The following is a 55,950-nucleotide window of genomic DNA, read 5'->3' on the forward strand; positions in this document are numbered from 1 at the left end:
GTGACGCCGCGCCGTGGGCTGGGCGCGCCGACGGCGAGTGCCGCCTCGGTCTCGGCCTGCGGGAGCGTGGCGACGTAGGGATGCCGCGTGCGCAGCCGGTCGAAGCGCACGACTCCCAGCAGTCGGCCGTCGCTGCGCGCCTCGCCGCGGTGCACGCGCACGGCGCGCTGCAGGATGCGGTCGGTGGCGCCGCCGGCCTCGAGGGCGGCGAGGGTGGGAGCGTGCAGGCCGATCGCCCGGGTGCCGTCGCCCACGACGGCGCGGCGATCCCACACCTCGGCGTCGACGCCACGGCGGGCGAGTTCGGCGGCGAGGAAGGTGCCGACAGGCCCCGCCCCCACGATGAGGACGTCAGGCATGGCCGGTCGCATGGGCGAGCAGGCGGAACGGGGGATGGCTCTCGACACGCCACCCGTTGCCGTTGTGGCCGGCCGCGGCGAGGGCGTGCTGCAGTTCGTCGGCGCGGTAGCTGCGGCGGATCGACCGCAGTCCGTCGGTGCGCAGGAACGTGCCGGGCGCGATCGGGGTGATGCCGATGGCGTACAGGCCGAACGCGACCCGGTCGCGGGCGATGTCGCCGTGCAGCACCGGCCCGGTCGACAGGGCGAGCGACTCGGCGGTGAAGCGGTGCAGCTCGTCGGGCGTGAGGTGATGGAGCACGTGGTTGGACACGACGGCGTCGAAGGTCGCGCCTTCGGCCAGCAGGCCGGTCGAGTCGGCGCAGCGGAAGTGCACGTTCGTCGCTACGCGGCGCTCGGCCATCGCGAGCGCGCGCGGGTCGGGGTCGACGCCGAGCCAGTCCACCCGCAGTCCGTCGCGGCGGGCGAGACCCGCCAGCCGCGTCACGACGTCGCCGCCGCCGGAGCCGAGGTCGAGCACGCGGGCGGGACGGCCGAGCGCGGCGAGGTGCGGGCGCAGCCGGCGTCGGTAGACGTGCCCCCAGCCCGAGACGAGCCGGTTGACCGTGCCGAATCGCCGGAGCGTGGCATCCAGTCGTGCGGGATCGCAGTGCGGGTCGTCCATGAGCTCACGCAGCGCGGTGTCGCGCACGGCGAGAGTCACGCGCGCTCCGCGGCGCGGCGGGTGAGGAGGGCGGATTCCACGGTGAGGCCCGGCCCGAAGGCGAGCGCCGCGATGCGCTGGCCGCGCTGACCGCCGGGCGCGGTGTCGCCCGCGGTGCCGGCTGCCGCGTCGCCCGCCGTGCCGTCGAGGAAGGCACGCAGGATGAACAGGATCGTCGCGCTGGACATGTTGCCGTAGTCGCGCAGCACGCCGCGAGAGGCCGCCAGCGCGGATGCCGGCAGGTCGAGTCCGGTCTCGACGCGGTCCAGCACGCTGCGTCCGCCGGGGTGCACCGCCCAGGCATCCACTTCGTCCTCGCCCAGGAACCGCGCGACGGCACCGCGGATCTCACGCCCGATGATGCGGGGGACTTCGGCGGAGAGGACCATGTCGAATCCCTCGTCGCCGACGGTCCAGGCCATGTCCTGTTCGCCGTCGTCGGTCACTGCGGTCCCGAAGCGCTCGAGCTCCAGCCAGTGCGCGCCGCGCAGGGTGGGATCTGCGCTGACGACCGCGGCGGCGGCGCCGTCGGCGAACACCGATGACGAGACGATCTGCTGCGGGTCGTCCGAAACACGGAAGTGGAGGGTGCACAGCTCGGCGCACACGACGAGCACGACCGCGTCGGGATCGCCGGCGCAGATGCGCGCCGCGGTGCGCAGGCCGGGAAGGGCGGCCGCGCAGCCGACGAAGCCCAGGTGGTAACGCTCGACCGTCACCGGCAGGCCGAGGTCGCGCACCAGGCGGTAGTCCGGCCCGGGCGCGAACATGCCCGTGCACGAGACGGTCACGACGTGGGTCACCTGGCCGGGCGCGACGCCGGCTCCGCGCAGCGCGGCATCCGCCGCTGCGGCGAACAGGGGAGGCGCCTGCCGGATGTACTCGTCGTTGCGCGCCCCGGTGGAGGGGGACAGGATGCGGCCGGTGTCGTCGAGGACCGGGATGCCGGAGGGCGTCTGCGGCGCTTGTCCGGAGAACTCCGCCAGCACCGTGTGGCGATGATCGATGCCGGAGGCATCGAACGCGGCTCCGATGAGGCGCTGGGTGAGTCGGCTGGTGCCGGGTTGGGCGGCGAACAGGTCGCGCACGTGCTGCTGCGCCAGCCGTGTCGGCGGGACCGCGGTGCCGATCGACAGGACGCTGGTGACCATGGTTCACGATAACCAGGACGGGGGCCCGGATGCGCGCACTGGTGCGTGCGGCGTCGGCCGTCTACAGTGTGCCGCCCCGCCGCCGAGTGAGTATTCGCGCCGCCGAGTGAGTATTCGCAGTGCCGAGTGAGTATTCACCGCGTCCGCGGCATCCGTCCGCGGCATCCGCGCGTCCGTCACGAGCGCAGGAGATGGGGCCAGCGTAGGACGGATGCCGCGGAAAACGGCCTACCCTCACCACATCTCCGACGCTCGCCACGACACCAGTCCCGGCGACGCCCCGCCCGCGGCTCAGCCCGCTGCGACCCCCGCGAGCCGCTCGGCCCGCCGTGCGCGCTGCAGCACCGGGTCGGGAACGGGAGCTGCGGCGATGAGCCGCCGGGTGTACGGATCCTCCGGATGCCGCAGCACGCGTTCACGGTCGCCCGACTCGACCACTTTGCCGCGGTGCAGCACCGTCACGCGGTCGCAGAGCTCGTCGACGACGGCCAGATCGTGGCTGACGAAGACGCACGCGAAGCGCAGCCGCTGCTGCAGCTCGCGGAACACCTCGAGCACCTGCGCCTGCACCGAGACGTCGAGCGCACTGGTCGGCTCGTCGGCGATGAGCAGCGCCGGGTCGAGCGCGACGGCGCGCGCGATCGCCACGCGCTGGCGCTGGCCACCCGACAGCTCGTGCGGGTAGCGTTCGCCGCGCTCATGCAGCCCGACCGACTCCAGCAGCTCGTCCACGCGCTCGGCCAGTTCGGGCCCGCGCAGCCCCATGATCGTCGCCACCGGCTCCGCGACGCTCTGCCGCACGGTGTAGCGCGGGTTGAGCGACAGGGCCGGGTTCTGGAACACCACGCCGATGCGCCGAAGCATCCGGCGACGCTCCGCCCGCCCCGCGGTGCGCAGGTCGAGACCATCGATGACGATCGTGCCCTCGGTCACGGGGGCGGCACCGATGACGGCGCGCCCGATCGTGGACTTCCCGCTGCCGGACTCGCCGACGAGACCGAGGATCTCGCCGCGTCCGACCTGCAGGTCCACGCCGTCGACGGCGCGCACCGTGCCACGCAGGCGACTGCCGTACGAGACGACGAGCCCGCGCACGTCGAGCATGAGGCCGTTGTCGGCAACGGGCGATCCCGCCCCGCGCGCGCCGATGCGGGGGACGGCATCCAAGAGCTGGCGCGTGTAGGCGGCGGCCGGCGCGGTGAGCACGGTCTCGGTCGCGCCCTCCTCCACACGCAGTCCGTCGCGCATCACCACGACCCGGTCGGCGAGCTCGGCCACCACCCCCATGTCGTGGGTGATGAGCAGGATGCCGCGGCCATCGCGCCGGCCGAGCCGGGCGAGCACGTCGAGCACCTCGGCCTGCACCGTGACATCGAGCGCCGTCGTGGGTTCGTCGGCGATGAGCAGCTGCGGGTCGGATGCCAGCGCCATGGCGATGCCCACCCGCTGGCACTGACCGCCCGACAGCTCGTGCGGGTACTGTCCCATGCGCCGCTCGGGGTCGGGGATGTCGACGAGCGCGAGCAGCTCGATCGCGCGGCGGCGGGCGGCGGCGCCGCGCAGGGCACGGTTGTGCGCGCGTACGGCCTCGATCACCTGGAAGCCGATCGTGAACACCGGGTTGAGCGAGGCGACCGGGTCCTGGGAGATGAGCGCGATCTGCGCACCGCGCACGCCGCGTAGCTCGCGGGAGCTGAGGCCGAGGATCTCCCGCCCCTGCAGCCGCACCGATCCGGATGCCGTCGCGCCATCAGGCAGCAGCCCGATGATCGACAGCGCGGTGACGGACTTGCCCGAGCCGGATTCGCCCACGACTGCGACCACTTCGCCGGGCGCGATGTCGAGGTCGAGGCCGTGCACGACCTCGACCGGATGCTCCCGACCGAAGCGCACGCGCAGATCCTGCACGCTCAGGACCGGCGGCGGCACCGGCGGCACCGGCGACGGTGCGCCCGTCCCGCCCGGACCCGCGGCCCCGGTCGGCGCGCTCATGCGCCGCCCTCCGGCAGTCCGGCCTCACGGGCGCGCTTGTGCTCGCGCCAGTCGGCGAGCATCTTGTGGTGGTAGTCCTGCACCCACTCCAGGTAGTCGCGGCCGTTGGTCAGCCGCACCCGGGCCTCGGTCTCCTCGGGACTCACCCAGCGCAGCGCCGCGTCGAGGGAGCTGATCTGCTTGTCGAAGTAGCGGCGCTCGTTGGCCAGGAAGCTGCCCCAGGGGTCCTCCTCGGCCTTGAAGTAGTGGTTGCGATCGCCCGGCAGCGAGTGACGGCGGATGAAGTTGGTGTCGATCAGGCGGCGCGTGGCCATCGACACCGCCCCCGTGCTCGCACCGAGCGCTGCGGCGAGGTCGGCGGAGGAGATGTAGGGGCGGTCCATGATCATGAGGTAGCCCAGCACCCGCCCGTCCATCCGCGAGGTGCCGGCCATCTCCCAGATCAGGCTGATGTCCTCGGCGAACTGGCGACGGTACTGCTCGCGCTCGTCGACGGCATCCGTCTCACCGGCATCCGTGTGCCCGGTCTCTTCGCTCATGACCTCGGTCCTTCCCTGCGGGATCTTCAGCATCGCACCCTCATCTCCGCTCGCGCGGATCGAAGACGCTGCGCAGCTCTTCGCCGATCGCGACGATCGTGAGCACCGTGAGGGCCAGCATCACGCTCGGCAGCACCAGCACGTGCGGCGACGTCTGGAAGACACGGGAACCGGCGGCGATCTGCAGCCCCCACGAGATGGCCGGCGACGACAGCCCGATGCCGAGATAGGTCAGCGTGCTCTCGGCGACGATGACCGCGCCGACGGTGAGGGTCGCCAGCAGCAGCACCGGCTGCACGGCGTTGGGCAGCACGTAGCGCGCCACGATGCGCCCGGTGCCGAGCCCCATCGTGCGGGCGGCGAGCACGTAGTCGGCCTTCGCGACCGAACGCACCGACCCGCGCATGAGACGCGCCATCATGGGCCATCCGAAGACGCCGAGCACGACGCTCACCGTGAGCACATTGCGCACGCCGAGGGTGTTGAGCACGACGATCGCGGCGAGGAGGAACGGGAACCCCAGGAACACTTCGGTCACCCGGGACACCGTCCAGTCGACGACCCGACCGCCCATGCCCGCGAGAGCGCCGAGCACGATCGCCAGCGTCAGGGAGATCGCGGTGGCGAGCAACCCCACCGCGAGGGAACTCTGCGCGCCGTACACGGCGCCCGCCCAGATGTCGCAGCCCTGCAGATCGAAGCCGAACGGATGCCCGGGCGCCGAGGTCTTGGAGCTGTCGGCCAGATCGCACGCACGCGGATCGCCGTTGCCGAAGATGCCGGCGAAGGGGGCGGGGGCGAGGGCGAATGCCACGATCACCCCCAGCACCGCCGCGGCCACCCAGAACAGCGGGCGGCGCGCCAGCAGTCGCCAGGCGCCGGCGCGGCGCGCACGGACGGCGGGGATGGTCGTGGTCTTCGGGACGGTGGCGTTAGGCACGGCGGATCCTCGGGTCGAGCAGCGCGTGGAGGGCGTCGACCACCAGCGACGTGAGCAGGAAGATGACGATGAGGGCCGTGGAGATGCCCACGACGAGCGTGGCCTCGTGGTTGCGGATCGCCGAGAACAGCAGGTTCCCGACACCGGGGAGGTTGAAGATCCCCTCGATCACCACGGCGCCGCCGAGGAGGAAGCCGAGGTCGGTGGCCAGGAACGTCGCCGTCGGGATGAGCGAGTTGCGCATGACGTGCAGTCCCACCACGCGGGACTCCCCGATGCCCTTGGCCCGGGCGGTGCGCACGTAATCGGCCTCGAGGTTGTCGATCATCGATCCGCGCACCAGGCGTGAGACGGATGCCAGGCCGAACAGGGCGATCACCAGGGCGGGCAGCAGGTACGACACCGGCCAGCCGTCGCGGATGCCGGCGACCGGAAGCCAGTCCAGCCGCACGCCGAAGACGATCTGCGCCGTGATGCCGAGCACGAACACCGGGATGCAGCTGAGGGCGATCGTGACCACGAGCAGCCCCCGGTCGATGACCGTGCCGCGCTTCAGCGCCGAGACGATGCCGATCGCGAGCCCCAGCACGAGCTGGATCGTCCACGCGGTGAGGGCGAGGGTGATCGTCACCGGCCACCGGGTGGCGAGCTGATCGGCCACGGAGCGCCCGGTGAGATCGACCCCGAGATCGCCGCGCAGCAGGTTGCCGAGGTAGTTGGTGTACTGCACCCACAGCGGCTGATCCAGCAGGTAGCGCGCGTTGATCGCGTCGATCACCGACTGCGGCAGCTGGCGGTCGCCGGCCAGGGCCCGCACCGCGTCGCCGGGCAGGCTGAACACGGTGAGATAGATGATGAAGGTCACCCCGACGAACACCAGCGCGAAGCCGGCGAACCGCTGCAGGATCGTCAGGAAGAGGCGCACGACCGCTCCCTCGACAGCTCGGAATGGGCGGCGAGGATCGCTCCGTACTGCGCGCCGATCACGGCCGACAGCGGCAGCGGCGCCGCACCCCGCGCGGTGAGCGCCTCCTGCAGCCAGCCGTCGAAGAGGTCTTCGGCGGTCGCGGCGACGCGGCGCACCTCGGGGGCGGCGGTGCCGGCATCCACCTCGGCGCGGAGGGCGCGCGTGAGCATGCCGCCCCAGCGCAGCCGGTGCAGTCGCACCACGTCCTCCAGCGCACCGACCTCGGCGACGGTGGCGGCGCGGTCGGACTCGGGGGTCGCGGCGCGGGCGATGCTCGCCTCGCCGGACGAGACCGCCAGGGGGGCGAAGACGCGGGCGGCGCGCAGCAGGGGGGTGTCCAGCCGCAGGTGCGGGGCGGCGGCGGCGATGAGCGCGACCAGTCTCTCGCCGCAGTCGACGAGCTGCTCGCCCGAGCGGCGCAGCTCGCCGGCGTAGCTGAGGTCGGTGATCGACGTGTCGTCGGCGGCCGGGTCGCTGAACTGGGGGAGCTCGGCGATGAGGGAGAGGGTGCCGTGCTTGCGGGCGTACGACGTCGACGCGTCGCCGCCGGAGCCGGGCGGGTAGGGGTCCACGCCCAGCGCCTCGCTCCAGTCGTAGACGTCCTCGAGGGTGCCCATCTCGTAGATCGCCGGGGCGAGCACCCGGAAGTGCGCGCCCTCGGGCTCGCCGGCGTGCAGCGGGATGCCGAGCGCGGCCGGCAGCGCGTGCAGCATGTCGTAGAGGCCGGGCGCCGGGCGGGAGAGATAGAAGTAGGCGCCGCCGCCCTCGCTGTTGTGCAGCGGCACGTACAGCTCCGGGGCGGTGAGGTCGATGGCCCGCGCGAGCGCCTGGGTCTCCGGCATCATGGCGTCGAAGTATGCGGACTTGTAGGAGAAGGGGAAGGTCCACTCCACCTGCTCGGTGGGGGCGGGCCGGAAGAACTCCCGTGCGTACGTCTCGCGGTCGGCCGGGTCGGCGAACCAGCCCTCGTTCAAGCGCATGCCGTCGGGGTCGGCGCACGGCATCACATGCCAGGTGGTGTCGAGACCCTCGCGCAGGGCGTCGTCGGTGATCAGCTGCTCGACCAGGTGCAGCGCGGTCAGTGAGCCGATGGGCTCGTTCGGATGCACGCCGCCGACCACGAGCGCCGATCGTGAGCCCGCCCCCACGTGGTACAGCGGCATCGGCTCGCCCAGACGGCTGGTGCCGACGCGCTCGACGGTCACCAGATCGGGACGCCGGGTGCGCAACCGCTCCATGGCGGCCAGCAGCTCGTCGACGGTGGGGAAGGCGGTGTGGGCGGGCACCGCACCGGCACGGCGGAGGATGTCCTCCGCCGTGCCGAGCGCCGGCACCGCCGCAGCGGGTTCGTACAAGGAGTGTGTCTCTTCCGGTGGGATCAGGATGCCGCGTCCGCCAGGACGACCTTCGTCAGGTCGACGCTGCCGGAGACCGTGGGCAGCTCGGAGATGCGGTCCGACGTCACGTACAGGTAGCGGTTGCCGAACAGCGGCACGGTGGGGAAGTCCTCGAGGATGCGCTCCTGTACGAGTGCATACCCCTCGTACGACTCCTCGAGCGACTCGGCGGCATCCGCTGCGCGCAGCAGTTCGTCGACCTCGGGGTTGGAGTAGCCGCCGGCGCCGAAGTTGCCCTCGCCGGTCGCGGTGTACACAGCCGTCAGGGTGTTCTGCTGGCTCGGGTACAGCGCGCCCCAGCGGGCGCGGAACGGGCCGTTGACCTCTCCGTTCCCGACGCGCTCGGTGAACGCGGCGAAGTCGGATGCCGGTGCGGCGACGACGCTCTCGATGCCGAGGTTCTGGCGGATCTGGTTGGCGATCGCCTCGAAGAGGTCCTCCTGGCCCCAGTTGGCGATGAAGTAGATCTCCATGCCGCCCTCGAAACCGCCGGCCTCTTCGAGCAGCGCCCGCGCGGCCTCGGGGTCGAACTCGCAGTACTGGCCGCAGATGCCGGCGGGGTCGCCGGGCATGCTGGGAGACGTCAGCGAGGTCGCGGGGATCTGCGAGCCGCCGAACACGGCGTCGTTGATCGCCTCGCGGTCGATCGCCATCGAGATCGCCTGTCGCACGCGCACGTCGGCGAACCGCGGGTCGTCGAGGGCGAACCCGAGGAAGTCCACGCCGGGGGCGTCGAGCTCGTAGACGTGCTCGCCGAAGTCGTTGCGGGCCTGGGTGACCTGCGAGCCGCCGATCCCGACGATGTCGACCTCGCCGGCCAGGGCGTCGGTGTACGCCGTCGCGGTGTCCAGGTACGGCACGAACGTCACCGCCTCGACGCTCGGCGCGGGTCCGGCGTAGTCCTCGTAGGCGACGGCCTCGATCGGGCTCGTGGGCGCCCAGCCGTCGACGAGGCGGAACGGGCCGTTGCCGACCGGGTTCTCCTCCCAGGCGGCGACGTCGGCCAGCGCTTCCGACGGCAGCGGGTAGAGCCCTGTCTGACCGGAGGTCAGCTGCAGCGGGAACTGACGGTCGGGGGCGACGAGCTCGACGGTGAAGGTCAGGTCATCGACGACGGTCAGCCCCGACAGCTCGGTCGTGGCCGGCTCGCCCTCGGCGGGATTGAGGTCGGCGTACCCGGCCACGCGCGCCAGCTGCGGGCCGTTGACCCAGCCGTGGGGGCCGTAGGCGGCGTAGTTCCAGGTGTCGACGTAGTCCTGCGCCGTCACCGGCTCGCCGTCGTGGAAGGTCCAGCCCTCGCGCAGCGTGATCGTCCACACCTGTGCGTCGTCGGACTCGACCGATTCGGCGGCGAGGTAGCTGAGCTCGCCTTCGCTGTCGATCGTCGTGAGCGATGAGAACAGCGGCTGCACGAGGTCGTAGGTCGAGAAGTGGTTGCCGGGAACGAGGCTGTCGGGTTCTTCGATGGCGAAGCGGAGCGGCTCGGCCGTCGCCTCCTCATCGGGTGTCGACGCTGAACAGCCGACGAGGGTCAGGGCCAGCGCCGCTGATGCGGCGGTGACGATTCTTGCCGTGGTGTGCATAACTCCTCCTTGAGCCGCACCTGACAGGTGCCGCGCCGAGTGCGGGGGCCACTCCCTGCCGGGTTCGGGGGAGCTTTCCTGCACGCTAGAGCGCCGGTGGTTCAGTAATCAATGAAATTTCACAAATTACTGAAATTTGTAATAGCAGTGAAACAGTCGGTGTGGTTTCGCGCAATACCCGGTTCGCCGTGTTACGCCGCCGTGACGGCCCGCCCACCGACCGCTAACGTGTCGGCATGGCGATCGCGACGGCGGACCTGTACGACCAACGAGGCGACGAGCTCGACTCCCTCGCCCTCCAGCTCCACGACTTCGGCGGGCTCACCGCCTTCGACGGGCCGGTGCGCACCATCCGCTGCCACCGCGACAACGCACTGGTGAAGCAGACCCTCGCCACCCCCGGCGACGGGGCGGTGCTCGTGGTCGACGGCGCCGGGTCGCTCGAGTCGGCGCTCGTGGGAGACCGCATCGCGGCATCCGCCGTCGACAACGGCTGGGCCGGGATCATCGTGCACGGCGCGGTGCGTGATCGCGACGCGCTCGGCGGCCTCGCCATCGGCATCAAGGCGCTCGGCACGAACCCGCGCACGAGCGCGAAGGCCGGAGTCGGCGAGATCGACGTGCACGTGACGATCGCCGGCATCGTGTTCATCCCCGGCAAGCACGTGTGGGCAGACGGCGACGGGGTGCTCGTCGAGCGCTGAACGGGCCCCCTCTCGACATCGGACGGCCGCGGGCGCATGCTGGCGGCAACACCCGACGACAGGAGGAGATCGTGCTCACAGACGCCCCCGCCTTCAGCGGCTTCTCGGTGGACGACATCGACGCCGCCCTCGCCTTCTACCGCGACACCCTCGGCCTCGAGGCGTCGCTCGGCGACATGGGGATCATCGAGATCCGCTTCGCGCGCGGCGGCCGGGCGATCGCCTACCCCAAACGCGACCACCAGCCCGCGACGTTCACGATCCTCAACTTCGTCGTCGACGACGTGGATGCCGCGGTCGATGACCTCCGCAGTCGAGGCGTCGAGACCAAGATCTACACCGACCCCGACTTCGGCACCGACGAACGCGGCATCGCGCGCGGCAACGGCGGCCCGGCGATCGCGTGGTTCCGCGATCCCGCCGGCAACGTGCTGTCCGTGCTCGAAGAAGGCTAGAACCCCGGAAGGAGACGACGGATGCCGCGACCCGGCCGATCGGCCGAGAGCGCGGCATCCGCGTCATGCTGAGCGTCAGGCGCTGAGCGCCTCCTTGAGACGCACGCGCGCGCCCATCCGCAGGATGGAGTTCTCGTAGATCTTCGCGCCGACCCAGATCGCCGCCACACACGTGATCAGCAGGATGACGAGCGAGACGATCGGCTCCCACCACTGCGCGTCGCCGAAGAAGACCCGCACCGGCATTCCGACCGGCGCCGAGAACGGCACGTACGACATGATCGTCATGACGGTGGGGTTGTCGTTGAAGAAGATGACGAGGAAGTACGGCGCCATCACGAGGAACGTCAGCGGCGTCGTGGTCGACCCGATGTCCTCCTGGCGCGAGACCATCGCAGCGGCCGCGGCGAACAGCGACGCCAGCAGCACGAACCCGAAAAGGAAGAACACCGCGAACCACACCAGCGGCGCGCCGAGTCCGGCGAGCAGCTCGGTCTGCCCGGTGACGGTCAGACCCACCACCGCGACCGCGGCGAGACCGATGATCTGCCCCATCGCGAGCACGGTGTTGCCCACGACCTTGCCGGCGAGCAGGGCCCGGGTCGGGACGGCGGAGATGAGCAGCTCCACCACGCGGGTGGCCTTCTCCTCCACGACGCTCTGCGCGATGGTCGAGCCGAAGGTGGCGGCGGCCATGAGGAACACGACCCCGAACGCGAGCGAGACGAAGTAGCGCATCAGGCCGTCGTCGCCGTCGCCGTCCGGCTGCAGCAGCTCGACGGGCGGCGAGACGCTGAGCGCCGACAGCAGGCTGGACGGCACGGCGTCGTCGCCGACGACGGTGAAGTCGAATCCGCCCTCGCCGCCGGGGATGATGGCCGCGTCCACTTCGCCCTCGCGCACCAGGTCGCGGGCCGCCTCGGCGGAGCCGACCTCCGTGGCATCGACGGCGCTGTCCAGCGGAGCGATGATCTGGGCGGTCTCGCCGGTCACCGCCACGGGGATGCGGGTGTCGGACTGGGCGGCGAACCCGGCCCACAGCACCCCGGCGAGGGTGATGAGGAACAGGATGCCGGTGGAGATCAGGAACGTCTTGCTGCGGAGCTTGGAGCCGATCTCGCGCTCGGCGACGAGCCAGGTGCTCGAGGCGAAGGAGGGGGCGGTGTTCACTGGATGACCTCCTTGAAGATCTGGGCGAGGGACGGATGCCGGGGGGCGAAGCTGGCGACGTCGCCGGCGGCGACGGCGCGGCGCAGCACGGTCTGCACCGTGTCGTCGGAGTCGGCGTCGAACAGGGCGTAGCCGCCGTCGAACTCCAGCACGGTGATGCCGGGCTCCTCGCGCAGCCATCCCGCGTCGCCGGCCGAGACGAGCTCGAACCGGCGGGTGGAGTGCGCCGCGCGCAGGTCGTCGCGGGAGCCGGCGGCGCGGATCGTGCCGCCGGCGATGATCACGAGGTCATCGCACAGTCGCTCGACCACGTCGAGCTGGTGGGAGGAGAAGAGCACCGCGGTGCCCTGGGCGGCGCGGCCCTGCAGCACGCCGGCGACGACGTCGACGGCCAGCGGGTCCAGGCCCGAGAACGGCTCGTCGAGGATCAGCACCTGCGGGTCGTGCACGAGGGCGGCCGCGATCTGCGCGCGCTGCTGGTTTCCGAGCGACAGGGTCTCGACGTCGTCGCCGAGGCGCTCGCCGAGTCCCAGCTCCTCGAGCAGGGCGGTCGCGCGGGTCGTGGCATCCGACTTCGAGAACCCGTGCAGGCGGGCGAGGTAGACGATGTGCTCGAGCACCTTCATCTTCGGGTAGAGGCCGCGCTCTTCGGGCATGTAGCCGAAGCGACGGCGGTCGGCCGCGGTGACGGGGGCGCCGTCGAGGGTGACGGTGCCGGCATCCTTGGCCAGCACACCCAGGATGATGCGCATCGTCGTGGTCTTGCCGGCGCCGTTGCCGCCGACGAAGCCGGTGAGCCGCCCGGGGGCGACGGTGAACCCGACGTCGTCGAGCACACGGCGCCCGCCGTAGCTCTTGGTGATCCCGTTCAGTTCGAGCATCAAGCTCCTCCTCAGTCGATACCTCCACGCTACGGACGGGCCGGTGGCGTCACCTCCCCCCTGAGGTGGGTTCGCGGCCTCCTCCCTGCGGGGGAGGGCGCTCCCAGACAGCGCCTAAGTCCATGCGGTGGAATGGACGTGCCGAGTGGCGCGTTACCCGAACCGGTGCCGCCATCCGCGACCCGTCAGCCCCCTTGGAGGAATCACCCCATGACCGACCTCACCATCGGCTACATCGTCGGCAGCCTGTCGTCGACCTCGATCAACCGTCGCCTGGCGAAGGCGCTCGAGCGCCTCGCACCCGAGGGTGTGACCCTCGTGGAGATCCCGATCGCCGATCTGCCGTTCTACTCGGTCGACCTCGAAGCCGACTTCCCGCAGGCGGCGCGCGACTTCAAGGACGCGATCGACCGCGTCGACGGCGTCATCATCGTGACCCCCGAGTACAGCCGCTCGATCCCCGGCGTGCTCAAGAACGCGCTGGACTGGTCGGCCCGCCCCTACGGCGAGGCGTCGTTCAACGGAAAGCCCACCGCGGTCATCGGCACCTCGGGCGGCGGTATCGCCACGGCGGCCGCGCAGCAGCACCTGAAGGCGATCCTCAGCCACTTCAACGCGCCGACGCTCGGACAGCCCGAGGGCTACGTGCAGTCGACCCCCGGCCTGTTCACCGACGACGGCGAGGTCACCAACCTCGAGACGGCCGGCTTCCTCACGGCGTACCTCACGGCGTTCGTCGCGCTCATCGAGCGCTACGCCCCGGCATCCGTCGCCGCCTGACCCGCGGTTCGGTTCGAGGCCCCGGTTCGCGCGCTGCGCGGCCGGGGCTTCGGCGTTCGCGGCCCCGCGAACCGGAGTCCCGGACCCGGATGGGTCGCCGGGCCGGTTTGGGGCGCGTGTTGCGCCCCGAATGGGGCGCCGGGCGGGGTTCGGGGCGCGTGTTGCGCCCCGGGTAGGGTGCCGGGTGGGGTTTGGGGCGCGTGTCGTGCCCCGGATGGATGCCGGAGAGGGTTCGGGTCCCGGGCCGGGTTTGGGGCGCCGGGCCGGTTCGGGGCGCGTGTTGCGCCCCGAATGGGGTGCTGGTCGGGGTTCGGGGCACGTGTTGCGCCCCGGGCCGACGCGCCGGGTCAGACCAGGCCGTGCGTGTGCGCGTAGACGACGGCGGCGACCCGGTCGCGGGCGCCGAGCTTCTGCAGCACGTTCGACACGTGCGTCTTCACGGTCGCCTCGCCGATGAACAGCTCGCGGGCGATCTCGGCGTTGCTGCACGCCTGCGCGAGCAGGCGCAGCACCTCCGCCTCCCGGTCGGTGAGGTCGACGCGCACGTCCCGCGTCCCGTCCTCCCCGGGCTGCTCCGGTGTCACGTGCGCACGGTCCTCGGCGTCGGCACTGTGCGCACGTGACACCGGAACAGCTCCGGCCGGCGCGGGGGGTGCGGAGGCGAAGCGCTCGATGACGCGGCGGGTGACCTCGGGGGCGAGCAGCGCGTCGCCGGCGGCGGCGACCCGCACCGCCGAGGTGAGGTCCTCGGGGCCGGCGTTCTTCAGCAGGAACCCGCTCGCCCCCGCCGCGAGCGCCTGGAACAGGTAGTCGTCGCGGTCGAAGGTCGTCACGATCACCACCGCGGCGGCGATGTCGGGGTCGGCGACGATGCGCCGGGTGGCCTCGAGCCCGTCCATGTCGGGCATCTGCACGTCCATGCACACGACGTGCGGCTGCAATGCGGATGCCGCCGCCACCGCCTCGACGCCGGTCGCCGCCTCGCCCACCACCTCGATGTCGTCGGCGGCATCGAGGATCATCCGAAAGCCGGCGCGCATGACGGCGTGGTCGTCGACCAGCAGCACGCGAGTGGCCGCGGCGCTCACGCGGACACCCCGGCGCCCAGCGGCAGGCGCGCCCGCACGAGGTACCCGCCGCGGGGGCGCGGCCCCGCCTCCAGCGTGCCGCCGGAGGCGACCGCGCGTTCGCGCATCCCCACGAGCCCGAGTCCCGGCCGCGCCCCGGGCTGCGGCCGGCCGGTGTTGGCGATCTCGAGTTCGACGGCATCCGCGCTGTAGCGCAGACGCACGTCGGCGGCGGCGTCGGGGCCGCTGTGGCGGCGGGCGTTGGTGAGCGCCTCCTGCGCGATGCGGTAGAGGTTCACCTGCGTGAGTTCGGAGGGTTCGACCGGATCGCCGACGATCGTCAGCGTCGTGGGCAGGCCGTTGTGAGCGGCGTGCGCGACGAGGTCGGGGAGGGCGCTCAGCCGCACCGTCGAGTCGGCCGGCGCGGCGACGGCATCCGGGGTCCGGAGGGTCTCGAGCAGGTGACGCAGCTCGTCCAGCGCCGAGCGTGATGACGCCTCGATGCCCGCGAGCGCCCGCGTGGCGGCCTCGGGATCGCGCTCCAGCACGGTGCGGGCCGCTCCGGCCTGCACACCCATCGCCGAGACGTGGTGCGCGACGACGTCGTGCAGCTCGCGGGCGATGCGCACCCGGTCCAGGGCCACGGCCTGCGCGGCGGTCAGTTCCCGCTCGCGTTCCAGTTCCTCGGTGCGCTCTTCGAGCGCGCGACGGGCCAGTGCGGTGGCGTAGGCGCGGTCGCCGAGGTAGTAGGCGCCGCCGAAGTAGAAGATATTGATGAGGAACTGGATGACCATGTAGGCGGCCATCGGCGAGAACGCGCCCGATGTCGAGAGCCCACCCTCGACCGGTTCGGTCGCTGCCTGGAACATCGTGATGAGCAGCCACACGAACATCGCGATCACGACCAGCACGCGCACGAGGGTGGCGCGCCGGCGGTCGTCGACCCACGCTCCGACCGTGTACATCGCCAGGAACAGCGCGACCTGGCCGACGTACAGGTCGGGGATGCGGAACGTGACGCCGGCGAAGAACCCGACCGCGACGATGATGAGGGCGATCTCCGGATGCCGTCGGCGCACGGCGAGCGGGAGCGTCACCGCCGCGGCGTACAGCAGCGCCCAGCCTAGGCCGGGAGTGTCGTCGCCGAAGAATCCCGCGATCTGGCCGAGCCACGAGCTGATGACGGCGGCGACCAGCAGGATGCCGGCGAGCCAGAGGTCGTTGCGGCGCTCGGCCGCCGTCGCGGGGCGGCGCCGCGGCGGGGCGGACGGGGTGGTGGCCGTGCTCATCCCTCCAACGTAGAGGGGAGCAGGCCGAGCGGCATCCCCCGGACGACGGAGCCGGGAGATGTCGCCGCCCAGCCCGCAGGACGGCCTCTTGACCATCTACTTGTTTTTTGCAAGCATGAGCCATCCGCCCCCGCGGCGGCTTGCAAAGGAGCACGCCATGACCGATATCTTCGTCAATCTGCCCACGGCGGACCTCGACCGCTGCCAGGCCTTCTACGCCGCGCTGGGGGCCACCATCAACCCGCTGTTCACGGACGAGAACGCCGCCTGCATCGACTGGGGCGACGGCGCGTACTTCATGATGCTGACGCGCGAGTACTTCGCCACCTTCACCGACAAGCCCGTCGCCGACCCTGCCGCCACGGCGCAGGTGATGGTCGCCCTCACCCGCCCGTCGCGGGAGGACGTCGACGCCGTCATGGACATCGGCCTCTCGTCCGGAGGCGTCGAGCCGCGCGCGCCCCAGGACCTCGGATTCATGTACTCGCGCGACCTGGAGGACCCCGACGGCAACGTGCTGAGCTTCTTCTTCATGGACCCGGCCGCGGCCGAGCAGGGCCCCGCCGCCTACGCCGACCAGGCCCGGTCGTAGGTGGCCGCCCGCAGCTACGGGCAGTACTGCGGGGTCACGACCGCCGTGGAGCTCGTCGGAGAGCGGTGGGCGCTGCTCATCATCCGCGACCTGCTCGTGGGCCCGCGTCGCTACACCGACCTCAAGCAGGGGCTGCCGCGCATCCCCACCAACATCCTCTCCGCCCGGCTGAAGGAGCTGCAGGATGCCGGTGTCGTGCGCCGCGTGCCGCTCTCGCATCGCGGGCTCGTGTACGAACTCACCGCGTTCGGTCGCGAGCTGGAACCCATCGTGCTCGCCCTCGGCCGGTGGGGTTTCACCGCGATGGGGGAGCCCGAGCCCGACGCCGTCGTCACCGCCGACTCGCTGACGATGGCGCTGCGCACCGCGTTCCGGCCGGATGCCGCCGCGACATTGCCCGCGACGGGCTACGACCTGCACGTGGGCGGGGTGGGGCTGCGCGCCCGGGTGCGCGGGCAGGCCCTCGCGGTGCGCCGACTCGACGCGGGGACCGGTGCGGGGTCCGGTGCGGGATCGGGTGCGGATGCCGTGATCGTCGCCGGACCGGAGATCCGCGGCATCATCTCGGGCGAACTGCGCCCGGCCGACGCCCTCGAGCGAGGCCTCGTGACCGTCGCGCACGGCGACACCGCGCTGCTGGGGCGGTTCGCGACCACTTTCCACATCGACCCTGCCGCTGCGGCGGCCTGACCGAAGGAGCATCCGATGCCGGGAGCCATCCACATCGACCTGTTCACCACCCTCGACGGCGTCGCGCAATCGCCCGGCGGGCGCAGCGAGGATCCCGACGACGGCTTCGCCTACGGCGGCTGGCAGGCGCCGGTCGACGATGACGCGGTCGGCGAGCGGGTGATGGCCGGCATCCGCCGGATGGACGCGCTGCTGCTCGGACGGCGGACCTACGACATCTTCGCCGGCTACTGGCCGCAGTATCAGGGGCCGGGCGTCGAGATCGCCGACCGATTCAACGCGATCCCGAAGTACGTGGCGTCCCGGGGGACGCCGGACCTGCCGTGGGAGGGCTCGCACCTCGTCGGCCCCGATCTGGCGACCGAGGTGGCGGCGCTGCGGGAGCGGCACGAGGAGGTGCACGTGATCGGCAGCATCGACTTCGCCCGCACCCTGGTGCGCGAACGGCTGTTCGACGTGCTGAACCTGTGGGTGTACCCGCTCGTGCTCGGACCGGGCAAGCGCCTGTTCCCGCCGGACGGGCCCGCGTTCGGACTCACGCTGCTGGAACCGCCGGTCGTCGGCCCGGCCGGCGCCCTCCTGCTGCGTTACGGTCCCGGCGGCGACGTGACGACCGCCGACATGTCCTGACCCCGAGTGAGCATTCCTGACCCCGAGTGAGTATTCGCGTTGCCGAGTGAGTACTCGCGGGCGCGGCGTCAGCCGAAGATCATCGGACGATCGTCGTCATCGTCAGGGGACATCAGGTCGAGGTCGACGACGACCGGCACGTGGTCGCTCGGAATCTCGCCCTTGCGCTCGTCGCGATGGATCGATGCGCCGGTGACACGGTCGGCGAGGGCGTGCGAGCCCAGCACGAAGTCGATGCGCAGCCCCTGGTTGCGGGGGAAGCGCAGCTGCTTGTAGTCCCAGTAGGTGAATCCGGTCGGCACCAGCGGCCGGACGATGTCGATCATGCCGGCCTCTTCGATCGCATGGAACGCCGCGCGCTCGGGCGGCGAGACGTGCGTCGACAGGCCCGCGACGATTGTGGGATCGCCGTTGTCGGCATCCGTCGGGGCGATGTTGAAGTCGCCGACGAAGGCGAGCGCGAGATCGGGGTCGGCCGCGAGGGACTCGCGGGCGTGCTGGGCGAGGGCGCCGAGCCAGTCGAGCTTGTACAGGTAGTGCGGGTCGTCGAGCGAACGGCCGTTGGGCACGTACAGGCTCCACACGCGCACGCCGCCGATCGTGGCGCCGATCGCGCGTGCCTCCAGCGGCGCATCCGGGCCCTCGTGGCCCTTCGCGAACCCGGGCATGCCGGGAAACGAGGTCTCGACGTCTTCGATGGGCTCGCGGCTGGCGATGGCGACGCCGTTCCACTGGTTGAGGCCGTGCGCGACGACGTGATAGCCGGCATCCTCGAACGCCGCATAGGGGAACTGCTCGGGCTTGCACTTGATCTCCTGCATCGCCAGCACATCGATGTGCTCGCGCACGGCGAAGTCGACGGTGCGCGCGACGCGCGCGCGGATGGAGTTCACGTTCCAGGTGGCAAGCCGCATGCCTCCAGCCTACGGTCGGCCGCCGACGCCGCAGCGCCGCGATCGTGCCAGGGTGGAGACATGCGCATCGCCGTCACCGGGTCCTCCGGAAAGCTGGGTCTCACCGTCGTCCGCGTCCTCCGGGAAGCGGGGCATACCGTCATCGGCCTCGACCGGGTGGGCGAGCGCGGGCCGGGCTTCGTGCAGGTCGACCTCACCGACTTCGGGCAGGTCATCGACGCGCTCGCCGGAGTGAACGACCAGCACGACGGGGTCGACGCGCTGGTGCACCTCGCCGCGGTGCCCGCGCCCGGCATCCGCACCGACGTCGCCACCTTCCACAACAATATGGCCGCCACCTTCAACGTCTTCTGGGCCGCGGTGCGGCTGGGGGTCGAGAAGATCGTCTACGCGTCGAGCGAGACGGTGCTGGGGCTGCCGTTCGAGACGCCGCCGCCGTACATCCCGGTCGACGAGGACTACCCGGCACGGCCGGAGTCGGTGTACTCGCTCGTGAAGCACCTCGAGGAGCAGATGGCGATCGAGCTGGTGCGGTGGCATCCGTCGCTGTCGATCACCGCGCTGCGCTTCTCGAACGTGATGAATCCCGAGGACTACGCCGCGTTCCCCTCATTCGATTCGGATGCCACGGCGCGCAAGTGGAACCTGTGGGGCTACATCGACGGGCGCGATGGCGGGCAGGCGGTGCTGCGGGCTTTGGAGACCGCACCGGCCGGCTTCGACCGCTTCATCATCGCGGCGGCGGACACCGTGATGTCGCGTCCGGCGGCGGAACTGGTCGCGGAGGTTTTCCCCGACGTCCCGGTGCGGGGCGAGCTTTCGCCGCACGGCACGCTGCTGTCGATCGACAAGGCCCGCCGGCTCCTCGGCTACGACCCGCAGCACTCCTGGCGCGACGAGATCTAGCAACCGCGAATACTCACTCGGCACCGCGAGTGCTCACTCGGCGCGACGAATGCTCACTCGGCGCGACGAATACTCACTCGCGACCACGAATGCTCACTCGGCGGCCCTAGAAGGCGCGGAGGATGTCCTCCACCCGCTCCTTCGCGTCGCCGAAGAGCATCTGTGTGTTCTCGCGGTAGAACAGCGGGTTCTGCACCCCGGCGTAGCCGGCGGCCATCGACCGCTTGAAGACCACCACGTTCTCCGCCTCCCACACCCGCAGCACCGGCATCCCGGCGATCGGTGAGGTCGGATCCTCGGCGGCCGCCGGGTTCACGGTGTCGTTCGCGCCGATCACGAGCACGACAGACGTCGAGGCGAAGTCGTCGTTCACCTCATCCATCTCCAGCACGATGTCGTACGGCACCTTGGCCTCGGCCAGCAGCACGTTCATGTGCCCGGGCAGACGTCCGGCGACGGGGTGGATGCCGAAGCGCACGTCCACGCCGCGCTCGCGCAGCCGGTGCGCGAGGTCGGCCACCGGGTACTGCGCCTGCGCCACGGCCATGCCGTACCCGGGCGTGATGATCACCGAGGACGCCTCCCGCAGCATGTCCGCGACCGTCTCGGCATCCACCTCGCGATGCTCGCCGTGGTCGACGTCGCCGCTGCGCGGCGCCTCGATGCCGAACCCGCCGGCGATCACCGACAGGAACGAGCGGTTCATCGCCTTGCACATGATGTACGACAGGTACGCACCCGACGAGCCGACGAGCGCGCCCGTGACGATGAGCAGGTCGTTGTCGAGCAGGAAGCCCGCCGCGGCCGCCGCCCACCCGGAGTAGCTGTTGAGCATCGAGACGACGACGGGCATGTCGCCGCCGCCGATGGATGCCACCAGGTGCCAGCCGAGCGCCAGCGCCAGCACCGTCACCGCGACGAGCAGCCAGATCGACGGCGTGACGACGTACCAGACGGTCAGCACGACGAAGGCGACCAGGGCTCCGACGTTGAGGATGTTCTTGCCCGGCAGCATGAGGGGCTGCGACGACATCCGGGCCGAGAGCTTCAGGTAGGCCACGATCGATCCGGTGAAGGTCACGCCGCCGATGAAGACGCCGATGAACACCTCGGCGTGGTGGATGTCGCGCAGGGCCCCGGTCAGGCCCGGGTCGTACAGGGCGCCGTTCCAGCCGACGAGCACCGCGGCGAGACCGACGAACGAGTGCAGCAGCGCGATGAGCTCGGGCATGCCCGTCATCTCCACCGACCGTGCCCGCCACAGCCCGATCGCCGCTCCGATCAGCACGGCCGCCGCCAGCAGCACCAGCCCGAACGTCGCCTGCGGGTCACCCCACGCGTTCTGCACCGACACCCACACGGTCGCCGCGAGCGCGATGGTCATGCCGGCGATGCCGTAGCCGACGCCGGCGCGGGCGCTCTCGTGGCTGCTGAGACCGCGCAGGCTCAGCACGAACAGCAGGGCCGCGACGAGGTATGCGGCGGTGGCCACGGCGGCGGCGGTCATCGGTCGCCCTTCGAGAACATGGCGAGCATGCGCCGGGTGACGGCGAAGCCGCCGAAGATGTTGATGGATGCCACGAGCACCGCGATCGCGGCGAGGATCTGCACCGGCGGGTCGGGGATCGTCACCTGCAGCATGGCGCCGACGACGATGATGCCCGAGATCGCGTTGGTGACGCTCATGAGCGGCGTGTGCAGCGCGTGGTGCACCTTGCCGATCACGTAGAACCCGACGATCACCGACAGCACCAGCACCGTGAGGTGCTGCGGCAGGGGAGCGGGCGCGACGGCCGAGACGGCGAACAGCACCGCGATGCCGAGGGCGATGAGCCCGGTGCGGGCGCCGGCCGACAGGCTGCGCTTCGGGGTGGGCGCGGGGGCTGCGGCATCCGCCGCCGCCGGCGGGGCGGCCGACACCTGCACCGGGGGTGGTGGCCACATCGACTCGCCTCCCCGCACGACCGTGATCGAGCGCTGCACGATGTCGTCGAAATCGAGGACCACCCGCCCGTCCTTGCCGGGCGTGATCAGCTTCACGAGGTTGACGAGGTTCGTGCCGTACAGCTGCGACGCCTGGGCCGGAAGCCGGGATGCCAGATCGGAGTATCCCAGGATGACCACGCCGTTGTCGGTGACGACCCGTTCGCCGTCGACCGAGCCCTCCACATTGCCGCCCTGCGCCGCGGCCATGTCGATGATGACGCTGCCCGGCTTCATGCTCGCCACGTCGGCGGCGGTGAGCAGCCGCGGCGCCGCACGGCCCGGGATGAGCGCGGTCGTGATGACGACGTCGACCTCGCGCGCCTGGGCCGAGTACAGCGCGGCCGCGGCGCGGTCGTACGCCTCGCTGGTCGCCTTGGCGTAGCCGTCGGAGGAGTCCATCGCCTCGTCGACGACGACCGGGAGGTACTCCCCGCCGATGGAGCGCACCTGGTCGGCGACCTCGGGCCGCGGATCGGTGGCCCGCACGATCGCGCCGAGGGAGGATGCCGCGCCGATCGCGGCGAGCCCCGCGACACCGGCGCCGGCGACGAGCACCGTGGCGGGCGGGACCTTGCCGGCCGCCGTCACCTGCCCGGTGAAGAAGCGGCCGAACTCGTGCGCGGCTTCCACCACGGCGCGGTAGCCCGAGATGTTCGCCATGGAGGAGAGCACGTCCATCGACTGGGCGCGCGAGATGCGGGGCACGGCGTCGAGGGCGAGGGCGGTGATGCCGCGCGTCTGCAGCGACTCGCGCACGTCCGGCCGCAGCGCCGGGGACAGCAGCGCGATGATCGTGGCGCCGTCGGCGAGCAGCGCGACCTCGTCGGGCGTCGGCGGGTTCACCTTCAGCACGACCTCCGCCGCCCACGCCTCGGCGCGCGACACGATGCGGGCGCCGGCGTCGCGATACGCGGCATCCGGGAACGACGAGGCGGCCCCGGCGCCGGCTTCGACGAAGACGTCGTAGCCGAGCGCGATGAGCTTCGCGGTGGTCGCGGGTGTGGCGGCGACGCGGGTCTCACCCGCGCCCTCCGCGACGATCCCCATGGGCGTCATGCGCACTCCAGTGCTCGTAACGGACGACGCGCGTTCGGGTGCACCGTCGGGTTCGGACATGTCGATCTTGACTATAGGGGGCGGTGCAGGCCACGTCCCGGGCGCGGGTCGTGAGAAAGATCCGGGGTTCTTGCCCGGGTGAGAAGGGCGTGCGCGGCATCCGTAGACTCGGAGCCATGACCGTCGCCTCCACGCCCGCACTCGAAGCCGACCGCCAGAACCTCATCGCACTGATCAAGGATGAGGCGGTCTTCCATGGCGACTTCACCCTCTCCAGTGGCGCGAAGGCGACCTATTACGTCGACATGCGCAAGCTCACCCTCGACCACCGTGCGGCGCCTGCGATCGGCCGCATCATGCTCGACCTCGTGCGCGACCTCGACGGCATCGTCGCCGTCGGCGGCCTGACCCTCGGCGCCGACCCGATCGCGAACGCCGTCATGCACGAATCGGTGCACGCCGGCACGCCGCTGGACGCCTTCGTCGTGCGCAAGGAGCCCAAGGACCACGGACGTGGCCGTCAGGTCGAGGGCGCCGACGTCGTCGGCAAGCGCGTCGTCGTGGTCGAGGACACCTCCACCACGGGGCAGTCCGCGCTCAAGGCCGTCGAGGCGCTGCGCCGCGAGGGCGCGGAGCCGGTGGCCGTCGCCGTCATCGTCGACCGCAGGACCGGGGCGCAGGCGGCGGTCGAAGCCGCGGGCCTGCAGTGGCTCGCCGCGATCGACCTCGACGACCTGGGCCTGCAGCCGCAGTAGGCGCGGTTCACGCCGGGCGGCGCGGCCCCGGCGCGGCCGCCGACGCGTACGCGGCATCCTTCGGTCGTCGCGAAGGCCGCGGTGGAGGGTGCTGTCACGGTCGTTCGCGACGACTGAGTGCGGTCGGGCGAGAGGGACCCGACGCGTGGCGCGGTTCGGTCGTCGTAAAGGTCCCTGTGATGGGCGCTGTCGCGGTGCTTTGCGACGACTGAATGCCGGGCGGCGTGCCGCCGCGGCATCCACCCGTGGCCGGCGCCGGGTCTTCGGTGATCGCCGCTTCTTCGGAGGCCGTGGCCCGATTTCCTCCGAGGAACTGTCGATCTCCGACGTTGTGGCGAGGGGATGCCGCAGCCCGCGACCCCGCGACCCCGCATCCCCCGCGAAGCCGCGCCCCCGCCGTGTACCCCGCGGCGAGGCGCGCCCGGGTCAGGCCTGGAAGACCGGCAGCTGCGACGCGAGCGCGAGCAGCAGCCCGAGCAGCGTCAGCACGAGCACGGCGCGGCGATTGGTCGTCGCCCCCGCGGCGGATGCCTGGCGCGAGGACCGCACGAAGATCACCAGCGCCACCAGCAGCACGACCAGTCCCGTGACGCCCAGCACGATCGCCACGTCAGTTCCCCCGCCCGCGCCCGCGGAAGTACTGCACCACGACGATGACCAGCGTCGTGGCCGTCATCGCCGCGACCGACACCAGCAGCAGGGTCTGTTCGAACTGGTTCACGGGCGCTTCCCCTCTGCCGAATCGGTGACGATCTTCGCGATGCGCGCTGCCTTCGTCTCGGGGCGCTTGGCCATCGCGATCTGGGTGAGCGCGTACTTGCGCGCCGAGCGAGGGAAGGCGTCCCAGTGCGCGCGGGCCGCGGGCACCGCGTCGAGCGCGGCGGCGAGCTCCGGCGGTTCGACGCCCGCCTCGGGGCCGTCGAGCATCTCCCACGCCCCCGACGCCTTCGCCGCCTCGATCACCCGCCGGCCGGCATCGGTCATCTCCCCGGATGCCTCCAGCTCCGCCACCCGCACCTTGTTGGTCGCCGCCCAGCCGCTGCCGGGGCGCCGCGGCGCGTACCACTGGCCGTTCTTCTCATCGTCGAACGGCCGCACCGTGCCGTCGACCCACCCGAAGCACAGGGCCTGCCGCACGGCGTCGTCGTAGCCGACCGCCTCCAGCACCACTCCCGCCCGGGGGCGCAGCAGCCAGACGCCGACGGCTGTGGCGTGGTGCTCTTCGAGCCAGGCCCGCCAGGCTGCGGCATCCACCGCATGCAGGGCCTGCGCATCGTCGAGCACGCCCATCACAGCACCTCTGGGAGCTCTGTCTCGATGGGGTCGGCGCTGACGAGATCCGCGACCGAGTCGAGGATCTCGTCGGGACGGAACGGGTAGCGCTCGATCTCGCTGCGGTCGCTGATGCCGGTGAGCACGAGCACCGAGTGCAGGCCTGCCTCGATCGCCGCGATCACGTCGGTGTCCATCCGGTCGCCGATCATGCCGGTGGACTCCGAGTGCGCGCCGATGCGATTGAGCGCCGAGCGGAACATCATGGGGTTGGGCTTGCCGACGACGTACGGCTCGCGCCCGGTGGCCTTCGTGATGAGCGCCGCGAAGGCGCCCGTCGCGGGGACGACGCCGAAGGGGGTCGGGCCGGTGGAGTCGGGGTTGGTGATGATGAACCGCGCCCCGTTGTTGATGAAGCGGATCGCCTTCGTGATCGCCTCGAACGAGTACTGCCGGGTCTCGCCGACCACGACGAAGTCGGGCTGGGTCTCGGTCATGATGTACCCGGCTTCGTGGAGGGCGGTGGTGAGCCCGGCCTCGCCGATGACGTACGCGGTCCCGCCGGGCAGCTGCGAGCGGAGGAACTCCGCCGTCGCCAGGGCGGAGGTCCAGATGCTCTCCTCCGGAACGTCCAGGCCCGACGCGCGCAGCCGCGCGCTGAGATCGCGGGGCGTGAAGATCGGGTTGTTCGTCAGCACGAGGAACGGGGTTCCGGTGTCGCGCCATTGCGCGAGCAACTCCGCCGCGCCCGGGATGGGGCGGTTCTCGTGGACGAGCACGCCGTCCATGTCGGTCAGCCAGCAGTCGATGTCGGCGCGGGTCCGCATGGGGCCAGCCTATCGGCGCTCGGTGGCTCTAATGTCGGGAGGGTGGCACGACGCGGACACGACTGGGACCCCGAACGGCTTCCCGACCTCTCGGGACGCCGCTACCTCATCACCGGCACGAACAAGGGCCTGGGCTTCTTCTCCGCCCTGCAGCTGGCCGGCGCGGGCGCGCACGTCGTCATGACGGGCCGCAACCCCAACCGCCTCGCCGCCGCACGCACGGCACTGCTGCGCAATCTGCCGGATGCCACGCCCGGCACCGTGGAGACCCTGCTGCTGGACACCAGCAATCTCGGCTCGGTGCGCGCGGCCGCCGCCACCGCCCGCGGGCGTCGTGGCCTGGACGGGCTGCTGCTGAACGCCGGCGTCGTGCATCCGCCCAAGACCCGCCAGCTCACCGCGGACCGCCATGAGGTGGTGCTCGCCAGCAACGTGCTCGGTCACTTCGCGCTCGCCGGTGAACTGCTGCCGGCGCTCGCCGCTTCGGGTGGCCGCATGGTGTGGGTGGGCAGCGTCGCCGCGACGATGTGGCCGTACGACCCGATCGATCCCGAGCTCGAGACCGACTACACCCCGTGGCGCGCATACGTGCAGTCCAAGGTGATGACGGCGTCGCTGGGCTTCGAAGCCGACCGGCGCCTCCGGGCCGCCGGCGTGCCGGCCGGCAGCGTGGTCGCCCACCCCGGCTACTCCACGAGCGGCCGCACCCGCGGCATCCTCGGGGTCAACGAGCCCAGCCGCGGCACGCGCTTCACCGACAACATCCAGGCCGCGTTCGCGCAGTCGAAGGAGCGCGGCGCGTGGCCGCTGGTGCGGGCGCTGGTCGATCCCGCCGCGGAGAGCGGCTCGTTCTGGGGGCCCGGCCGGGTGACCCTCGGCGCCCCGCGCCGCGCCACGCCCCCGAAGATCACGACCGATCCCGAGCGGGGTGCGCGGCTGTGGGAGTTCTGCCAGACGGCGACGCGGGTGGCCTGGCCGTTCGAGAAATCCGCGCGGACGCGGCGACGCTGGCGGGGGTGATCTGGCGGGTCAGGCGGTGATCCAGATCGCCTCGGGCGCGCCCACAGGCAGTCCCGTGGGCGGTGCGCCGTCGATCGACACGCGGCCGCCGCCGGTGACGGTGAGCGTGTGGCCCACGTCGATGCCGGCATCCTCGCAGGCCCGCAGCAGCGCGGGGTCGCGGTCGCTCACCCGCAGCACGCGGCCGCTGTGGCCGACGTGGGCGCTGGCCAGCAGCACGAACGGCTCGCGGTGCACCTCGCCGGCGGCATCCGGGATCGCGTCGCCGTGCGGATCGAATCGCGGGTGGCCGAGGCGGGCGGCGATGCCCTCGAGCAGCCGGTCGCTGATCGTGTGCTCGAGCACCTCGGCCTCGTCGTGCACTTCGTCCCACGCATAGCCGAACTCGCGCACGAGCCACGTCTCCACGAGGCGGTGCCGGCGGATCACCGCCGCCGCACGCAGCTGCCCCGCCGCCGTCAGCGCGACCGGCCCGTACGGGCGGTGCGTCACGAGCCCCTGCGCGGCGAGCTTCTGCACCATCTCGGTGACGCTGGACGGCGCGAGCCCCAGTTCGGATGCCAGTCGCGAGGGCGTCATCGGCTCCGTCTGCCACTCGGTGTGGTGGTAGATCGTCTTGAGGTAATCGTCGACGGCGGTGGGTGAAGCGGGCACCGCTCCAGGGTACCCGGGCGACCTCAGGCGCCTGTGAGAACGAGCCAGAGCAGCAGCGCGTTGAGGGCGATGAGGAACACCGATGCCGCGACGCCCGCGATCGTCGTCCATGCCCGGTTGCGGTACGCGCCGAGCACCTCGCGCTTGGCGGTGAGGGCGATCAGCGGCACGAGGGCGAACGGGATGCCGAAGGACAGCACCACCTGGCTGAGGATGAGCGCCAGGGTGGGGTCGAAGCCGATCGCGAGGATCACCAGCGCCGGGATCAGGGTGACCAGGCGGCGCAGGATCAGCGGGACGCGCACGTGCAGCAGGCCGTGCATGATCTCCGCCCCGGCGTAGGCGCCGACGGCGGTGCTGGCCAGGCCGCTGGCGAGCAGTCCGACCGCGAACAGGGTCGCTACGAGCGGGCCGATGCCGTCGCGCAGCGCGGCGTACGCGCCCTCGAGGCTGTCGGTCCCCGGCACCCCCGCCAGCGCGGCGGCGGCCAGCAGCAGGATGCAGAGGTTCACCGTTCCGGCGACGGCCATCGCGATGGTGACGTCCCATTTCGTGGCGCGCAGCAGTCGCGCGGCGCTGATGCCGCGGCGGTCGTCGAGGGTGCCGGCATCCACCCCCGTCGTCGGGGCGAAGCGGTCGCGGCTGAGCGCGGAGTGGGCGTAGATGGCGTGCGGCATGATCGTCGCGCCCAGGATCGAGGCAGCCAGCAGCACCGAGTCGGCACCCTCGAAGCGCGGGACGAGGCCGCCCACGACGCCGGCCGGATCCGGCGGGACGACGAAGACGCCGAAGACGAAGCCGATGGCGATGATGAGCACGAGCCCGGCGATGACGAACTCGAACGCCCGCGGGCCGCGGCGGGACTGCAGCAGCAGCAGCCCGATGGAGACCACGCCGGTGATCAGCCCACCCCACAGCAGCGGGATGCCGAACAGCAGGTGCAGGGCGACGGCGCCGCCGATGACCTCGGCGATGTCGGTGGCCATGGCGACGAGCTCGGCCTGCAGCCAGTACGCCCGGCGACCCCAGGGGTTGCGCAGGCGCTGCCCGAGGACTTCGGGCAGGCTCTGGCCGGTGACGATGCCGAGCTTGGCGGAGAGGTACTGGATGAGCCACGCCATCACGTTGCCGATCACCACGACCCACACCAGCAGGTAGCCGTACCTGGCGCCCGCCGTCATGTTGCTGGCGACGTTGCCGGGGTCGAGGTAGGCCACGCCGGCGACGATCGCCGGCCCCAGCAGCCACGCCAGCCGCGTGGAGGTGGGCCGGCGCCGCGTCGGCGGCAGCGCACGTTCAAGGGAGGCAGTTTTCGGCATGCCGAAAAGTTACCAGATCTTTCGGTGCACCGAAAAGAGGGGACGGGGTCGCGGTGTGCCCGGCCGCTGCTGTCGGAATTCAGGCGGTCGTGCGGCCCAGCCCCGTCGGAATTCAGGCTGCGGGGGAGCGAGGGGGTGGCGAGGACGGGGGCGGCGGGTGCCAGCCTGAATTCCGACAGTGCGCGGGCGGCGGCGCGGGTCGGCGGCCTGAATTCCGACAGGGCGCGCTGCGGCGGGCGGGCCGGAGGCGGACGGGCGGGCCGACGGGGGCGGGAGGGAAGGCGGCGGCGCGGGGTGGTTAGCCTGGTTCCGTGACCGAATCCGCGCCCGCGCCCGCCGTCGACGAGGCGGAGCCGACCCTCCCGTACGGGGTCGGGCCCTGGCCCGGGGGACCGGATGCCTGGCCCGACGATCCCCGCTACGACCCCGAGCTGCTCGCGCACGGCGACCGCCGCAACGTCGTCGACGGCTACCGGTACTGGACGATGGCGGCGATCGTGGCCGACCTCGACGCGAAGCGGCATCCGTACCACGTCGCCATCGAGAACTGGCAGCACGACATGAACATCGGCTCGATCGTGCGCAGCGCCAACGCATTCGCCGCCGCCGAGGTGCACATCATCGGCAAGCGCCGCTGGAACCGCCGCGGCGCGATGGTCACCGACCGCTACCAGCACGTGCGCCACCACGAGGACGTCGCCGCGTTCACCGCCTGGGCCGCCGCCGAAGGGCTGCCGATCGTCGCGGTCGACAACGTGCCCGGGTCCGTGTCCGTCGACCGTGCCGATCTCGCCGAGCGCTGCGTGCTGCTGTTCGGCCAGGAGGGCCCTGGCCTGTCACCCGAGGCGCTCGCCGCGGCCGACGGTGTGGTCGAGATCGCCCAGTACGGCTCCACCCGCTCCATCAACGCCAGCGCCGCCGCCGCGGTGGTCATGTACGAATGGTGCCGCCGCTGGGCGTGATCAGCCGCCGACGGTGACCCATTCCGGCCGGCGCACCCGCCAGCCGAGGGTGAGCAGCCGCGCGAGCATGTAGACGCCGAAGAACGCCGCAGCGAGCCACGCCAGTCCCGCGGCGCCCGTCGGTTGCAGCACCGCGATGAGCACGAGCACGGGCACGAACGGCACGAGGTTCAGCGCCCCGGCGAGGGCGAGGTAGCGCGCGTCGCCGGCGCCCATCAGCACCCCGTCGAGCACGAACACCACACCGCACACCGGCTGCGCGATGGCGAGCACCAGCAGCGCCGGCTGCACCAGCGCGGCGACCGACGCGTCACCCGTGAAGACGAGTCCCATGACGCCCGACGTCGCCGCCACGAGCACTCCCACGATCACTCCGAACCAGGCGCCCCACGCCACGGTGCGCCGCAGCACCCGTCGCACGCCGGCCTCGTCGCCCGCCCCCAGCCCCTTGCCGATCAGCGCCTGCGCGGCGATCGCGAGGGCGTCGAGGGCGAACGCCGCGGTGGAGAAGAGCGTGAACGCGATCTGCCAGCCGGCCAGCTCGTCGGTGCCGAGCATCGTCGCGACGGCGACCGTGGCCAGCAGCGCCGCCCGCAGTGACACCGTGCGCAGGAACAGCCACCCACCCGACCGCGCCGACCCGCGCACGCCCTCGCGCTGCGGCAGCACGGATGCCGCGTGGCGCCGGGCCAGCCGGCCGATCATGACGGCGTAGGCGGCGACCATGCCCCACTGCGCGACGACCGTTCCCGCCGCGGAGCCGGCGATGCCCCACCCGAACCCGTAGATGAACAGCCAGTTCAGCAGCGCGTTGGCGGCGAACCCGAGTCCCGCGATCCACAGCGGCGTGACGGTGTCCTGCATGCCGCGCAGCAGCCCGGTGGCGGCGAAGACGATGAGCATGGCGGGCAGCCCCCACATCGAGATGCCGAGGTAGATCTCCGCCTGCTCGGTCACCTCCGCGGATGCGCCGAACAGTGAGACGATGCCGGGCGTCGCGAGCGATCCGACCAGCGCGAGCACCGCCCCCAGCCCCAGTGCCAGCCACAGCCCGTCGATCCCCGCCCGCACCGCCGAGGAGAATTCGCCCGCCCCGAAGCGGCGCGCCACGGCCGGTGTCGTGGCGTAGGCGAGGAACACCATGAGCCCCACGATCGTCTGCAGCACGGCGCCGGCGATGCCGAGCCCCGCCAGCGGCACGACCCCGAGGTGACCCACGAGCGCGGCATCCACGATGAGGAACATCGGCTCGGCCACCAGGGCGCCCAGCGCCGGCACGGCCAGGCGCAGGATGTCGCGGTTGAGGGGGTCGGGCGTGCTCACCCGTCGAGCCTAGAGGCGCGCACCGACCTGCTCGCCGCGGTCGATGGCGGCTGCGGCATCCTTGCCGCCGTGTCGGCTCCGGCGCATATCCTGGAAGGCATGACCGACGCTCTCCGTTCCGGTATCGCTCTCGATGAGTTGAGCTCCGACATCCGCCCTCAGGACGACCTCTTCCGCTACGTCAACGGCGCCTGGCTGGAGCGCACCGAGATCCCCGACGACAAGGCGCGCTGGGGCTCGTTCCACCTCATCGCGGAGCAGGCGGAGAAGGACGTCCGTGCGATCGTCGAAGAGGCGCAGGATGCCGAGCCCGGCACCGAATCGCGCAAGATCGGCGACCTGTACACGAGCTTCATGGACACCGAGCGCATCGCGGCGCTGGGTGCAGAGCCGCTGCAGCCCCTGCTGGAGCAGGCCGACGCGATCACGTCGATCCCCGAGCTGCTCCGCACCGTCGGCACGCTCGAACGCGATGGCGTGGGCGGGTTCATCGGCCTGTACATCGAACCCGACCCCGGCAACCCGCAGCGCTACGTGCCCTTCTCGGTGCAGAGCGGACTCTCGCTCCCCGACGAAAGCTACTACCGGCTCGAGAACTTCGCCGCCACCCGCACCGCGCACCGCGCGCACGTGCAGCGAATCCTCGACCTGGCCGGCGTGGCCGATGCCGCGGACCAGGCCGACCGCGTCGTGGCGCTGGAGACCGAACTCGCCGCGCACCACTGGGACAACGTGCGCAACCGCGACGCCGTCGCCACCTACAACCTGATGTCGTGGGAGGACGTCCGCTCGCTCGTGGGCGTCGACCTCGACCCGTGGCTGGATGCCCTCGCGCCCGGTCACCGCGAGGCGTTCGCCGAGGTCAACGTCAACCAGCCGTCGTACCTCGAGGGCCTCGGCACGCTCCTGGTGCCCGAACGGCTCGAGGACTGGAAGGCGTGGTTGCGATTCCACATCGTCCACGGCATGGCCGCGTTCCTCTCCGACGACTTCGTCGACGAGAACTTCTCCTTCTACGGCACGCAGCTCACCGGCGTCCCGGTGAACCGCGAGCGCTGGAAGCGGGGCGTCGGCCTCGTCGAGGCGGCGCTGGGCGAGGCGGTCGGCAAGGTGTACGTCGAACGGCACTTCCCGCCGGCGGCGAAGACGGCGATGGATGAGCTGGTCGCCAACCTCGTGGAGGCCTACCGCCAGTCGATCTCGGGCCTGGAGTGGATGAGCCCCGAGACCCGGGAGCGGGCGCTGGCGAAGCTCGACGCCTTCACGCCGAAGATCGGCTACCCGGTCAAGTGGAAGGACTACGCCACCCTCGAGATCGACCCCACGGACCTCGTCGGCAACGTGCGCCGCGCGCACGTCTGGGAGCACGACCGCCAGCTGGCGCGCGTGGGCAAGCCGGTCGACCGCGACGAGTGGTTCATGACGCCGCAGACCGTCAACGCCTACTACAACCCGCTCATGAACGAGATCGTGTTCCCCGCCGCGATCCTGCAGTACCCGTTCTTCGACGCCGAGCGGGATGCCGCGGCGAACTACGGCGGCATCGGCGCCGTGATCGGGCACGAGATCGGCCACGGCTTCGATGACCAGGGCAGCCGGTTCGACGGCGACGGGTCGCTGCGCGACTGGTGGACCGATGCCGACCGCGCCGCGTTCGAGGAGCGCACGCAGAACCTCATCGCCCAGTACGACCAGCTCGTGCCCGAAGGGCTGTCGCCCGACCACCACGTCAACGGCGCCCTCACGATCGGCGAGAACATCGGCGACCTGGGTGGTCTCGGCATCGCGCTGAAGGCCTACGCGCTGTCACGCGGCGCGGACCTCGACGGCATCCCCGTCGACGCGCCCGTGATCGACGGGTTCACCGGCATCCAGCGTCTGCTGCTGAGCTGGGCGCAGATCTGGCAGCAGAAGGGCCGCGACGCCGAGACGATCCGGCTCCTGACGATCGACCCGCACGCGCCCAACGAGTTCCGCTGCAACCAGATCGTGCGCAACATCGACGCGTTCTACGACGCGTTCGACGTCACCGAAGGCGACGCCCTGTGGCTGGCGCCGGAGGAACGCGTAACCATCTGGTAACCCACCGGGGCTCACACCGGACGTACGATCGGTGTGAGCGCTTCGCTCTCCAGTGGAAGGACGCGCGTGGGCACCCCCGACCCGCTACGCAGCAGTGAGAAGCAGCAGTCGCGCGGTGGCCGACGTCGGCCCCGCCGGTCGGCTGCGGCACGTCGGTCGTTCAGCGCGACCTGGAAGGCGCTGGACGAACTCGCCGCCTCCGGGGCGCGGGTGTCGATCCGCGTGGACGACCTCGACACCGGTGAGACCGTCATCGTCGGCGACGACCACGAGACCCTCCCCGTCGCGGGGCTCGGCATCGTGCCGCTGCTCATCGAGACGGCGGCGGCGTTCGAGGAGGGGCGGCTGGATCCGCTGGAGATCATCGACCGCGAGCAGCTGCCCGCCGTCGCGGTGTCCGGCGTCTGGCAGCACCTGAAGGCGCCGGCGCTGCCGCTGGCCGACCTCGCCGTGCTCGCCTCGGGTGCCGGCGACGCGCTGGCTGCCAACGCGCTGCTGGGTCGGGTCGGTCTCGACGCGGTGCACACCCGGCTCGAGTCGCTGGGACTTGAGAAGACGGCGCTGCTCGACGGATTCCGCAACGAACGCGGCCCCGACGACGCCCCGCACGTCGCGCTCGGTACTGCGCGGGAGTTCGCGGCGCTGTTCTCGTCGCTCGTCAACTCGCAGGCCGTCTCCCCCGCGGTCAGCGCCCAGGTCTCGGAGTGGCTGAGCCTCAACGTCGACCTGACCCTCGTGGCATCCGCCACGGGCCTTGACCCCTTCGCGCACGAGGACGACGCCCACGGGCTGCTGTTCGTCAACAAGACCGGCCGCGGCGACGGCATCCGCGCCGAGGCCGGGGTGCTCGCCGGTCCCCGCGCGGGGGTGTCCTACGCGCTGCTGGTCGCCTTCGACGACCTTTCCATCGCGCACCGGCTGCGCGTGCACGACGCCTTCCGCACGCTGGGCGTCGAGCTGATGGAGTACGTGTACTGACCCGCGCGGCCGCCTGCCGCCGTTTCGCACCCCGGCCGGTCGCGGCATGATGTCGTCATGGAGCATCCGGTGATGTTCGATCCCGACGACCCGGCGCTGGAGCGGGTGCGGGTCGTGTGCCTTGCCTACCCCGGCGCGCAGGAGCGCATCAGCCACGGTCGGCCGAACTTCTACACCGTGCGCACGTTCTGCTACTTCGGCGGCGGGGAGCGCCGCGGCCCCGGCGACTGGCATTCGCATGACCAGGCGATCATGGTGCGCCCCGATCCGGGTGACGCCCCGGCGCTCCGCCAGGACGCCCGCTTCTTCGTGCCCGCCTACCTGGGTGCGTCGGGGTGGCTCGGTATCGATCTCTGGGATGCCGGGTGGGACGAGATCGTCGAGCTGATCGACGCCTCGTTCCGCGTGACCGCGCCCGCGAAGCTGGTGCGGCAGCTGGACGGACGCCCCGGCGTCGAGAAACCACTTCCGGGCTGACACGCCACGCGGTGCGCGGTGTCCCCGCCGGAATGTGGTTTCTCGGCGGGGCGGGCCGCGCCGGCGCGGGCGGGTGTCGGATGCCGGGCGTACGCTCCCGGTGTGGCCACCCTCGACGACGTGCGACGCATCGCCGCCGGGCTGCCCGGCAGCGAGGAGCGCGCGATGACGGGCGGGGCGGCCTGGTTCGTGCGCAACCGGCTGTACGCATGGGAGTGTCACCCGTGGCCGAGCATCCCCGCCGATATGCGGGCGGTGATCGCCGCCGAACCGGTGGTCGGGGTCAAGGTGGCCGAGCGGCTCGACGCGCAGGCGCTCATCGGCATGGCGCCCGACGTGTTCCTGCGCGAGACGACGCGGTGGAGCGAGCCCAAGGTGGCGTTCCGCCTGGCCGGCATCGACGTCGACCATCTCGCCGAGCTCGTTACCGAGGCGTGGCGCACACAGGCACCCAAGTACCTCCGGGTGCCCTTCGACGCGGCCCATCCCGCCGTCGACGTCTGACGGCGGCGGCACGGCAGCGCACCGCCTCGTGACGTTCCATGGCGCCACGTTACGGTTCGCGTCAGCCGGGAACGGGCCGCCCCGGCGCCCCCCCATAGCATCGGGATATGACTGCACGCCCGCCCTTCCGCGCCGACATCGTCGGCAGTTTCCTCCGTCCCGCACCCCTCGCCGAGGCGCGCCGCAGCCACGCCGAGGGCGCGCTGAGCGACGCGGGCCTGCGCGAGGTCGAAGACGCGGCGATCGCGACGCTCGTGCAGCAGCAGCACGACAACGGGCTGCAGGTCGCCACCGACGGCGAGTTCCGCCGCTCGTGGTGGCACTTCGACTTCTTCGGCCTGCTCGACGGCGTCGACATCGTCGAACTCGACCACGGCATCCAGTTCCAGGGAGTGCAGACCAAGCCGCGCGGCATCGAGATCTCCGGACCCATCGGCTTCCCCGCCGACCACCCCTTCCTCGACCACTTCCGTGCGCTGGCGCAGGATGCCGCAGCCACCGGGGCGACGCCGAAATTCACGATCCCCGCTCCCACCGTGCTCGACTTCCGCCTGGAGCCCGGCCACATCGACCCCGCCGTGTACGACGGCCGCGCCGCCATCACCGACGACCTCGTGCAGGCCTACCGCGACGCGCTCGCGGCGTTCTACGCCGCCGGTGCCCGCTACCTGCAGTTCGACGACACGGCATGGGCGTACCTGTGCTCCGACGTCGAGCTCGCCAAGGCGCGCGAGCGTGGCATCGACACCGACGGCATCGCCGAGCGCTATGCCGATCTGCTCAACCGCATCCTCGACGGCAAGCCCGACGACCTCACCGTGACCACCCACGTCTGTCGCGGCAACTTCCGCTCCACGTGGATCTCCTCCGGCGGCTACGAGCCGGTGGCCGAGCAGCTGCTGGGCAACACCGCATATGACGGCTACTTCCTCGAGTACGACTCCGAGCGTGCCGGCGGCTTCGAGCCGCTGCGTTTCCTTCCGGAGGGTGAGAAGAAGGTCGTGCTCGGGCTCATCACGACGAAGTCGGGCGAGCTGGAGGATGCCGATGAGGTGCGTCGCCGCATCGCCGAGGCCGCGCAGCACGCGCCGCTCGCGCAGCTGGCGCTGAGCCCGCAGTGCGGGTTCGCCTCCACCGAGGAGGGGAACACGCTCACCGAAGACGAGCAGTGGGCCAAGGTGAGGTCGGTCGTCGAGATCGCCCGCACCGTCTGGGGCTGAAGAGGAAACCGGCGAAGGAGCAGGGGATCATGGGCGAGACGGCGAACGCGACCGCGGTGCGGACAGGACTGTTCATCGGGGGTGAGGAGCGGTTCACCGACCGGGTGCTGACCGTCGCCGACCCCGCCAAGCCGGGCGTCGTGGTGGGCGAGGCCGCCGCGGCATCCGTCGACGACGTCGCCGATGCGGTGCAGGCGGCTGCGGCGGCGTACCCCGCCTGGGCGGCGCTGTCGCCCCGCGAACGTGCCGCGAAGATGGCCGAGGCCGTCGCCGGCATCGCGGAGGACCGCGACACCGACGCCGCGATCCTCTCGCAGGAGAACGGCAAGGTGCGCGGGGAGGCGTGGGTGGACGCCCTCGTGTTCGAGATCCGCTGGAACCTCGCGCTCATGCTCGCCGACGAGGTGGCGCGCACCCGCACGCTCGACCCCGTGCCCGGCGCGATCCCGGTGTCGACCGAGGTCGCCTACCAGCCGCTCGGCGTCGTGACGGTGATCGTGCCGTTCAACTGGCCGATCGCGATCCTCGGGGCCGCGCTCCCGCACGCGCTGCTGGCCGGCAACACCGCCATCGTCAAGCCGCCGCCCTCGGCGCCGCTCGCGACGGCACGGCTCGTGCAGCGGGTGGCCGAGAAGCTGCCGCCCGGAGTGCTCAACGTCGTGACCGGCGCCGATGAGGACATGGCCGGGCTCATCGCGCACCGGGACGTCGCGAAGGTGTGCTTCACCGGGTCCGTGGCCGGCGGCACGCGCATCATGCAGCTCGCGGCGCAGAACCTCACCCGCGTGACGCTGGAACTCGGCGGCAACGACGCGGCGATCGTCCTCGCCGACGCGACGCTCGACGACGTGCACCTGGACCGCCTGTTCGCCGCGATCTACGACACCACAGGTCAGATCTGCATGAACGCCAAGCGCGTGTTCGTGCACCGCTCGCGCCGCGACGAACTGGTGGCCGGACTCACCGCGCGCCTCGAACGCGTGCGCCTGGGCTACGGCCTCGACGAGGGCACGACGATGGGGCCGCTGCACCAGCCGGCGCAGAAGGCGTTCGTCGAAGAGCTCGTCCGCGAGGCGAAGGAAGCCGGCGCCGACGTGCGCGAGTTCGGCGAACTGCCTGCGGGCGACCTCGCCGGCGGCAACTTCGTGCGGCCCGCGATCGTGGTCGACCCCGACCCGTCGCTGCGCATCGTGACCGAGGAGCAGTTCGGCCCGGTCATCCCGGTGCTCTCCTTCGACGACGAGTCCGAGGCGGTGCGCCTGGCCAACGACACGTGGGCGGGCCTGGGCGGATCGGTGTGGACGGCGTCGACGGATGCCGCGCAGCGCGTGGCCACGCAGCTGGTGTGCGGCTACGTCTGGATCAACGACCACGGCGCGACGCGCCTCGACCTGCGGGCGCCCTTCGGTGGCATGAAGCACTCGGGGTTCGGTCGCGAGCAGGGCATCGACGGCGTGCGGGCGTTCCAGGACACCCGCGCCATCGCGACGCTCGACCCGGACGCGCTCGCCTCGATGGCGCACTGAGCCCGCGGTCGCCGCGGCGGTTCCGGGCGGCATCCCGCCCCGGAGCCGCCCCGGGCCGCCGGCGTCAGAAGATGATCGTGTGGTTGCCGTGGCGGATGACGCGGTCCTGCGCGTGCCACAGCACGGCGCGGGAGAGCACCTGACGCTCCACATCGGCACCGCGGCGGGCGAGCTCGCCCGTCGTGTCGGCGTGGGTGACGCGGATGGTGTCCTGCTCGATGATCGGGCCCTCGTCGAGATCGGTCGTGACGTAGTGGCTCGTCGCGCCGATCAGCTTGACGCCGCGCTCCTTGGCCTTCTTATACGGCTCGGCGCCGATGAAGGCCGGCAGGAACGAGTGGTGGATGTTGATCACCGGCACGCCGAGCTTCTCGAGGAAGTCGGCCGACAGGATCTGCATGTAGCGGGCCAGCACGACGAAGTCGACGTTGCCGACCAGCAGCTCCAGGATCTTCGCCTCGGACTCCGACTTGTCGGGGCCGGGGGTGGAGGGGACGTGGAAGAACGGCACCCCGAACGAGCGCACGTCTTCTGCGGAGGTCGTGTGGTTGGACACGACCATCGGCACGGTGACGGGCAGGTCGCCGCGGCGGTGGCGCCACAGCAGATCGAGCAGGCAGTGATCCTGCTTGGACGACAGGATCGCCATGCGCTTGGGCACCGACTGGTCGGTGAGTGACCACTGCAGCGAGAATCCGTCGAGCGTCCGGGCGATCTCGGCCTCGATCGCAGGGCGGTCGGCGGCGAACCCTGGGCGGTGGAAGACGACCCGCTGGAAGTATGCGCCGCCCTCCGGGTTGTCGGAGTACTGATCGAACGCGACGATGTTGCCCCCGATGCGGGTGATCATCGCCGAGACGGCGGCGACGATGCCCGGCTGGTCCTCGCCGTGCACGATGAGGCATGCGTGGGCGGGGAGCAGGGTCGGGACGTGCGCGGTCATCCTTCGATTCTGCCGTGTCCGGCGGGATGCCGCGTGCACCGGCATCCCGCCCGGCGTCAGCGCGCGGGGTCGGGCGGCGGCGCCGTGGTGCCCCGCACGATCAGCCGCGTCGGCAGGGTCACGTGCAGGTGGTCACGGGTCTCGCCCGACAGCAGCGCAGCGACGAACTCCGCCGCGACGGCGCCCAGGCGCCGCATCGGCTGGGCAACGGTCGTGAGGGCGGGCTGCACGCGGGACGCCTCGGGGACGTCGTCGAAGCCCACCACCGACAGGTCCTGCGGCACCCGCAGCCCCAGTTCCGCGGCGACTTCCATCACCGCCAGGGCGGACAGGTCGTTCGCGGCGAACACCGCGGTGGGACGCTCGCGCTGCACCAGCAGGGCGTGCGCCTGCTCGCGCACGGTCTCGGGCTGATAGAGCCCGACCCGCACCAGCGAAGGGTCGGCGGGGATGCCGGCTTCACGCAATCCCGCCCGGTAACCGGCATCGCGCGCCTCGGAGGAGCGCAGATCCGGGCGGCCGGCGATGAATCCGATGCGGCGGTGGCCGAGTTGCACGAGGTACTGCATGGCCTGCAACGCCCCGCCGTAGCTGTCGGATTCGACGGTCGGAAGATCGGCGCGGCCGCTGTGGGGGTCGATGGCGACGATCGGGACGTCGGCGGTGACGCCGATGACGGTGGGCGTGACGAGGATCGCGCCGTCGATGAGGGTGCCGCTGAGCCGGCTGAGCGAGCGGCGCTCCCAGCCCGCGCTGCCGCTCTGGCGTGAGCCGCTGTAGGCGAGCAGGTCGAACCGCGAGTCGCGCAGCGCCGAGCCGACGCCCTTGAGCACCTCCGCGCTGAAGGGCTCGAAGTCGGCCACCAGCACGCCGATCACCCCGGTGCGGTGCGACCGCATGCTGCTGGCGACCAGCGACGATTCGTAGCCGAGGCGCTCCACCACATCCAGCACGCGCGCGACGGTGCTCTCGGCGACGCCGTACCTGCCGTTGACGGCCTTGGACACGGTGGAGACCGAGACGCCGGCTGCTTCGGCGACGTCGTGGATGGTTGCGCGGCGTGACATCGCCCTGATCCTACGCATGAAAAAGGATTTCGAAAACGTTTGACACGATTTCGCCGCAGCGTGAGACTGACGGGTAACCCGAGATCATGACGATCCTGGGAGTGCCCACTCAAAGAGGAGAATCACATGATTGCGAAGAGGACGCTCGCGGCCGCAGCAGCCATCACGGCCGTTGCGCTCGCGCTGGCCGGCTGTTCCGCCGGGGGAGGCGAGACCGAGGACGGCGACGTCGAGATGACGCTTTGGCACAACTCGACCACCGGGCCCGGCAAGGAGTTCTGGGACCAGACGGCAGCCGCCTTCTCGGAGGAGAACCCCGGCGTCACCATCAAGGTGCAGGTCGTGCAGAACGAAGAGCTCGACGGCAAGCTGCAGACCGCCCTGAACTCCGGCGACGCTCCGGATCTGTTCCTGCAGCGCGGTGGCGGCAAGCTCGCGGCCATGGTCGCGGCGGGCCAGATCAAGGACATCACCGACGCGATCTCCGACACCGCAGTCGAGGAGATCCCCGACACCACGCTGGTCAACCTGCGTGTCGGCGACAAGCTCTACGGCATGCCCATCGCCGTGCTTCCCGGCGGCATGTTCTACAGCCAGGACCTCTTCGATGCCGCCGGCATCACCGAGACCCCCAAGACCATCGACGAGATGAGTGCGGCGGTCGAGGCCCTCAAGACCAGCGGGGTCGAGCCGATCGCGCTGGGCGGCAAGAACGCCTGGCCGGCCGCGCACTGGTACTACTTCTTCGCGCTGCGCGCCTGCAGCCCGGACACGATGGCCACCGCGGCCGAGGAGATGGACTTCAGCGACGAGTGCTGGCTGAATGCCGCTGAGAACCTCGCCGACTTCGCCGCGACCGAGCCCTTCAACCAGGGCTTCCTCACGACCGAGGCCCAGCAGGGCGCCGGTTCGTCGGCAGGCCTCATCGCCAACCACCTGGCCGGCATGGAGCTCATGGGCGCCTGGAACCCCGGTGTCATCGCCGGACTCACCCCGGACGAGAAGCCGCTGCCCGACCTGGCGTGGTTCCCCTTCCCCGAGGTGCCCGGCGGTGAGGGCGAGCCCGGCTCGATCCTCGGCGGCATCGACGGCTACTCCTGCTACGTGGACGCCCCCGACGAGTGCGTCGACTTCCTGAACTACCTGGCCACCTCCGAGGTGCAGGCGGCGTACTACGACGCCTTCGACGCCCCGCCGGTGAACACGGTCGCCCAGGAGTCGGTCACCGAGCCCTACCTGCTGCAGATCATCGAGGCCTACAACGAGGCGCCCTTCGTCTCGCAGTGGCTCGACACCATCTACGGCCTCAACGTCGGCAACGCGCTGAACGTGGCGGTCGTGGACATGCTGGCCGGCAACAGCGGTCCGGAGCAGCTCGTCGACGCGGTCAACGCGGCCGCAGCGAAGGGCTAGGACGGCGCAGATGTCTGTTCGCGAGAACTCGTTGACGGAGAGCGATACATCCGCCGAGCTCGCGCGGCGCGGCGGGGGCGACACCACGGTGTCGTCCCCGCCCGTGCGGCGGCGGCGCAAGGGGCTCGGCTGGGCCGGACGACTGGAGGTCGCCATCCTCGTGGGGCCGGCGCTGCTGGTCTTCCTCGGCTTCGTCATCTTCCCGGTCGTCGCCGCCGCCTACTACGGCTTCTTCCGGTGGCAGGGCTACGGCCCGCCCACCGACTTCGTGGGGTTCAACAACTACCTGCTGATCCTGCAGGACCCCGCCTTCCACGCGGCCCTCAGCCACAACGCGTTCATCGTCGTGATGTCGCTCGTGCTGCAGGGGCCGGCGGCACTGCTGCTGGCGCTGCTGCTGAACCGCCGCATGCGCGGCCAGTCGATCATCCGCGTGCTGATCTTCGTGCCCTACGTCATCGCCGAGGTCGTCGTCGGCGTCGGCTGGAGTCTCATGCTCCAGCAGCGCGGCGCACTGAACGGCTTCCTCGAGAACGTCGGACTCGGCGGACTCGAGCAGGACTGGCTCGCCAATCCCGACATCGCCATCTGGACGCTGATGGTGATCATCACCTGGAAGTACTTCGGCTTCGCCGTGATCCTCTTCCTCGCAGGTCTCCAGGGCATCCCCGAGGAGCTGTCGGAGGCTGCGGCCATCGACGGCGCCTCGTTCTGGCAGACGCAGTGGCGCATCACCATCCCACTGCTGGGCCCGACCCTGCGGATCTGGGCGTTCCTGTCGATCATCGGCTCGCTGCAGCTGTTCGACCTCGTCTACATCATCTGGGGTCAGTACGTCGCCTCGACCGCCGGCACCTCCACCATGGCGACCTACATGGTCTCCGAGGGCCGCAACTCCGGGAACTACGGCTACGGCAGTGCCGTGGCGGTCGTCCTGTTCCTCATCTCACTCGTCGTCGCGCTGATCTACCAGCGCTTCGTCCTGCGCCGCGATACCGCGGGTGCCCTCACGGGAGGTAAGCGTCGATGACCGCGACAGCCCTCATCACCACGACCCCGCCCGACGAGCCGCTGCTCACGCCCGGCCGACGGCACAAGGAGAAGCTGCCCTGGGGCAGCCCCGTGGTGTACTTCGTCGCCCTGGTGGTCATCGCGGTCATCCTCGTGCCGGTCGCGTACATCATCCTCGGCGGGTTCCGCACGAACGCGCAGATCACCTCCGATCCGTCGGGGCTGCCGAGCCCGTGGAACTTCGAGAACTACCTCGATGTGCTCGCCGGGTCGATGTTCTGGCGCCAGGTGCTCAACTCCGCCATCGCCGCCCTGTCGACCACGGCGGGTGCGGTGATCCTCGGGCTCATGGCCAGCTACGTGCTCGCCCGCTACCGCTTCCGCGGACGCGGTGCCCTGTACGCCATGTTCGCCGCCGGCCTGATGTTCCCCATCACCGTGGCCATCACGCCGCTGTACATCGTGGTGCGCGACCTCGGCCTCATGAACTCGCTGCCCGGCATCATCCTCCCGCAGATCGCGTTCGCCCTGCCGACGACGATCATCATCCTGGTGCCGTTCCTCAAAGCCATCCCGGACGAGATCGAGGAGGCCGCGTTCATCGACGGGGCCAGCCGCCTCGGGTTCTTCTGGCGCATGGTGATCCCGCTGGCGCTGCCGGGCGTCATCACGACCGGCATCCTGGCCTTCATCGGCAGCTGGAACAGCTACCTGCTGCCGCTGTTCATCCTCAACAACGAGGCGACCTACACCCTGCCGCTGGGTGTGCAGGCCTTCTCCTCGCAGTACTCCGTCGACACGGCGCGGGTGCTGGCCTTCACCTCACTGTCGATGATCCCCGCCCTCGTGTTCTTCAGCCTGTTCGAGCGCCGCATCGTCGGCGGTCTGACCGGCGCCGTCAAGGGCTGAACGCCCCACCTTAGGAGTACCCCGTGGACACCCTTGTCTCTGCGCGCGTGCGCGCTCTGCTCGAGCGCATGACCCTCGATGAGAAGTTGGCGCAGCTCGTCGGCTACTGGGTCGATCAGGGCGACGAGGTGGTGGCGCCGATGGCCGGCGAGATGGCCACCACCACGCGGTACGACGAGGCGGCCCGCCATGGCCTCGGTCACCTCACCCGGGTCTACGGCACGCGACCGGTCGACCCGGTCGAGCGTGCGCAGTGGCTCTGGGGCGAGCAGCGCCGGCTGCAGCAGGAGACCAGGCTGGGGATCCCTGCCATCGTGCACGAGGAGAGCCTCACGGGCCTGGCTGCGTGGCAGGCCGCGACCTTCCCGACGCCGCTGGCGTGGGGCGCCGCCTTCGATCCCGACCTGGTGCAGCGCATGGGGCGCCTCATCGGCGAGTCGATGCGCGAGCTCGGCATCCACCAGACCCTCGCGCCCGTGCTCGACGTCATCCGCGACCCGCGGTGGGGACGGGTGGATGAGTGCATCGCCGAGGACCCGTACGTCGTCGGCACGATCGGCACCGCGTACATCCGCGGCATCCAGGACGCCGGCGTGCACGCCACGCTCAAGCACTTCGTCGGGTACTCGGCGTCGCAGGCCGGACGCAACCACGCCCCGGTGCACATGGGCGAGCGTGAGCTGCGCGACGTGTTCCTGCCGCCGTTCGAGATGGCCGTGCGCGAGGGCGGGGTGCGCTCGGTGATGAACTCGTACGCCGAGATCGACGGGATGCCGGTGGCGGCCGATCCGCGACTGCTCACCGATCTGCTGCGCGGCGAGTGGGGCTTCGACGGGGTCGTGGTGTCGGACTACTTCTCGGTCGCGTTCCTGCACACCATGCACGCCATCGCCGCCGACCGCGGCGAGGCGGCGGCGCTGGCGCTGGAAGCCGGCATCGATGTCGAGCTGCCCACGGGAGACGCCTACCTCGAGCCGTTGGCAGAGCGCGTTCGCGCCGGCCTGTTCGATGAGGCGCTGGTCGACCGGGCGGTGCTGCGCGTGCTCACGCAGAAGGAGGATCTGGGCCTGCTCGACGCGACCTTCGACACACCGCCCACGGCCGTCGACCTCGATTCTCCGGCGCACCGGCAGGTGGCGCTGACGCTCGCCGAGCAGTCGGTCGTGCTGCTGGCCAACGACGGCATCCTCCCGCTCGCCGAACCACGCCGCATCGCGGTGATCGGACCCAACGCCGACGACTCCCGGGCCCTGTTCGGGTGCTATTCCTTCGTCAACCACGTGCTCGCACACCACCCGGGCACGCCGGCGGGCTTCGCGGCCCCGACCGTGCGTGAGGCGCTGGGTGAGGAGTTCGCCGCGGCGGAGATCTGCTTCGCCGTCGGAAGCGACGTCGAGGGCGATGACCGCAGCCGCTTCGAGGATGCCGTGGCTTCGGCCGCCGGCGCCGACGTCGCCATCGTCGTGGTCGGCGACCGCGCCGGGCTCTTCGGCCGCGGCACGGTCGGCGAGGGCAACGACGTCGAGAGCCTCGACCTGCCGGGCGTCCAGCGGGAGCTGGTCGAGGCGGTGGTCGCGACCGGCACGCCCGTGGTGATGGTGCTGCTCACCGGCCGGCCCTACGCGATCGACTGGGCGCTGGACGGGTCCGTCTCCGCCGTGCTGCAGGCGTTCTTCCCCGGAGAGGAGGGGGCCCAGGCGCTCGCCGGCATCGTCTCCGGCCGGGTCGCGCCGTCCGGCCGGCTCCCGATCTCGCTGCCGCGTGCCGGCGGCGCGCAGCCCTACAGCTATCTGCACCCCATCCTCGGCGGCCCCAACGACATCACCAGCGCCGACAGCACGCCGCTGCGGCCGTTCGGCTTCGGCCTGACGTACACGACCTTCGCGCACGAAGAGCTGACGGTGCAGCCCGAGGTCGCCACCGACGGCGACATCGTCGCGAGCGTGCGCGTGCGCAACACGGGGGATCGTGCCGGGGTAGACGTCGTGCAGCTGTACGGTCGGGACGTCTACGCGAGCGTCACCCGCCCGGTGGCCCAGCTGCTCGCCTACCGGCGCGTCGCACTGCAGCCGGGCGAGGAGGCCGTGGTCACCTTCCGCGTGCCCGCCTCGCAGCTCGCGTTCACCGGGCGGCAGCTGCGCCGCATCGTCGAGCCCGGCGAGATCCGGCTGTGGGTCGGCGCGGACTGCGAGACACCGGAGGCTCCGGCGTCGCTGGAGCTGACCGGCGCGGTGCGCGAAGTGACCGTGCCGGAAGCGGGCCGCGTGAGCGTCGACGTGCAGCCCGTGACGACCGCAACCCGCGACGCGGCGGTCGCCGGACCGATGTGAGCGGCGGGCGCCGCGAGGACGAGGTGCGCGCGGGGTCGACCGCGCCACGGGAGAGGACTGCGATGACCACGCCCCTGCGGGTCGCGATGATCGGCACCGGATTCATGGGACGGATGCACGCGCACGCGTGGCGCACCGCCCACCGGTTCTTCGATCTGCCGCGCACCCCTGAGCTGACCCTGCTGGTCGGGCGCGATCCGCAGCGCACGGCGGCGGCCGCCACCGCCTTCGGCTTCGACGCGTCCGCGGACGACTGGCGTCGCGCGGTCGAGCGGTACGACATCGACATCGTCGACATCTGCACGCCGGGCGACACCCACGCCGAGATCGCGCTGGCGGCGCTGGCGGCGGGCAAGCACGTGCTGTGTGAGAAGCCGCTGGCCAACGATGTCGCCGAAGCTGACCTCATGGTCGCGGCCGCCGAACGCGCGCACGCCCGCGGTGTGGTCAGCATGTGCGGCTTCAGCTACCGGCGCACCCCCGCACTGTCGCTCGCGCGTCGGCTGGTCGAGCAGGGCCGCATCGGAGAGGTGCGCCATGTGCGGGCGCAGTACCTGCAGGACTGGCTGAGCGACCCCGACGCGCCCTTCACCTGGCGGCTGGACAAGACCCGCGCCGGCTCCGGGACGCTCGGCGACATCGGCGCGCACAGCATCGACACCGCGCAGTGGCTGACCGGCGACGACATCGTCGGCGTCTCGGCCATGATGCGCACTTTCGTCCCGACGCGCCCCGTGCTCGAGGAGCAGGTGGGTCTGGGCGGGCGTGCTCAGGCCGACGCCCCCCGGCGGTCGGTGACGGTCGACGATGCCGCGGCTTTCACGGCGCGGTTCGCCGGCGGCGCCATGGGCGTGTTCGAGGCGACGCGGCTGGCGACGGGCCACCGCAACTCCAACCGCATCGAGATCAACGGCGATCGCGGCTCGATCGCCTTCGACTTCCGCGCGATGAACGAGCTGGAGTTCTACGACGCCACCGACCCCGCCGGCGAGCAGGGGTTCCGCCGCATCCAGGCCAACGAGCCGGAGCACCCGTACGCGGACGCCTGGTGGCCCGCCGGTCACGGGCTCGGCTACGAGCACCTGTTCACCCACCAGGTGGTCGACCTGGTGCGCGCGATCGCGGGGGGTGAGGCGGTCTCGCCGACCTTCGCCGACGCGGCCCGCGTGCAGCGCGTGCTCGCCGCTGTTGAGCAGAGCGCCGCCCGCGACAGCATCCACGTCACCGTCGAAGGAGAAACCGCATGACCGCACGCGCCGCACTCGTCGTCCGGGGCGGGTGGGAGGGCCACCACCCCGTCGAAGCGACCGACCTGTTCATCCCGTTCCTCGAGGGCAGCGGCTTCGACGTGCGGGTCGAGGACTCCAACGAGATCTACGCCGACGAGGCGGTGATGGCGGCGACCGACCTGATCCTGCAGTCGGTGACGATGTCCGAGATCTCCCGTGAGGCCTTCGCCGGGCTCCGTACGGCCGTCGAGAACGGCACGGGTCTCGCCGGCTGGCACGGCGGCATCGCGGATTCGTACCGCAACACCTCCGACTACCTGCAGCTGGTCGGGGGGCAGTTCGCGACGCACCCCTCGAAGCACCCCGATCAGTGCTCCGGCGACCAGTCCGACAACTACCTGCCTTACACCGTCGAGCTCACCGACCTCGGGCGCGGGCACGAGATCATGGCGGGCCTGGAGGACTTCACCCTCCACACCGAGCAGTACTGGGTCCTGCACGACGACCTCGTCGACGTGCTCGCCACCACCACGCACCCCGTCCAGCCCTACCACCCGTGGCATCGGCCCCTCACCTCGCCGGCGGTGTGGACGCGGCTGTGGGGCAAGGGGCGCATCTTCGTCGCCACCCCCGGGCACAGCCTCGACGTCCTCCAGGACGACAACGTCCGCACCATCATCGAGAGGGGCCTGCTGTGGGCCAGCCGCACGGAATCGGCATAGTCGGGCTGGGAGTCATCTCCCGGCAGTACCTCGACACCTTCGCGGGTCTGGACAGCGTGCGCGTCGTCGCGGTCGCCGACCTCGACGCCGACCGGGCGGCCGCCGTCGCCGCCGAGATCCCCGGATGCCGGGCTCTCGCGGTCGCCGAGCTCGTCGCCGACCCGCAGGTGCAGACCGTGATCAACCTCACCATCCCCGCGGCGCACGCCGAGATCGCGCTCGCGGCCCTCGCGGCGGGCAAGGACGTCTACGGCGAGAAGCCCCTCGCGGCCACCTTCGACGACGCCCTCGGTGTCATGGCCGCCGCGGGCGCCTCGTGGGTGGGTGCCGCGCCCGACACCGTGCTCGGCACCGGCATCCAGACGGCGCGTGCCGCCATCGATGCCGGAGAGATCGGCAGGCCGGTCTCGGCCGTGGCCACCTGGGTCTCGGCGGGCCACGAGTCGTGGCATCCCCACCCCGACTTCTACTACCGCGAAGGCGGCGGGCCCCTCATGGACATGGGGCCGTACTACCTCACCTCGCTCGTGCACCTGCTCGGGCCCGTCGTGCGGGTCGGCGGCGCCTCGTCGCGCACCCGTGACACGCGGCGCATCGGGTCCGGTCCGCGCGAGGGCGAGGTGCTGCCCGTGGAGATCGACACCCACGTCACCGGCATCCTCGAGCACGCCGGCGGCGCGCTGTCGAGCGTGACGTTCAGCTTCGACGCCGTCGGCACCACCTCGGCGCCGATCGAGGTGCACGGCGAGGCGGGATCCCTCACCGTGCCCGACCCGAACACCTTCGCCGGCGAGGTCGCGCTTCGTCGTCGTGGCGAAGCGGGATGGACGACCCTCCCCGCCGCCGCCGGCTACGCCGACGCCGGTCGCGGCATCGCCGTGATCGACCGACTGCGCGACGGCGAGGGCCGCGCCGGCGGTGAGGTCGCCCTGCACGTGCTGGAGATCATGACGGCGCTGACGAGGTCTGCGCACTCCGGTGAGCGCATCGCGCTGACCACGGCCGCTCGCCGCCCGTCGATCGTGCCGCTGACCCTGCGGGAGCAGTGGTGCCGGTGAGCCGGCGTGCGCCTCAGCGCACCCCCTGCATCAGTCGCAGCACGGGCTTGACGAACACCAGCAGCATGACGCCGACACCGATGGCGATGAGGCCGAGGATCGAGAAGTACGGCACCTCGTCCTCGGGGTCGTAGTACTGCGCCAGCAGCCCGGAGATCGCCGTGCCCAGCGCGACGGACAGGAAGAACAGCGCGACCATCTGCGTGTGGAAGTGCGCGGGTGCGAGCTTCGTCGTCACCGAGAGCCCCACCGGCGACAGCAGCAGCTCGGCGATGGTGAACACCAGCAGGATGCCGATCATTGCGATGAGCGGCGTCGAACCGTCCCCACCGTTGGCGAACGGCAGGAACAGCAGGAACGCCGCGCCCATGATCATGACGCCCAGGCCGAACTTGACCGGAGTCGACGGCTGGCGGTCGCCGAGCTTCGTCCACAGCCACGCGAAGACGCCCGAGAGGATGATGATGAAGATCGGGTTGATCGACTGCACCCACGGCACCGGCATCTCGAACCCGAAGATGTCGCGATCGAGCTTCGTGTCGGCGTAGATGGTCACCACGGTGAACTGCTGCTGGTACAGCGACCAGAACGCCACGGACGTGATGAACAGCGGCACGAACGCCCACACCCGGCTGCGCTCGGTGCCCGAGATCTGGCGGCTGGAGAGGATGACGACGAAATAGGCGACGGTCGCCGCGATCGTGACGTAGATGACGATGCTCGACAGGTTGTCGGCGCGGATCACCCCGGTGAGCACCAGCACCACGATCAGCGCGATCGCCGCCAGCGCGATGCCCAGGAAGAGCGCGTAGCGGCTGCGGGGGAGGGGGTTCGGGACATTCCGCGACTCCGCCGGTAGCGATTTGCGGCCGAACGAGTACTGCAGGAGCCCCAGCGCCATGCCGACGGCGGCGAGCCCGAAACCCCAGTGGAAACCGAGGGTGGACTGCAGCAGCCCGGTCAGCAGCGGTCCGAGCAGCGCGCCGAGGTTGATGCCGAGATAGAACAGCGAGAAGCCGGCATCCCGTCGCGGGTCGTTCCGCCGGTAGAGCGTGCCCACGACGCTGGTCGCGTTGGCCTTGAGGCCGCCCGAACCCAGCGCGACGAGGATGAGGCCCACGGTGACGCCGGCGAACCCGGGCAGCAGCGCCAGGGCGATGTGCCCGGCGACGATGACGATGGCGCTGTAGAACAGCACCCGTTCCGAACCGAGCACGCGGTCGGCGATCCACGCGCCGAGGATCGTGGAGAGATAGACGCTGCCGCCGTAGGCGCCCACAATGCCGGCGGCGACGGTCTGGTCCATCCCCAGGCCGCCGTCGGCGACGGAGTAGTACAGGTACAGCAGCAGGATGCCCTGCATGCCGTAGAAGCTGAAGCGCTCCCACATCTCCACGCCGAACACGTGGGCCAAGGCCCACGGCTGACCGAAGAACCTCGCGTCGTTGTCACCCTGCGGGCCGGACGCTGCCGTTTCGGCCGGCGCCGGCGGCGGTCCGGCGGGAACCTGGGCCGGTTCGTTGGTGCTCATCCGCCCAGGGTAACCCTCACGCGGGCAGAGAGGGATGGGGTTCGCGTGCCGGGCGTTGCGGGATGAAGGCGGCCAGGACCAGCGCCACGATGGCCGCGGCGCCGCCGAGGATGAACGCCAATTCGAAGGCGGATGCCGTGGGGACCTGCACTCCGTCCTGGGTCGTGGACATGCTGGCGAGCACCGCGCCGATGACGGCGGCGGCCGTGCTCGTGCCCAGCGACCGGAACAGCGCGTTGAGCCCGTTCGAGGCGCCCGTCTCGCTCTGCGGCACGCTGCGCATGATCAGCATGGGCATGGCGGCGTAGCCGAAGCCGATGCCCACCCCCACCAGCAGGTTCGCCACCAGCAGGTGCCACACCTCGGAGGAGAAGAGCAGGGTGAACCCGTAGGCGACGATGAGGGCGATGGCGCCGAGCACGAGCAGCAGCCGTGGCCCCACCGTGCGGGCCAGACGCCCGGAGTAGGGCGAGAGCACCATCATCACCAGGCCCGCGGGGGCGATCACGAGGCTCGCGGCCAGCAGCGACAGCCCGAACCCGGCGGGGGCGGGAAGCTCCAGCAGCTGCGGGTAGGCGACGTTCGAGGCGAACAGCGAGAACCCCATCGCGAGGGAGGCGATGTTCGTCAGCAGCACGGGGCGGCGTGCGGCGACCCGCAGGTCCAGGAGCGGCTCCGCGATGCGCAGCTCGAACCAGCCCCACGCGATCAGGACGGCGAGTCCGCCCAGGCCGCAGATGAGCACGGCGGGCGAGGTCCAGCTCCATTCGTTGCCGCGGGAGACCGCCAGCAGCACGCCGGTCAGGCCGATCGCGAGACCCGCCGCGCCGACGTAGTCGAACCGGCCGGCGGTGCGCAGGACGCTCACCGGGATGATCCACAGCACGAGGCCGAACACCACGACGCCCATGCCGGCGGCCATCCAGAACAGGGCGTGCCAGTCGCTGTACTGCGTGACGAGAGCGCTCAGCGGCATGCCGAGAGCCCCGCCCACGCCCATCGTCGCGCTGATGAGGGCGATCGCGGCATCCACCCGGTCTTCGTGCAGCACGTCGCGCAGGATCGAGATCGCCAGCGGCACGACCCCGGTGACGGCGCCCTGCAGCGCGCGACCGATGATCACGCCGACGATGCCGCTGGACAGCGCGGCGATGACGGAGCCGAGGACGAGCAGCGCCAGCAGCACCAGCACGATGCGGCGCTTGCCGTACATGTCGCCCAGGCGCCCCGCGATCGGGGTGATCACGGCGGCGGCCAGCAGCGTCGCGGTCACGACCCACGCGGTGTCGTCGCGGCTGGCGTTGAGGAGCTCGGGGAGCTTCGCCTGGATCGGGACCACCAGGGTGAACATGAACGACGACGCGAGACCCGCGATGGCCAGCACCGCGACGATCGCGCCCTGCGGTGGCATCCGGGTGAGCCGTCTGCGTGCGTCCTCGTCCCGTCCGGCCATCGGGCCAGGTTACCGCCGCCCGGCGGGGGGGGTCGGCGCGAGTCGTAGGGTGAGGGCATGGCCGACCTCGACGACCTCACCGCTCCTCCCGGCATCGAGATCCGCCCGCTCGAGACCCTCGATGAGGTGTTCGCGGCGACGGACGTGCTGGCCGAGGTCTGGGGAGGTGACGACGGCGGCATGCCGCCGAACCTGCTGCGCGCCCTCGCGCACTCCGGCAATTACGCCGTGGGTCTGTACGACGGCGACCGCATGGTCGGGGCGTCGGTGGCGTTCTTCGCCGCGCCCGCGGAGCGGTCGATGCACTCGCACGTCACCGGTGTGCTCGCGGAGTACCGCGGCACCGGGCTCGGGCGGCTGCTGAAGCAGCACCAGCGGGCGTGGGCCTTCACCCGCGACGTCGGCCACATCACGTGGACGTTCGATCCGCTCATCGCCCGCAACGCCCACTTCAACCTCATCGTGCTGGGCGCGCGCGTGACCGAGTACCTGCCCAACCAGTACGGGCCGATGGACGATGTCATCAACCGCGGTGACGAGAGCGACCGGCTCATGGTGTCGTGGGCGCTCGCCGCCCCCGCCTCGCCGCCCGCCGCCGATGCGGTCGTGGCGACGGTCGCGGTGCCCCGGGACATCGAGTCGCTGCGGTCGACGTCGCCCGCCGAGGCCGCGGCCTGGCGCAGGCGCGTGCGTGCCGAGTTCACCGAGCAGCTGGCATCCGGACTCGTCGTCGGCGGTTTCGACGACGCCCGCGGGTACCTGTTCGTGCGGGCCTGACGTCGGGTTCTTCGGAGATCGCCACGATGTCGGACCCGGGGGCCGGTTCCGGTCCGCAGAACCGGCGATCTCCGAAATCGTGGCGATCAGATGCCGCGCCACGGCGCTGCGACGCCGGTAGCGTGACGGTGTGATCCCCGACGACTGGACCGCGCATCGCCGCGACGACGGCGAGCTGATCGGCTGGATCCGCCCCGAAGGCGACGACTGGCTGGCCGTCGACCTGCTCGGGCGCGACGTCTCCGGCCCCCTCGACTGGCTCGATGCCGAAGCGGCGCTCGAGGGCCACGGCATCGCGTGGCTGGCCGACGTGTGGATGCTGGAGGGCGAGGCGCCCGGGGCGATCCGGGTGCGCATGGTCGAGGTGACCCCCGAGCGGGTGGTCGTGAAGGTCGACGATTACGGCGACGTCAGCCGCCACTCGCGGCAGGTCGCGCTGCCCTGGCCGGCCCCCGCGCGGCTGCGTCCGCCGCGGCCCGGCGACCCTGACGGGTTCACCTTCTCCGGCTGAGTCGGCGCCACTAGCCTGAGCGCATGCCCATCACCACGCCCGCGGCATCAGTCGCCCTCGAAGGCCTCGAACTGCGCGTGCTGCGGATGCCGCTCGTCGCCCCCTTCGCGACCTCGTTCGGCACCGAGTACGAGCGCGAGGTGATCGTCGTGCGGGCGCTGACCGCCGACGGTGACGGGTGGGGCGAGATCGTCACCCAGCAGGCGCCGCTGTACTCCAGCGAGTACACGCAGGGCGCGTGGGATGTGGCGCTGCGATGGCTGGGTCCTGCGCTGCTGGACCGCGGCACGCTGGCGCCCGAGGAGGTCGCCGGCATCCTCGAGCCGTTCAAGGGGCATCGCATGGCCAAGGCGGGGCTGGAGCTGGCGGTGCTCGATGCGAGCCTGCGGGCACAGGGCCGGCCGCTGGGGGAGTACCTCGGCGCGACGGTCGACCGGGTGCCGAGCGGGGTCTCGGTGGGGATCCAGCGCGACGCCGCCGCGCTCGTGGACGCGGTCGGCGAGTACCTCGACGCCGGCTACGTGCGCATCAAGATCAAGATCAAGCCCGGCCGCGACGTCCGCGACACCGCGGCGGTGCGCGACGCGTTCGGGACCATTCCACTGCAGGTCGATGCGAACTCGGCGTACACACTCGCCGACGTCGACACCCTGATCGAGCTCGACCGGTTCGACCTACTGCTCATCGAGCAGCCGCTGCAGGAGGACGACCTCGTCGACCACGCCGTGCTCGCCGGGCGCTTGCGCACCCCGCTGTGCCTGGACGAGTCGATCGTGTCGCTCAAGGCCGCGCAGGACGCACGCGGGCTGGGCGCGGCGTCCATCATCAACATCAAGGCGGGCCGGGTCGGCGGCTACCTCGAGGCGGTGGCCATCCACGACCTGTGCCGCGCGGCGGACATCCCGGTGTGGTGCGGCGGCATGCTCGAGACCGGCATCGGCCGCGCCGCGAACGCCGCGCTGGCCGCCCTCCCCGGGTTCACGCTGCCGGGCGACGTGTCGGCGTCGGACCGCTTCTATCCGCGCGACATCGTGACCGAGCCGGTCGTGCTCGAGGACGGCCATGTGCGCGTGCCCACCGGCGCGGGTATCGGGATCGAGATCGATCCGGTGGCGCTGGAGGACTTCACCGTCGCCCGCGAGACGCTGCGGCGGTAGGTGGGGCCGTGGCCGTGCGCACAACGTCGCTGATCCGGCAGCACGGCGGGCCGAACCGGGCCGGATGGGCGGATGCCACGGCGAAATGGCGACGTTGTGCGCGGGCCGGGTGCGCGACCCTCGCGCTGGCGGGCCTCGCCGCGCTCGCCGCGTGCACCCCGACGCCCGCTCCGGCTCCCGACGCGACCGCCGCGGACCTCCCCGCCGGCGTGGTGGTGACGCTGCAGCAGCTGCGGTCGGATGCCGCCGACCGCACGGCCCAGGTGCGCGTCGCCAACGACACCGACGGTGATCTCGAGATCGCCCGCGTCGAACTGCGCGACGATTGGTTCGACGGCCCCGCGGTGCGCGAGCGCGACAGCACGATCACCGCGGGTCGCACGGTGGACCTGCGCATCGACCTGCCGCCGTCGGCGTGCGACGGCGAGCCGGATGCCGCCGCGCGCGAGAGCCTGGTGGTGCTCACGCTGGCCGGCGGCACCGCCTACCGCGTCGCCGCGGACGACCCGCTGGGATTCACCGATCGTCTGCACGAGAAGGAGTGCCTCGCCCACGACGTCGCCGCCGTCGCCGGCCTGTCGTGGGAGGAGTTCGTCCCCTCCGCCGCCGGCGCGCCCGCCGCTTGGCGGCTGCGCATCGCGCCCGCGGGCGGCGATGGCGCGCTCCGCGTCGTCGAGGTGCACCCCACCAACCTGCTGCAGTTCGCCGCCGGGGCGCCGGCGCCCTTCGCGGTGGGGCTCGCCGTCGACGGCACCGCCCCCGCGGCATCCGTCGACGTGCCGCTGTGGCCCCTGCGCTGCGACCCGCACGCCGTGCTCGAGGACAAGCGCGGCACGGTGTTCACGCTCGGCGTCGAGATCGACGGCACGGCCGGGCTCATCGAGCTGCCCGCCACCGCCGAGCAGCGGGGACAGATCCTCGCGTGGGTCGCACGGTGGTGCGGATACGGGTGAGCCGGCAGGCCGATTCTCGCGCGAAAGGCCCCCGTGCCGCCGTAGGCTGGTCACGTGACCATGCCCCCGCCCCCGCCCTACGGTGCGCCGTACGGTCCCATGCCCATGAGCCCCGCCGACGAGAAGATGTGGGCGACGCTCGTGCACATCGGCGGCCTCTTCTTCTCCTTCGTGCCGGCGCTCATCGCCTACCTCGTCATGCGCGACCGCGGCCCGTTCGTGCGGGCGCACACGGCGCAGGCGCTCAACTTCCAGCTGACGGTGCTCATCGGCGTGCTCGTCGGCAGCATCCTGCTGTTCGTGCTCATCGGCTTCTTCGTGCTGATCGCCGTCGGCATCCTCGATCTCGTGCTGTCGATCGTCGCGGCCGTCAAGGCGAGCCAGGGGCAGTGGTACCGCTATCCCCTGACGATCCCCTTCGTCAGCTGACCGAGCGGGCTCGGGGCAGGCTCCGAGCACACGACGACTAGAATCGACGGATGCCGCCTCCTCGCGGCATCCGCGATTTCCGCGCCCGCACCACGACCATTTGGAGCCACCTGTGGCCGAGCAGTCCCGCCTCGACAAAGTGATCGCCCTGGCCCGCCACCGCGGGTTCGTCTTCCAGGCCGGTGAGATCTACGGCGGATCCCGATCGGCCTGGGACTACGGGCCGCTGGGGACCGAGCTGAAGGAGAACATCCGTCGGCAGTGGTGGCAGACGTTCGTGCGCGGCCGTGGCGACATGGTGGGCCTGGATTCCTCGATCATCTTGCCCAAGCGCGTGTGGGAGGCCTCCGGCCACGTGGCGACGTTCACCGACCCGCTCGTGGAGTGCCTGCAGTGCCACAAGCGGTTCCGCGCCGACAACCTCATCGAGGACTTCGAGGCCCGCAAGGGTCGCCCCGCCGAGAACGGGCTGGCCGACGTGCCCTGCCCCAACTGCGGCACGAAGGGCCGGTACACCGAGCCGAAGGCCTTCTCGGGTCTGGTGAAGACCTACCTCGGTGTCGTGGACGACGAGGCCGGGCTGCATTTCCTCCGCCCCGAGACCGCGCAGGGCATCTTCGTGAACTTCGCGAACGTGCTGACCGCCTCGCGCAAGAAGCCGCCGTTCGGCATCGGCCAGGTCGGCAAGGCGTTCCGCAACGAGATCACGCCGGGCAACTTCATCTTCCGCACGCGCGAGTTCGAGCAGATGGAGATCGAGTTCTTCACGCCGCCGGCCGAAGCGGGC

55 protein-coding genes (2 of these 55 only partly in view) are annotated in these 55,950 nt (G+C 71.3%); 29 read left to right on the top strand and 26 right to left on the bottom strand.

Annotated elements, in window-relative coordinates; all coding sequences use genetic code 11:
* The 9 genes from ACFVR6_RS01445 to ACFVR6_RS01485 all read right to left on the bottom strand — a co-directional run.
* Positions 1-359 carry the start of an FAD-dependent oxidoreductase gene (locus tag ACFVR6_RS01445; protein WP_386958114.1) on the bottom strand. It extends 772 nt beyond the left edge of the window, so the window shows 359 of its 1,131 coding nt (coding positions 1-359); it begins with the start codon at positions 357-359; its stop codon lies off the left edge, out of view.
* Positions 352-1,062, bottom strand: a complete 711-nt coding sequence (locus ACFVR6_RS01450) for a methyltransferase domain-containing protein (protein WP_386958116.1) — start codon at positions 1,060-1,062, stop codon at positions 352-354. The genes ACFVR6_RS01445 and ACFVR6_RS01450 overlap by 8 nt, the downstream gene beginning before the upstream one ends.
* Positions 1,059-2,213 carry a type III polyketide synthase gene (locus ACFVR6_RS01455; protein ID WP_386958118.1) on the bottom strand — a complete coding sequence of 385 codons (1,155 nt, stop codon included), beginning with the start codon at positions 2,211-2,213 and terminating at the stop codon, positions 1,059-1,061. The genes ACFVR6_RS01450 and ACFVR6_RS01455 overlap by 4 nt, the downstream gene beginning before the upstream one ends.
* 291 nt (positions 2,214-2,504) lie before the next feature.
* Positions 2,505-4,205: a dipeptide ABC transporter ATP-binding protein gene (locus ACFVR6_RS01460; protein WP_386958120.1), complete on the bottom strand. Its 1,701-nt coding sequence runs from the start codon at positions 4,203-4,205 to the stop codon at positions 2,505-2,507.
* Positions 4,202-4,744: a GbsR/MarR family transcriptional regulator gene (locus tag ACFVR6_RS01465; RefSeq protein ID WP_386958122.1), complete on the bottom strand. Its 543-nt coding sequence runs from the start codon at positions 4,742-4,744 to the stop codon at positions 4,202-4,204. Before ACFVR6_RS01465 ends, ACFVR6_RS01460 begins: the two co-directional genes overlap by 4 nt.
* Before the next feature lie 40 nt (positions 4,745-4,784).
* Positions 4,785-5,684, bottom strand: coding sequence for an ABC transporter permease (locus ACFVR6_RS01470; protein WP_386958124.1), 900 nt, complete (start codon positions 5,682-5,684; stop codon positions 4,785-4,787).
* Positions 5,677-6,609, bottom strand: a complete 933-nt coding sequence (locus ACFVR6_RS01475) for an ABC transporter permease (protein ID WP_386958126.1) — start codon at positions 6,607-6,609, stop codon at positions 5,677-5,679. Before ACFVR6_RS01475 ends, ACFVR6_RS01470 begins: the two co-directional genes overlap by 8 nt.
* Complete coding sequence (locus ACFVR6_RS01480; RefSeq protein ID WP_386958128.1) at positions 6,594-8,006, bottom strand: M14 family zinc carboxypeptidase; 1,413 nt, start codon at positions 8,004-8,006, stop codon at positions 6,594-6,596. Before ACFVR6_RS01480 ends, ACFVR6_RS01475 begins: the two co-directional genes overlap by 16 nt.
* Before the next feature lie 23 nt (positions 8,007-8,029).
* Positions 8,030-9,631, bottom strand: coding sequence for a peptide ABC transporter substrate-binding protein (locus tag ACFVR6_RS01485; protein ID WP_386958130.1), 1,602 nt, complete (start codon positions 9,629-9,631; stop codon positions 8,030-8,032).
* Between the two features lie 236 nt (positions 9,632-9,867).
* Here ACFVR6_RS01485 and rraA point away from each other — a divergent pair, with 236 nt between their 5' ends.
* Positions 9,868-10,335 (top strand): ribonuclease E activity regulator RraA, encoded by a 468-nt coding sequence (rraA, locus tag ACFVR6_RS01490; protein WP_386958132.1) that lies wholly within the window; start codon positions 9,868-9,870, stop codon positions 10,333-10,335.
* A 71-nt stretch (positions 10,336-10,406) separates the two neighbouring features.
* Positions 10,407-10,790, top strand: a complete 384-nt coding sequence (locus ACFVR6_RS01495; protein ID WP_386958134.1) for a VOC family protein — start codon at positions 10,407-10,409, stop codon at positions 10,788-10,790.
* A gap of 75 nt (positions 10,791-10,865) precedes the next feature.
* Here the strand turns inward: ACFVR6_RS01495 and ACFVR6_RS01500 are convergent, their stop codons facing one another.
* A complete protein-coding gene (locus ACFVR6_RS01500; protein WP_386958136.1) occupies positions 10,866-11,960 on the bottom strand; it encodes an ABC transporter permease in 1,095 nt (364 codons plus the stop codon).
* On the bottom strand, positions 11,957-12,841 hold the full coding sequence (locus ACFVR6_RS01505; RefSeq protein WP_386958138.1) for an ABC transporter ATP-binding protein: 885 nt from the start codon (positions 12,839-12,841) through the stop codon (positions 11,957-11,959). Before ACFVR6_RS01505 ends, ACFVR6_RS01500 begins: the two co-directional genes overlap by 4 nt.
* Positions 12,842-13,051: 210 nt before the next feature.
* Here ACFVR6_RS01505 and ACFVR6_RS01510 point away from each other — a divergent pair, with 210 nt between their 5' ends.
* On the top strand, positions 13,052-13,621 hold the full coding sequence (locus ACFVR6_RS01510) for an NADPH-dependent FMN reductase (RefSeq protein ID WP_386958140.1): 570 nt from the start codon (positions 13,052-13,054) through the stop codon (positions 13,619-13,621).
* Between the two features lie 347 nt (positions 13,622-13,968).
* Here the strand turns inward: ACFVR6_RS01510 and ACFVR6_RS01515 are convergent, their stop codons facing one another.
* The gene (locus ACFVR6_RS01515; protein ID WP_386958815.1) at positions 13,969-14,661 is read right to left on the bottom strand and encodes a response regulator; all 693 of its coding nucleotides are present in this window, start codon (positions 14,659-14,661) and stop codon (positions 13,969-13,971) included.
* Positions 14,662-14,705: 44 nt separating this feature from the next.
* Positions 14,706-15,977: a sensor histidine kinase gene (locus tag ACFVR6_RS01520; RefSeq protein ID WP_386958142.1), complete on the bottom strand. Its 1,272-nt coding sequence runs from the start codon at positions 15,975-15,977 to the stop codon at positions 14,706-14,708.
* A gap of 157 nt (positions 15,978-16,134) precedes the next feature.
* Between ACFVR6_RS01520 and ACFVR6_RS01525 the strand changes: the two genes are divergently transcribed.
* Genes ACFVR6_RS01525 through ACFVR6_RS01535 form a run of 3 tightly spaced genes read left to right on the top strand, consistent with a single transcriptional unit; the run spans position 16,135 to position 17,889 of the window.
* Positions 16,135-16,569: a VOC family protein gene (locus ACFVR6_RS01525; protein WP_386958144.1), complete on the top strand. Its 435-nt coding sequence runs from the start codon at positions 16,135-16,137 to the stop codon at positions 16,567-16,569.
* Positions 16,570-17,259, top strand: a complete 690-nt coding sequence (locus tag ACFVR6_RS01530; protein WP_386958146.1) for a winged helix-turn-helix transcriptional regulator — start codon at positions 16,570-16,572, stop codon at positions 17,257-17,259.
* A gap of 15 nt (positions 17,260-17,274) precedes the next feature.
* Positions 17,275-17,889: a dihydrofolate reductase family protein gene (locus ACFVR6_RS01535; protein ID WP_386958148.1), complete on the top strand. Its 615-nt coding sequence runs from the start codon at positions 17,275-17,277 to the stop codon at positions 17,887-17,889.
* A gap of 68 nt (positions 17,890-17,957) precedes the next feature.
* Here the strand turns inward: ACFVR6_RS01535 and ACFVR6_RS01540 are convergent, their stop codons facing one another.
* Positions 17,958-18,803 carry an exodeoxyribonuclease III gene (locus ACFVR6_RS01540; protein ID WP_386958150.1) on the bottom strand — a complete coding sequence of 282 codons (846 nt, stop codon included), beginning with the start codon at positions 18,801-18,803 and terminating at the stop codon, positions 17,958-17,960.
* A gap of 60 nt (positions 18,804-18,863) precedes the next feature.
* On the opposite strand from ACFVR6_RS01540, the gene ACFVR6_RS01545 reads away from it, so the two are divergent.
* Positions 18,864-19,709: an NAD-dependent epimerase/dehydratase family protein gene (locus tag ACFVR6_RS01545; RefSeq protein WP_386958152.1), complete on the top strand. Its 846-nt coding sequence runs from the start codon at positions 18,864-18,866 to the stop codon at positions 19,707-19,709.
* Positions 19,710-19,815: 106 nt separating this feature from the next.
* On the opposite strand, the gene pntB is transcribed toward ACFVR6_RS01545, so the two are convergent.
* Both pntB and ACFVR6_RS01555 read right to left on the bottom strand, forming a co-directional pair.
* Complete coding sequence (gene pntB, locus ACFVR6_RS01550; protein WP_386958154.1) at positions 19,816-21,216, bottom strand: Re/Si-specific NAD(P)(+) transhydrogenase subunit beta; 1,401 nt, start codon at positions 21,214-21,216, stop codon at positions 19,816-19,818.
* Positions 21,213-22,751: a Re/Si-specific NAD(P)(+) transhydrogenase subunit alpha gene (locus ACFVR6_RS01555; protein WP_386958817.1), complete on the bottom strand. Its 1,539-nt coding sequence runs from the start codon at positions 22,749-22,751 to the stop codon at positions 21,213-21,215. The genes pntB and ACFVR6_RS01555 overlap by 4 nt, the downstream gene beginning before the upstream one ends.
* A gap of 176 nt (positions 22,752-22,927) precedes the next feature.
* On the opposite strand from ACFVR6_RS01555, the gene pyrE reads away from it, so the two are divergent.
* Positions 22,928-23,506 (top strand): orotate phosphoribosyltransferase, encoded by a 579-nt coding sequence (gene pyrE, locus ACFVR6_RS01560; protein ID WP_386958156.1) that lies wholly within the window; start codon positions 22,928-22,930, stop codon positions 23,504-23,506.
* Positions 23,507-23,932: 426 nt separating this feature from the next.
* Here pyrE and ACFVR6_RS01565 read toward each other — a convergent pair whose 3' ends face one another.
* The 3 genes from ACFVR6_RS01565 to ACFVR6_RS01575 form a co-directional block, all read right to left on the bottom strand.
* A complete protein-coding gene (locus ACFVR6_RS01565) occupies positions 23,933-24,115 on the bottom strand; it encodes a hypothetical protein (protein ID WP_386958158.1) in 183 nt (60 codons plus the stop codon).
* Positions 24,116-24,223: 108 nt separating this feature from the next.
* Positions 24,224-24,796, bottom strand: coding sequence for a YdeI/OmpD-associated family protein (locus ACFVR6_RS01570; RefSeq protein ID WP_386958160.1), 573 nt, complete (start codon positions 24,794-24,796; stop codon positions 24,224-24,226).
* Complete coding sequence (locus tag ACFVR6_RS01575) at positions 24,796-25,605, bottom strand: HAD-IIA family hydrolase (protein WP_386958162.1); 810 nt, start codon at positions 25,603-25,605, stop codon at positions 24,796-24,798. The genes ACFVR6_RS01570 and ACFVR6_RS01575 overlap by 1 nt, the downstream gene beginning before the upstream one ends.
* Positions 25,606-25,647: 42 nt before the next feature.
* Here ACFVR6_RS01575 and ACFVR6_RS01580 point away from each other — a divergent pair, with 42 nt between their 5' ends.
* The gene (locus ACFVR6_RS01580) at positions 25,648-26,625 is read left to right on the top strand and encodes an SDR family NAD(P)-dependent oxidoreductase (protein WP_386958164.1); all 978 of its coding nucleotides are present in this window, start codon (positions 25,648-25,650) and stop codon (positions 26,623-26,625) included.
* 9 nt (positions 26,626-26,634) lie between these two features.
* Here ACFVR6_RS01580 and ACFVR6_RS01585 read toward each other — a convergent pair whose 3' ends face one another.
* Positions 26,635-27,279, bottom strand: coding sequence for a metal-dependent transcriptional regulator (locus tag ACFVR6_RS01585; protein ID WP_386958166.1), 645 nt, complete (start codon positions 27,277-27,279; stop codon positions 26,635-26,637).
* Positions 27,280-27,302: 23 nt separating this feature from the next.
* Complete coding sequence (locus tag ACFVR6_RS01590; protein ID WP_386958168.1) at positions 27,303-28,598, bottom strand: Nramp family divalent metal transporter; 1,296 nt, start codon at positions 28,596-28,598, stop codon at positions 27,303-27,305.
* Between the two features lie 311 nt (positions 28,599-28,909).
* On the opposite strand from ACFVR6_RS01590, the gene ACFVR6_RS01595 reads away from it, so the two are divergent.
* Positions 28,910-29,560 (top strand): TrmH family RNA methyltransferase, encoded by a 651-nt coding sequence (locus tag ACFVR6_RS01595; protein ID WP_386958171.1) that lies wholly within the window; start codon positions 28,910-28,912, stop codon positions 29,558-29,560.
* Here ACFVR6_RS01595 and ACFVR6_RS01600 read toward each other — a convergent pair whose 3' ends face one another.
* A complete protein-coding gene (locus ACFVR6_RS01600; protein ID WP_386958173.1) occupies positions 29,561-30,883 on the bottom strand; it encodes an MATE family efflux transporter in 1,323 nt (440 codons plus the stop codon). It lies immediately after the preceding gene.
* A 99-nt stretch (positions 30,884-30,982) separates the two neighbouring features.
* On the opposite strand from ACFVR6_RS01600, the gene ACFVR6_RS01605 reads away from it, so the two are divergent.
* The 6 genes from ACFVR6_RS01605 (at position 30,983) to ACFVR6_RS01630 (ending at position 37,670) form a co-directional block, all read left to right on the top strand.
* Complete coding sequence (locus ACFVR6_RS01605; RefSeq protein ID WP_386958175.1) at positions 30,983-32,965, top strand: M13 family metallopeptidase; 1,983 nt, start codon at positions 30,983-30,985, stop codon at positions 32,963-32,965.
* Positions 32,966-33,031: 66 nt separating this feature from the next.
* Complete coding sequence (locus tag ACFVR6_RS01610) at positions 33,032-33,943, top strand: serine hydrolase (RefSeq protein WP_386958177.1); 912 nt, start codon at positions 33,032-33,034, stop codon at positions 33,941-33,943.
* A gap of 57 nt (positions 33,944-34,000) precedes the next feature.
* On the top strand, positions 34,001-34,420 hold the full coding sequence (locus ACFVR6_RS01615; RefSeq protein WP_386958179.1) for an MmcQ/YjbR family DNA-binding protein: 420 nt from the start codon (positions 34,001-34,003) through the stop codon (positions 34,418-34,420).
* Positions 34,421-34,522: 102 nt separating this feature from the next.
* A complete protein-coding gene (locus ACFVR6_RS01620) occupies positions 34,523-34,924 on the top strand; it encodes an MmcQ/YjbR family DNA-binding protein (protein WP_386958181.1) in 402 nt (133 codons plus the stop codon).
* A gap of 107 nt (positions 34,925-35,031) precedes the next feature.
* On the top strand, positions 35,032-36,144 hold the full coding sequence (locus tag ACFVR6_RS01625; protein WP_386958183.1) for a 5-methyltetrahydropteroyltriglutamate--homocysteine S-methyltransferase: 1,113 nt from the start codon (positions 35,032-35,034) through the stop codon (positions 36,142-36,144).
* Between the two features lie 29 nt (positions 36,145-36,173).
* Positions 36,174-37,670: an aldehyde dehydrogenase family protein gene (locus ACFVR6_RS01630; protein WP_386958185.1), complete on the top strand. Its 1,497-nt coding sequence runs from the start codon at positions 36,174-36,176 to the stop codon at positions 37,668-37,670.
* 64 nt (positions 37,671-37,734) lie between these two features.
* On the opposite strand, the gene purU is transcribed toward ACFVR6_RS01630, so the two are convergent.
* Entirely contained in the window at positions 37,735-38,613 is an 879-nt protein-coding gene (gene purU / locus ACFVR6_RS01635; protein WP_386958187.1) for a formyltetrahydrofolate deformylase, read from the bottom strand.
* Positions 38,614-38,669: 56 nt separating this feature from the next.
* Positions 38,670-39,680, bottom strand: a complete 1,011-nt coding sequence (locus ACFVR6_RS01640) for a LacI family DNA-binding transcriptional regulator (RefSeq protein ID WP_386958189.1) — start codon at positions 39,678-39,680, stop codon at positions 38,670-38,672.
* Positions 39,681-39,806: 126 nt separating this feature from the next.
* Between ACFVR6_RS01640 and ACFVR6_RS01645 the strand changes: the two genes are divergently transcribed.
* The 7 genes from ACFVR6_RS01645 to ACFVR6_RS01675 all read left to right on the top strand — a co-directional run bounded on the left by ACFVR6_RS01645 (position 39,807) and on the right by ACFVR6_RS01675 (position 48,352).
* Complete coding sequence (locus ACFVR6_RS01645; protein WP_386958191.1) at positions 39,807-41,093, top strand: ABC transporter substrate-binding protein; 1,287 nt, start codon at positions 39,807-39,809, stop codon at positions 41,091-41,093.
* Positions 41,094-41,103: 10 nt separating this feature from the next.
* Complete coding sequence (locus ACFVR6_RS01650; protein ID WP_386958193.1) at positions 41,104-42,123, top strand: carbohydrate ABC transporter permease; 1,020 nt, start codon at positions 41,104-41,106, stop codon at positions 42,121-42,123.
* Entirely contained in the window at positions 42,120-43,013 is an 894-nt protein-coding gene (locus ACFVR6_RS01655) for a carbohydrate ABC transporter permease (protein WP_386958195.1), read from the top strand. Before ACFVR6_RS01650 ends, ACFVR6_RS01655 begins: the two co-directional genes overlap by 4 nt.
* A gap of 68 nt (positions 43,014-43,081) precedes the next feature.
* Positions 43,082-45,343, top strand: coding sequence for a beta-xylosidase/alpha-l-arabinosidase (locus ACFVR6_RS01660; RefSeq protein WP_386958819.1), 2,262 nt, complete (start codon positions 43,082-43,084; stop codon positions 45,341-45,343).
* Between the two features lie 62 nt (positions 45,344-45,405).
* Complete coding sequence (locus ACFVR6_RS01665) at positions 45,406-46,590, top strand: Gfo/Idh/MocA family protein (RefSeq protein ID WP_386958196.1); 1,185 nt, start codon at positions 45,406-45,408, stop codon at positions 46,588-46,590.
* Positions 46,587-47,294, top strand: coding sequence for a ThuA domain-containing protein (locus ACFVR6_RS01670; RefSeq protein ID WP_386958198.1), 708 nt, complete (start codon positions 46,587-46,589; stop codon positions 47,292-47,294). The genes ACFVR6_RS01665 and ACFVR6_RS01670 overlap by 4 nt, the downstream gene beginning before the upstream one ends.
* A complete protein-coding gene (locus tag ACFVR6_RS01675; RefSeq protein WP_386958200.1) occupies positions 47,267-48,352 on the top strand; it encodes a Gfo/Idh/MocA family protein in 1,086 nt (361 codons plus the stop codon). Before ACFVR6_RS01670 ends, ACFVR6_RS01675 begins: the two co-directional genes overlap by 28 nt.
* Positions 48,353-48,365: 13 nt before the next feature.
* Here the strand turns inward: ACFVR6_RS01675 and ACFVR6_RS01680 are convergent, their stop codons facing one another.
* Both ACFVR6_RS01680 and ACFVR6_RS01685 read right to left on the bottom strand, forming a co-directional pair.
* Positions 48,366-49,883 (bottom strand): peptide MFS transporter, encoded by a 1,518-nt coding sequence (locus ACFVR6_RS01680; RefSeq protein ID WP_386958202.1) that lies wholly within the window; start codon positions 49,881-49,883, stop codon positions 48,366-48,368.
* A gap of 16 nt (positions 49,884-49,899) precedes the next feature.
* A complete protein-coding gene (locus ACFVR6_RS01685) occupies positions 49,900-51,294 on the bottom strand; it encodes an MFS transporter (protein WP_386958821.1) in 1,395 nt (464 codons plus the stop codon).
* A gap of 99 nt (positions 51,295-51,393) precedes the next feature.
* Between ACFVR6_RS01685 and ACFVR6_RS01690 the strand changes: the two genes are divergently transcribed.
* From ACFVR6_RS01690 to ACFVR6_RS01715, 6 genes are all read left to right on the top strand, one after another.
* A complete protein-coding gene (locus tag ACFVR6_RS01690) occupies positions 51,394-52,113 on the top strand; it encodes a GNAT family N-acetyltransferase (protein ID WP_386958204.1) in 720 nt (239 codons plus the stop codon).
* A 130-nt stretch (positions 52,114-52,243) separates the two neighbouring features.
* Positions 52,244-52,624, top strand: coding sequence for a hypothetical protein (locus tag ACFVR6_RS01695; protein WP_386958206.1), 381 nt, complete (start codon positions 52,244-52,246; stop codon positions 52,622-52,624).
* Positions 52,625-52,647: 23 nt separating this feature from the next.
* Positions 52,648-53,781 (top strand): o-succinylbenzoate synthase, encoded by a 1,134-nt coding sequence (gene menC / locus ACFVR6_RS01700; RefSeq protein WP_386958208.1) that lies wholly within the window; start codon positions 52,648-52,650, stop codon positions 53,779-53,781.
* Between the two features lie 8 nt (positions 53,782-53,789).
* The gene (locus ACFVR6_RS01705) at positions 53,790-54,734 is read left to right on the top strand and encodes a hypothetical protein (protein WP_386958209.1); all 945 of its coding nucleotides are present in this window, start codon (positions 53,790-53,792) and stop codon (positions 54,732-54,734) included.
* A 60-nt stretch (positions 54,735-54,794) separates the two neighbouring features.
* Positions 54,795-55,163 carry a DUF4870 domain-containing protein gene (locus tag ACFVR6_RS01710; protein WP_386958823.1) on the top strand — a complete coding sequence of 123 codons (369 nt, stop codon included), beginning with the start codon at positions 54,795-54,797 and terminating at the stop codon, positions 55,161-55,163.
* Between the two features lie 112 nt (positions 55,164-55,275).
* Positions 55,276-55,950, top strand: the start of a protein-coding gene (locus ACFVR6_RS01715; RefSeq protein ID WP_386958211.1) for a glycine--tRNA ligase. Its footprint extends 714 nt past the window's final position; 675 of the gene's 1,389 nt are visible here — the first part of the coding sequence; its start codon is at positions 55,276-55,278; its stop codon lies off the right edge, out of view.

It is taken from the genome of Microbacterium sp. NPDC058021 (assembly GCF_042885955.1).
Classification (GTDB): Bacteria; Actinomycetota; Actinomycetes; order Actinomycetales; family Microbacteriaceae; genus Microbacterium.

What these genes read in the sequence shown, in the direction of transcription:
- ACFVR6_RS01455 (WP_386958118.1), bottom strand. Translation starts at nt 2,213, where the DNA reads ATGGTCACCAGCGTCCTGTCGATCGGCACCGCGGTCCCGCCGACACGG.
- ACFVR6_RS01460 (WP_386958120.1), bottom strand. Translation starts at nt 4,205, where the DNA reads ATGAGCGCGCCGACCGGGGCCGCGGGTCCGGGCGGGACGGGCGCACCG.
- ACFVR6_RS01465 (WP_386958122.1), bottom strand. Translation starts at nt 4,744, where the DNA reads ATGAGCGAAGAGACCGGGCACACGGATGCCGGTGAGACGGATGCCGTC.
- ACFVR6_RS01485 (WP_386958130.1), bottom strand. Translation starts at nt 9,631, where the DNA reads ATGCACACCACGGCAAGAATCGTCACCGCCGCATCAGCGGCGCTGGCC.
- rraA (WP_386958132.1), top strand. Translation starts at nt 9,868, where the DNA reads ATGGCGATCGCGACGGCGGACCTGTACGACCAACGAGGCGACGAGCTC.
- ACFVR6_RS01505 (WP_386958138.1), bottom strand. Translation starts at nt 12,841, where the DNA reads ATGCTCGAACTGAACGGGATCACCAAGAGCTACGGCGGGCGCCGTGTG.
- ACFVR6_RS01510 (WP_386958140.1), top strand. Translation starts at nt 13,052, where the DNA reads ATGACCGACCTCACCATCGGCTACATCGTCGGCAGCCTGTCGTCGACC.
- ACFVR6_RS01515 (WP_386958815.1), bottom strand. Translation starts at nt 14,661, where the DNA reads ATGCGCGCCGGCTTTCGGATGATCCTCGATGCCGCCGACGACATCGAG.
- ACFVR6_RS01520 (WP_386958142.1), bottom strand. Translation starts at nt 15,977, where the DNA reads ATGAGCACGGCCACCACCCCGTCCGCCCCGCCGCGGCGCCGCCCCGCG.
- ACFVR6_RS01525 (WP_386958144.1), top strand. Translation starts at nt 16,135, where the DNA reads ATGACCGATATCTTCGTCAATCTGCCCACGGCGGACCTCGACCGCTGC.
- ACFVR6_RS01535 (WP_386958148.1), top strand. Translation starts at nt 17,275, where the DNA reads ATGCCGGGAGCCATCCACATCGACCTGTTCACCACCCTCGACGGCGTC.
- ACFVR6_RS01540 (WP_386958150.1), bottom strand. Translation starts at nt 18,803, where the DNA reads ATGCGGCTTGCCACCTGGAACGTGAACTCCATCCGCGCGCGCGTCGCG.
- ACFVR6_RS01545 (WP_386958152.1), top strand. Translation starts at nt 18,864, where the DNA reads ATGCGCATCGCCGTCACCGGGTCCTCCGGAAAGCTGGGTCTCACCGTC.
- pntB (WP_386958154.1), bottom strand. Translation starts at nt 21,216, where the DNA reads ATGACCGCCGCCGCCGTGGCCACCGCCGCATACCTCGTCGCGGCCCTG.
- ACFVR6_RS01555 (WP_386958817.1), bottom strand. Translation starts at nt 22,751, where the DNA reads ATGACGCCCATGGGGATCGTCGCGGAGGGCGCGGGTGAGACCCGCGTC.
- pyrE (WP_386958156.1), top strand. Translation starts at nt 22,928, where the DNA reads ATGACCGTCGCCTCCACGCCCGCACTCGAAGCCGACCGCCAGAACCTC.
- ACFVR6_RS01570 (WP_386958160.1), bottom strand. Translation starts at nt 24,796, where the DNA reads ATGGGCGTGCTCGACGATGCGCAGGCCCTGCATGCGGTGGATGCCGCA.
- ACFVR6_RS01575 (WP_386958162.1), bottom strand. Translation starts at nt 25,605, where the DNA reads ATGCGGACCCGCGCCGACATCGACTGCTGGCTGACCGACATGGACGGC.
- ACFVR6_RS01590 (WP_386958168.1), bottom strand. Translation starts at nt 28,598, where the DNA reads ATGCCGAAAACTGCCTCCCTTGAACGTGCGCTGCCGCCGACGCGGCGC.
- ACFVR6_RS01605 (WP_386958175.1), top strand. Translation starts at nt 30,983, where the DNA reads ATGACCGACGCTCTCCGTTCCGGTATCGCTCTCGATGAGTTGAGCTCC.
- ACFVR6_RS01615 (WP_386958179.1), top strand. Translation starts at nt 34,001, where the DNA reads ATGGAGCATCCGGTGATGTTCGATCCCGACGACCCGGCGCTGGAGCGG.
- ACFVR6_RS01625 (WP_386958183.1), top strand. Translation starts at nt 35,032, where the DNA reads ATGACTGCACGCCCGCCCTTCCGCGCCGACATCGTCGGCAGTTTCCTC.
- ACFVR6_RS01630 (WP_386958185.1), top strand. Translation starts at nt 36,174, where the DNA reads ATGGGCGAGACGGCGAACGCGACCGCGGTGCGGACAGGACTGTTCATC.
- purU (WP_386958187.1), bottom strand. Translation starts at nt 38,613, where the DNA reads ATGACCGCGCACGTCCCGACCCTGCTCCCCGCCCACGCATGCCTCATC.
- ACFVR6_RS01640 (WP_386958189.1), bottom strand. Translation starts at nt 39,680, where the DNA reads ATGTCACGCCGCGCAACCATCCACGACGTCGCCGAAGCAGCCGGCGTC.
- ACFVR6_RS01645 (WP_386958191.1), top strand. Translation starts at nt 39,807, where the DNA reads ATGATTGCGAAGAGGACGCTCGCGGCCGCAGCAGCCATCACGGCCGTT.
- ACFVR6_RS01650 (WP_386958193.1), top strand. Translation starts at nt 41,104, where the DNA reads ATGTCTGTTCGCGAGAACTCGTTGACGGAGAGCGATACATCCGCCGAG.
- ACFVR6_RS01655 (WP_386958195.1), top strand. Translation starts at nt 42,120, where the DNA reads ATGACCGCGACAGCCCTCATCACCACGACCCCGCCCGACGAGCCGCTG.
- ACFVR6_RS01660 (WP_386958819.1), top strand. Translation starts at nt 43,082, where the DNA reads ATGACCCTCGATGAGAAGTTGGCGCAGCTCGTCGGCTACTGGGTCGAT.
- ACFVR6_RS01665 (WP_386958196.1), top strand. Translation starts at nt 45,406, where the DNA reads ATGACCACGCCCCTGCGGGTCGCGATGATCGGCACCGGATTCATGGGA.
- ACFVR6_RS01670 (WP_386958198.1), top strand. Translation starts at nt 46,587, where the DNA reads ATGACCGCACGCGCCGCACTCGTCGTCCGGGGCGGGTGGGAGGGCCAC.
- ACFVR6_RS01680 (WP_386958202.1), bottom strand. Translation starts at nt 49,883, where the DNA reads ATGAGCACCAACGAACCGGCCCAGGTTCCCGCCGGACCGCCGCCGGCG.
- ACFVR6_RS01685 (WP_386958821.1), bottom strand. Translation starts at nt 51,294, where the DNA reads ATGCCACCGCAGGGCGCGATCGTCGCGGTGCTGGCCATCGCGGGTCTC.
- ACFVR6_RS01690 (WP_386958204.1), top strand. Translation starts at nt 51,394, where the DNA reads ATGGCCGACCTCGACGACCTCACCGCTCCTCCCGGCATCGAGATCCGC.
- menC (WP_386958208.1), top strand. Translation starts at nt 52,648, where the DNA reads ATGCCCATCACCACGCCCGCGGCATCAGTCGCCCTCGAAGGCCTCGAA.
- ACFVR6_RS01710 (WP_386958823.1), top strand. Translation starts at nt 54,795, where the DNA reads ATGCCCCCGCCCCCGCCCTACGGTGCGCCGTACGGTCCCATGCCCATG.